A 57174-nucleotide genomic window follows, 5' to 3' on the forward strand; every position below is an offset into this window, starting at 1 on the left:
CCTCGGCTTCGGCCACGCCTTCTTCCTCGTCCCCGACATGGAGGCCGCGCTCGCCTTCTACACCGGCTTGCTGGGCTTCCGCATCAGCGACCGGATGCCCGAGGGCCCGAGCGACGCCTACTTCCTGCGCTGCAACCCCCGTCACCACAGCATCGGGCTGGCCTCGGTTCCCGGCATGGGAGCGCGCCTGCTGCACATCATGTTCGAGGCCGACGACCTCGACGCGGTGGGCCGCGCCTACGACAAGTGCCGCGATGGTGCCGCGACGCTGGTCAACACGCTGGGCCGGCACTCCAACGACGAGATGCTGTCCTTCTACGTCCGCACCCCCTCCGGCTTCGACCTCGAATACGGCTGCTTCGGCCTCCAGATCGACGAGGACAGCTGGGAGGCCGTGGAGCACCGCTACCCCGTCGAGAGCTGGTGGGGCCACAAGCGCACCCCGGACAACGTCCGCGGCCCCGAGCCCGGTTGGCAGTACTGACCCCCGCACCGGACACCGAAAGGCCCGTCATGGCTCGCCACTTGCAGTTGAAGGAACCGGTCACCGAGCGCCCGTACGCGGAATGGGGCACGATCGCGGCGGAACTCGCCGGATGCCAGGTGCGCTTCGTCGAGGGCAGGCGGTGGCACCACCGTGTCATCGAGGCGGGATCCGACGGCCCACCGCTGCTCATGTACCACGGCATCGGCGGGCACGCGGAGACCTTCGCCCGCAATCTGCGGGCCCTGTCCGAGCACTTCCACGTCTACGCCGTGGACGCACGCTTCCACGGCTTCTCCTCCAAGGCCGGCCTCGATCTGCCCCGTATGTACGACCAGCTCGCGGACGGCGTCATCGACCTGATCGACGCCCTCGGACACAGGAGTGTCTTCTACGAGGGCGAGTCCATGGGGGCGCAGCTCGGCGTCAACCTGGCCGTCCACCACCCGGAACGCTTCGACCGGATGGTCCTCAACGCGGGGTTCTACCTCAACCGCCCCGACCGCGCGGGATTCGCGACGGCCACCCGCGGGGCGTCGAACCTGGGTCAGCTCTCCGCGCTGGCGGTCACCGAGCCCACGGTCGAGAACATCGGCAACCGGCTGCAGTGGCTGGTCTCCCGGCCCGACCGGATGACCGACGACATGGTCTCGCTCCGCCAGCGGATCTACTCCGACCCCGAGGTCAACCGATCGCTGCGCCGCGTCTTCAACCTCGACGAGGGCACGTTCGGGCCCCACCTCTACGAGCAGTCGTACACCCACGACGACCTGAAGTCCTGGCGCCCCGAGACGCTGGTGGTCTGGGGTGAGCACAACCCGGGCCACGGCCTCGACTACGGCGAGTACTGGGCCGACGTGATCGGCGCCGACTTCTATCCCTTCGCGGACGCGGGCCACTGGCCGCAGTGGGAGAAGCCCGACGAGTTCAACGCGGTGCTCACCCGGTTCCTGACGCGCTGAGCGGCGCGCCCCTCCCGATCCACCCACACGCACACCGAACGGAGACGGCATGAGTCTGCAACGCGGCAGGGCTTTCGCCGATGACGCCGAGACACTGATCGACCGGTCCATCTTCTCCGACCCCGTCCTGCACCGGCAGGAGCTGGCCCGGGTCTTCGCCCGCAGCTGGCTGTTCCTCGCCCACGAGAGCCAGTTCACCAAGCCCGGCGACTTCTTCACCACCTACATGGGCGCCGACCCGGTCATCGTCACCCGGCAGCGGGACGGTTCGTACAAGGTGGTGCTCAACTCCTGCCGCCACCGCGGCATGCGGGTGTGCCGCTACGACTCCGGCAACGCCAAGGCGTTCACCTGCCCGTACCACGGCTGGTCCTACGGCACCGACGGGGCGCTGCTGAGCGTTCCCGAGGAGGAGGCCGCCTACGGCGACGGGCTGGACCACTCCGCCTGGGGGCTGGCGGCGGTGCCGCGCGTCGAGACCTACAAGGGGCTCGTGTTCGGCACGTGGGACACCGAGATCCCGCCGCTGACCGAGTACCTCGGTGACTTCACGTACTACCTCGACGCGCTCGTCGACCTCGATGGCGAGGGCACCACGGCTGCCGCCGGTGTCCACCGGTGGCGTATGCGGGGCAACTGGAAGCTCGGTGCCGAGCAGTTCGCGGGCGACATGTACCACGCCTACTCCACGCACCTGTCGGCGCTGATCGCGGAGGCGCCGCACAGCAAGGGCATCCGTCCGCCCGAGGAAGGCTTCCAGGTCGGGCTTCCCGGCGGCCACGGTCTGGGCGGCTACCCGGGTTACCCCTACTGGCACGCGCAGGGCTTCTCCGCCGAGGTGGAGGACTGGATCGGGAACATGCTGGAGCGCGCCGCCGAGCGCCTCGGGCCCGCCCGCACCACAGGCGCCGTCTTCATCCACGGCACCGCCTTCCCGAACCTGTCCCTGCTGTGGAACCGCTGGACCCTGCGGGTCTGGCACCCCAAGGGCCCCGACGCCATGGAGGTGCACTCCTGGTCGATCCTTCCCAAGAACGCCCCGCCCGCCGTGCGCCGGGCGCTGCTCCTCGACTACCAGCGGCACTTCAGCGCGTCCGGCACCTGGGAGCAGGACGACGCCGAGCAGTGGAACTACAGCACCAGCGGCAGCGACGGCTTCGTCACCGCGTCGCTGCCCCTGCACTACGGGATGGGGGTCGGCCGGGGCCCGAACAAGGACTTCCCGGAGTTCCCCGGAACCGTCGACACCGTGTACAGCGAGATCAACCAGCGGCACTTCTACCGGCGCTGGTCCGAGCTGATGGCCGTACCGCACCCGGCCGAGAAAGCCGCCCCCGAGACCCCCGCCGCCCAAAGCCCCACCTCTGAAACCCCCGTCACCGAGTCCGCGAAAGCGGTGATCGCATGACCGCCCTCCTGCCCGAGACCGCATCCGGCATCACCGTGGAGCGGCTGCTGCTCCAGTACGAGGTCGAGCAGTTCCTCTACCACGAGGCGGACCTGCTCGGCCGGCACGACTACGACGCCTGGCTGGCGCTGTTCACCGACGACCTCCGGTACTACATGCCGATCCGGCGCAACCACTCCTCGCGGGACCCGGAGACCGTCGAACACGACGACGCGCTCGCCCTGATCGACGACGACAAGCCCTTCCTCGCGGAGCGGATCGCCAAGATCGCCACCGGCAAGGCGTGGGCCGACGACCCGCTGCCCCGGGTGCGGCACCTGCTCACCAATGTCGTCATCGGCGAGGAAGACGCGAAGGCCGGGGAGTTCACCGTCACCTCGTACCTCCTCATCGTCCGCAACCGCCTGGAGGACGAGCAGGACTCCTTCGTCTGCGGCCGCACGGACCGCTTCCGGCGCACCCCGGACGGCCTGCGGATCAGCCGGCGCCGGATCGTCCTCGACCAGTCGGTGATCCTCAGCAAGAACATGAGCGTGATGTTCTGATGAGCGCGCACACCGGCTGGGTGGAGGACCAGGTCGTCGCCGTGACCGGCGGCGGCTCGGGACTCGGCCGGGCCCTCGTCGACGGCCTCGTCGAGGAGGGCGCCCGCGTCGTCGTCCTGGAGCGCTCCCCGGCCAAGGCCGAGGTGCTGCGCGCGGACTTCGGGCCGGAGCGGGTGCGGGTGGTCGAGGGCGACGCCACGCTCCTCGCCGACAATCGCGAGACGGTCGCCGCCGCGCTCGACGCCTTCGGCCGGCTCGACTGCTTCGTCGCCAACGCCGGGTTGTGGGACTTCTCCGCCCGGCTGGCGGACCTGCCCGACGAAGCGATCTCCGCCGCCTTCGACGAGGTGTACGCCCTCAACGTCAAGGCGCCGCTGCTGGGCGCGAAGGCCGCGCTGGACGCCCTGCGGGCGACGAACGGTTCACTGGTCGTCACGCTGTCGAACGCCGCCCTGTACCCGGGCGGCGGAGGGAGCCTGTACGTGTCGTCCAAGCACGCCGGCCTCGGCCTCGTCCGCCAACTGGCCTGGGAGCTGGCTCCCGACGTACGGGTGAACGCCGTGGCCCCCGGCGGCATGTCGACCGACCTGCGCGGACCCGCCGCCCTCGACTACGCGGACACACCGCTGAGTTCCCTGCCCATGGACGACATCATGGAGAAGCACGGGCCCCTGCGCCGAGCCCCGAAGCCTCAGGACTACGTCGGCGCCTTCCTCCTCCTGGCCTCCCGCCGCTACGGCGCCATGTCCACCGGCACGGTCGTGGACGTGGCCGCCGGACGCGGTATCGCGCTCAGCCTGCACGAGAACTGAGCAGCCGTCCGGGTCGCCCGCCCATCCGTCGGGGCGGCCCGGACCCCACCCCACCCCACCCCACCCCCAGCGCACCCCTTTCCGGAGACAGCCATGCCTTCTGCCCACCCGCCGCGGCGGCGGCGATGACCGACGCCGACATCCGCAAGGCAGCGGACACCCTCTTCGACGCCGAGCAGTCCGGCACCCCCTGTCCCCCCGTACGCGGCCTGCTCACCGAGGGCGACGTGGCGTCGGCGTACGCCGTCCAACGGCTCAACATCGAGCGGCGGCTGCGGGACGGCCACCGTGTCGTGGGCCGCAAGATCGGTCTCACGTCATCCGCCGTCCAGGCCCAACTCGGTGTCGACCAACCCGACTTCGGAGCCCTGTTGGCGGACATGGCGGTGCCGGACGGCGGTACGGTCCCGGCGGGACGCCTGCTCCAGCCGAAGGTGGAGGCGGAGGTCGCGCTGGTCCTCGGCCGCGACCTGCCGTATCCGCAGACCACGGTCGCCGAGGTGATCCAGGCCGTCGACTTCGCGCTGCCCGCCCTGGAGATCGTCGACAGCCGGATCGCTGGCTGGGACATCAGCCTGGTGGACACCGTCGCCGACAACGCATCCTCGGGCCTGTTCGTCCTCGGCACCGCGCCGGTCCCGCTGACCTCGGTGGACCTGCGCACCGTCCGGATGACCCTGCTCAGGGACGGCGAGCCGGTCTCCGAGGGCACCGGCCGGGACTGCCTCGACGGTCCGCTCAACGCGGCCGTCTGGCTGGCGTCGACCCTGGCCGCCATGGGCGACCCGCTGCGCGAGGGCGACATCGTCCTGACCGGAGCACTGGGCCCCATGGCCGTGGCGGCACCCGGCAGTCCCTTCGAGGCCCGCATCTCAGGTCTGGGCGGCGTCCGGGTCGGTTTCGCACCGGCTGCCTCACCGGGCGACGTACCGGCCGACAAGGAGAACGAACGATGAGCACCACACCCCCGGCCGCCCGCACCAAGGTCGCCGTCATCGGCTCCGGCAACATCGGCACCGACCTGATGATCAAGCTCCTCCGGCTGTCGGAGGAACTGGAGATCGCCGCGATGGCCGGCATCGACCCCGACTCGGACGGCCTGGCCCGCGCCCGTCGTCTGAAGGTCGTCACCACGCACGAGGGCATCGACGGCCTGGTGGCGATGGACGAGTTCGCCGACGTCCGCATCGTCTTCGACGCGACCTCCGCCGGAGCCCACCGCCGCCATGACCAAGTCCTGCGCGCGCACGGCCGCAGGGTCGTCGACCTCACCCCGGCCGCGCTGGGCCCCTACGTCGTCCCGCCGGTCAACGCCGACGCCCACCTCGACGCGCCCAACGTCAACATGGTGACGTGCGGGGGACAGGCGACCATCCCGGTCGTCGCCGCGGTCAACTCCGTCACCCCCGTGCACTACGGCGAGATCGTCGCCTCCATCGCCTCCCGCTCCGCCGGGCCCGGCACCCGTGCCAACATCGACGAGTTCACCGAGACCACCGCGTCCGCGATCGAGAAGGTGGGCGGCGCGGCCCGCGGCAAGGCGGTGATCGTCCTCAACCCCGCCGAGCCTCCGCTGATCATGCGGGACACCGTCCACTGCCTCGTCGGTGACTGCGACGACGCGGCGGTGGCCGCCTCCGTCGAGGCGATGGTGGCGCGTGTGCGGACCTACGTGCCGGGCTACCGGCTCAAGCAGAAGGTGCAGTTCGACCGGGTCACCGCCGACGACCCGCTGCGCCGCCTGCTCCCACCGGACACCGAAGGCGGCGCCGTGAAGGTGTCGGTCTTCCTGGAGGTGGAGGGCGCCGCACACTATCTGCCCGCCTACGCCGGAAACCTGGACATCATGACCTCGGCCGCGCTGCGCACCGCGGAACGCATGGCCGCCCACATCTCCCCCGAGGCGGTGACCGCGTGACCCCCACCCTGTATGTGCAGGACGTGACCCTGCGGGACGGCATGCACGCCGTCCGGCACCGCTACACGGTCGAGCAGGCCCGCATCATCGCCGGCGCGCTGGACGCGGCCGGCGTGGCGGCGATCGAGATCGCACACGGTGACGGGCTCGCCGGCTCCAGCATCACCTACGGCGTCGGCGCCCACACCGACTGGGAGTGGATCGAGGCGGTCGTGGGCGCCGTACGCCAGGCCGTCCCAACCACCCTACTGCTGCCCGGCATCGGCACCCTGCACGACCTCAAGCAGGCCCACGCACTCGGCATCCGCTCGGTGCGCATCGCCACCCACTGCACCGAGGCCGACATCTCCGCCCAGCACATCGCCGCGGCCCGCGAGATGGGCATGGACGTGGCGGGTTTCCTGATGATGTCCCACCTGGCCGAACCCGCCGAACTCGCGCGCCAGGCCAAGCTGATGGAGTCCTACGGCGCCCACTGCGTCTACGTCACCGACTCCGGGGGCCGCCTCACCATGGACGGCGTACGCGACCGTCTGCGCGCATACCGCGACCTCCTCGGCCCGGCCACCGAACTCGGCATCCACGCCCACCACAACCTGGCCCTCGGCGTCGCCAACACCGTCGTCGCCGTCGAGAACGGGGTGACGCGTGTGGACGCCTCCCTGGCGGGGCAGGGCGCGGGCGCCGGCAACTGCCCACTGGAGGCGTTCATCGCGGTCGCCGACCTGATGGGCTGGAAGCACGGCTGCGACCTGTTCCCGCTCATGGACGCCGCCGACGACCTGGTCCGCCCGCTCCAGGACCGGGACGTGCGCGTCGACCGGGAAACCCTGACCCTCGGCTACGCCGGCGTCTACTCCAGCTTCCTGCGCCACGCCGAAACCGCCTCGCAACGGTACGGCGTCGACACCCGCGCCCTCCTCGTCGAGGTCGGCCGCCGCGGGATGGTCGGCGGCCAGGAGGACATGATCACCGACATCGCACTCGACCTGCTCGGCGGCAGCCGAGCCTGACAGCGCCTCGGCCGTCACCCCGCCGCCCGGCGCCGACGACGCGATACTCGCGGGCTCCAGCAAGCTCACGTTCATCGCGAACCGCTCACCCTCCGGTTCACGCTGCCACCGCTGTCCGTACGAGCCAGATGAACAGACACATCACCTCACTCACGGGAGACCTCTCAATGCCGAACCCCACCCGTAAGACCCTCGTCATACTCGCCCATCCGCACTTGTCGGAGTCCAAGGTGAACGCCGCACTGGTCGATGGCCTGCGCGGGGTGGAGGGCATCACCGTCAACGATCTCTACGCCCGGTACTCGGACTTCCGTATCGACGTGCCCCATGAACAGCGGCTGTTGCTCGACCATGACGCGGTGGTCCTGCAGTTTCCCCTCTACTGGTACTCGATGCCCGCCCTGCTCAAGCAGTGGTTGGATGTCGTGCTGACCCGCGGGTGGGCCTATGGGCCCGGCAGCAGTGCGCTGCACGGCAAGACACTGCGGCTCGCCGTCTCGACCGGCAGCGTCGCAGACGCCTACCTGCCCGACGGGCCGCACCGCCACACCATGACCGAGTTGCTGCGGCCCATGTTGACCTGGGCCTATCCCACCGGTATGACGCCCGCGGAGCCGCTGATCGTCCACGGCGCCGGCCGAGGACTGGACGCCGAGACGCTCGCCCTCCATGCCAAGCGGTACCGCGAGGCACTCATGGCGGGCTGACAGTTGATGGTGCTGCCCGAGGAACAGAACCAGGGGATCGGCCGAATGCTGCACGACGCCACGCTCGACGGCCGGGCCGAGCCCCGGACGACGCCGACGTGCGTCGTGGACAACCAGCCTGCCCACGACGCCTACCTACGCTGGGGCTCCCAGACCATGGGACAGATCAAGCACGCCCCCGCGTCCCCCCTCTACGACGCCATGGTCCTCATCCTGCGCCGGTAACCGCGCGGGAGGGGTGCTGACGGGATGCTAGAAGCGCAGGGCCGACCCGATTGTCAGTGGTCCCGCCCACTCATGCCTTGTCGCTCAAGCTGTACGAGGGTCTTCCTGCTGAAGAGGTCGGCCAGCTTGCCCCAGATCGGAGTAGTGGCCGTCGTGGTGAGGAGCGTGGCGGTGCACGACCCACGCGTACTGGTCCCGCGACCCGTGCACCGCTCGGATCATCTCCGGCAGAGCAGTCGAGACGATCGTGCTGCTGAGCGTCGAGACGAACAGGGCGAGCAGTAGACCGCTGAGGGCTTTCAGCATCTGGCCGCGCGACGTGACCGGCGTGTCTGCGGGCTCGGGCTGCTTCAGAGCACGGTTCATCGCCCCAGCCCTCGCTCGCTGTTCGGGCGCCGCTTCACCACGGATCCCCCGATCGTGTCGGCGCCGGAGGGGAGCGCCTTGAAAGGGCCCCTGGCCGGCAGCCGCGCATCCTCGCCGTAGCGGTGGCCGTGGGTGACGACCTCGCCGCCGGGCTGGACTCCGAGCATGCGGTCGTCATCGGCCCCCTTACTGCTGGCGTTGCCGCCCTCAACCCGTTGGCCCGCCGTGGCGGCTCCACGCAGGAGTTCGAGCTGGATCGTGGTCACAAGGTCTCCGTAGGACGGGTACGCCCGGCGCCCGGGCGGGCACGTCCAGATTTCGGCGTCGGTACCGCATGGATGCGGCCACCGTAACCTCGCCGCACCTAAAAATGTAAGCATGTTTCTATATTGAGACAGGTGCCGGGGCCCGCCCTATGCTCGACCTGTGACAAAGCAGGCGAAGACAGCGAGCAGTGGGGCCCGCGGCCCCCGGGGGTCCTACGCGAAGACCGGCGAGGTGCGGCAGAAGATTCTCGACGCCTGCGTCGAGGCATTCGGCGCCGGAGGCTTCCACGGCGCCACCATGAAGGACATCGCAGAGCGGGCCGGCATCAGCCAGACCGGCCTGCTGCACCACTTCGGCAGCAAGGCGGAACTACTCGTCGAGGTACTCGCCGCACACGAGCGGGAGACGGCCGCGATCGTCCGGGAAGCCGATGACCTGGATGTACTGCGGACTCAACTGCGAGTCGCGCACGCCAACGAGGCCCGACCCGGGCTGATCCAACTGCACAGCATCATCTCGAGCGAGGCCACGGCCGGCGAGCATCCCGCTCACGAGCTGTACCGGGCCCGCTACGACAGCCTACGCCTGCACCTGACCCGGATCTTCGCCGAGTTGCGCGGTCGCGGACGCCTGAAGGTGGACACAAGGCCGGAAATCCTCGCGAACCTGCTCATCGCAGTCATCGACGGACTCCAGATCCAGTGGCTGTACAACCCGGGCGCGGTGGACGTGTCGACAGGCATCGAGGCCTTCCTCGCAGGGGTCGTCGACGACGAGGCCTGAGAACTTTCATGCGACTGAAAACGTGTGTTAGCGTCCACCTCAATCTCGAAACACGAATCCAATTTCGAGATTGAGGTGGACGGTTCGCCGATCACGCACGCGCAGTCAAGGAGACCTCACATGCCTCGTTCTCGGCCATCCGAGGCTCACGCCCCGGCCGAGACATCCGCTGCGTCTGCGCCGTTGGCCCAAACCGCCGCGCCCGCCCAGAGTGCGGTCCACGATGTGACCTCGTTCGGTACCGGTCTGCGGCGAAGGCCCCGAACCGGCCGCCCGGCTCTCCGTCGGCTTCGTCGGCGCGTGACCCCAGCCGCACCCGGCGCGGCGGCCGCCGGCGAACACTTCCCCGGCCACTGCACATCCGAAGGCGCAGGCGATCAAGCCATCGAGCGGATCGGCCGACGTCCCTTCCTCGGCGAGCACCTTGCCGACACATATCGAAGACACCGGCGGCGCCCCCGCTAAAGGCCGCCGCAGACTTCGTCCGGGCGTGGCCGACCTGCGTGCCCGCGCGTCGGCGAGACCGGGATCCGGCTCCTCGTCGGCGATTGAGCGAGCCACGAGCGTGCACCTGGTCCGCCGCGTCTCGATCGCTCGACTCCCGATAGTGGTCTCCCCGGCGAGCATCTACGTGAAGTCGAGGAAGCGGCTTGAGCGCACGGTGCCTGATGGCCGCGGCGGCATCGATGGCGGAGGGGCACGGAGACGGTCGCAGCCTGCGGCTACGACATCCTCGGACGCCGCGCCCCTGACCATCGCCGAACACTGAGACGGCGGCACGCCGACCCCGGAGATGACAGCCGCCATCCCCCCGGCGGCAGAACGAAAGGCGCCCGCGCTCACCGGAGCACTGCTCACCTCAAGGCCCCCGATTCGGCCACGAGTCGACCATGACCACGGTGCTCGTCCACGGCCACCTCCCACCGGCCCCGGCCGCCCGCGCCGCGAGCCCGGAACAGACAGAGAAGCGAAACATGACCACAAGGAGACGGACAACCTTGAACGGCAGGCGCGTGAGGATCCCCGCGGCACTCGCTCTGGGGGCGGTGATGGTCTTCGGATGCAGTCACCCTCCCGCCCAGACAGCCCAGACAGCCGTGGCAGCCCACACCGAAACCGGCATCGCGCTGGTGAATCAGAAGCGACTCTCGCCGCGGCTCAGCGAACTGATCTTCGCCTCGCCCGCTCTCGACGGCACGACCAAGGTGCGCGTACTGCTCCCCCGTGGCTACGACGCGGAGAAGAGGCGCCGTTACCCCGTGCTGTACCTCTACCACGGTGGCGGGCAGAGCGCTTCGAGCTGGACACAGGACGGTGCAGCGGAAGAGATCACGGCCGGCCTGCCCGCGATCGTGGTGATGCCGGACGCCGGCTCCACCCAGTGGTATGCCGACTGGTGGAACAACGGCCACCGCGGCCGACCGATGTGGGAGACCTTCCACATCAACAGGCTCCTCCCATGGGTCGACGAGCACTACCGCACGATCCCCGAGCGCGGGGCGCGGGCTGCCGCCGGACTGTCGATGGGCGGGTTCGGGGCCGTCTCGTACGCCGCCCGGCACCCCGACCTCTTCGGTGCCGTCGGCTCGTTCTCCGGAGACGTCGACCACCAGAACGTCAAGATGCGCACCATCATCGAGCAGCTCCACCCCTCCCTCTGGGGCCCGTGGGCGACGCAGGAAGTCCGCTGGCGCGGGGACAACCCCTGGGACCTGGCGGCCAATCTGGCCCACACGGACGTGTCCCTGTACACGGGCAACGGCCGGCCTCGACAGGACGGCGATGCCGTGGACCCCACGGAACAGAGAATCCGGCAGGAGAACGTGTCCTTCCACGAGCGCCTGCTGGACCTCGGTATCCGGCACCGGTGGCACGACTACGGACCCGGCAGCCACACATGGCCTCACTGGCAGGCCGACCTCCGAGCCTGGATACCGCACCTGAAGGCCTACTTCACCCGCCACGCGCAGCACCGCGCCACTCCCCGGTCATTCACCTTCTCGTCGATCAGGCCGCAGTACAGCGCCTACGGCTGGACCGTACGGATGCAGCGGAACGTCACCGAGTTCAGCGCACTGGAGGTGGCCCGTAAGCGCCGCTTCACGGTGGTCGGGAACGGCTCGGCCACGGTACTGACGCCCTCACTGGCTCGACCGGGCGTGCACTATCACGTCACCGTCCGCGACCGCAATGGCTCTTCGGTGCGCCTTGCGACCGCCGACGCCCAGGGGCGCTTGACCATTCCTCTCGCGCTGGGCCCTGGCAACCCGCACCAGCAGTACTCGCCGCAGGCCGACACGGCAAGTACGGGCCCCAGCTCTGACGACGTGCCGTTCCACGCCAGGGGCAACGGCTCCCGCTTCTATCGGGCCGAGGTGACGATCCTCCCGCGTTGAGATCCGTCGCTTCGCCCGCCGAGTCAGAGGCGGAGGGGGACACCACAGCCGGGCAGTCGTTCCGTACGACGGACCACCCGCCGTGCCGGGTGCTGGGCCGTTGCGGGCACGGGACTCCGGCCGGCGCCCCCAGGTGCTGTCATCGCGAAGTTCTCCGTCGCGGACAGACGTGTTCCACGCGATCCGCAGAGTGCTTCGGGATCGATCTGGCCGGACCTCGTCCAGGGGCCGCCGTCCTTGGACGAGGTCCGACACTCCGGGATCCAGGCTCTCGTCCGCGTCCTCGTGGATCACGGGCCCCTCCGGTGGCGCTGTCGCTCTGGTCGGCGACGATCCGGGAGCCAAGTCGTCCAGCGTGCCGTGTGCCAGCGAGGCTTCGCTCGCGGACCTGGCGATCCCGACGCTGTACCCGGCCGATGCGCAGGATGTCCTGGACTTCGGGCTGCACGCGCAGTTCCTCTCCCGGTTCAGCGGCCTGTGGTCGGGCCTGAAGATCACCACCCCGGTCGCGGACGCGGCGTCCACCGCCGTCGTGGCACGCGATCGGATCTCGGTTGTGGAGGGCGACATCGGCGCCGGCACGCACAAGCCGAGCTCGATGCTCCTGGGCGCCCAACTCATGGCGCTCGAGCGCAGCCTGCACGAAGTCCGGCTCCCCCGCGCCGTGGAGTACGCCCGGCTCAACCGCCTCAATCACGTGGTCCAGCGCGGGTCGTCGGACAGGATCGGCATCCTGACGTCCGGCAAGACCTATCTCGACGTCCGCGAGGCCCCCCGCATGATCGGTCTCACCGATGAGGATCTCGCACGATACGGCGTCAGGATCCTCAAGCTCGGCATGATCTTCCCCCTCGAACGTGACGCCGTCATCGAGTTCGCGGACGGCCTCGACCAGGTGGTCGTCGTCGAGGAGAAGCGGCCGTTCCTCGAACCCGCCGTCAAGGAGATCCTCTTCGGCCGCTCCCATGCCCCGTTCGTCCACGGCAAGCAGGACAAGGAAGGGCGGTCGCTGTTCGGCCGCTCAGGGGAGCTCGACGCGGACAGCATCGCCGCCGGGCTGTCCAGGGTGCTCGCTGCGCTCGGCGTCGAAGCCGCCCGTGCGTGGCGTCAACGGCCCAGGGCCCGTGCGGCGTTGTCGCTGCCGCTCCTGGCCCGCAGCCCCTACTACTGTTCGGGGTGCCGTGCTTGGAGGCGGTGTAGGCAGCGCCCGCCGCGCTGCCGCGCAGGCCCGCCTCGGAGGCGGTGAAGACGATCGAGCCGCGTTTGGCGGCGAGCATGTCGTAGGTGTGGACATCTCCGTACTGCGATGTGAGGTGCACGAATCCGGCTGCGTCGTTGGCGAGCCCGTGGGCAAACGGCTGCAACAGAGTGAGGGAGGTGATGTCGTCCGCGTCGGAGGGTGCCGGACTCATCAGCCGGTAGTGGTCGCCCACATACACCGTCCCACCGAGATCGACCGTCACACCGTAGGGGCCGCCGGGGACGATCTCCCGCGTGCGGCCATCGGGGTGCAGTTCGCTGATTCCGCCGCTGGCGTAGCTGGAGACGAACATACGGTTGTCGGCGTCGAAGGCCGCATTGTCGAGTCCCACCAGACCGCTCGTGACAAGTGTGCGGGAGCCGCCGTGCAGGTCGATCCGGGTCACGAAGCCCTCCACTCCCCGGGACAGGACGTGCATGACACCGCCCTGGTCGAAGCGGACCGCGACCGGCGCTTGCACATCCTCGGCGACCATCTCGGGCACACCACCGTCCGGTGAGATGCGCCAGACCTGGCCCGTCACCATGTGTGGGTAGTACAACCGACCGTCCGGGCCGAGCTGCATGGCGTTGCCAAGAGCAAGCCCCTCGGTGAGCACAACGGCTTCGTCGCCGTCCGGGAACGGCTCCAGCAGACGGCCGCCCGGCCGCATCTCGTTGACGAAGAGCCGGTCCCCGACGCAGGTGATGCCGTTGGGCACCTTCACCTGGTCCGAGACCAGGCTGTACCCGCCCTGCGGGCTGCGCCGCCAAACCCGGCCGCGGACGAGGTCGGCGATGTACATCGACCCGTCCGCGCCGAAGGCCAGGTCGTCCGGCGACTGCACAGGTCCGTCCATCGGCACGATGATGTCGACGTCCCCGGTGGTGGGGTCGACGGCGCTGATCTGTCCGGCGAGGAACTGGGCGACGTACAGGCGCCCGTCGGGACCGAACGCGACGCCGTTCGCACCACACAGTCTGCTGGGCGAGTTGAGCCGCCTCGTCTGCCAACGGGCGCTCGTGACCGTCCGCTGGCTGGTTCGTCACCCGACAGACCGTACTTCACCGTGTTCGTCGGCGAGTCCGCGTACGGCCGGAGCTGTTGTCCCTAGACGGTTGCCCGCCCCCGGCCTGCTTCAGGGCACCGACGTCCGGCCATCCGTTCTGAGACCGTGGTCGTCGTGGCGCAGGCAGTGCACCAGCAGCGAGTCCAGTCATACGGTGACATCGCCGGGCTCCATGTCACGCCAACCTCGCGCGGCGACCGGGCGGTCGGGAACCTGGATCCACGGCGAACACGCCCCCAGAGGCGGGAACCGCCAGCTGAAGCGCGCGATGTCCCTCTCCGTGTTCGCAGCCCTCCACGCCCCCACCGCCGCAGCTACTACGACCGCTGCCGAGCCCACGCTCAGGCCCTCGTCCGCCACGCCCGCCACCGCATCAGCGTCCTGGTCGCCATACTCCTCGACGGAACCTTCTACGGACCCCAGGCCCCGCTTGACGAAAGGCATAGAGGCGCCCCGAGGAATGCGATCAATCAAGTGGACCCGCCAGGCACGAGTTCGAGTGCAATGTTTGACCGGAGTTCAGTTTCTGCGAGCGGATGCACGCCGAGGAGCGTCAAAAGCCGTCCGGTGATGGATCGGACGGAGGCCTCCAGGTTCAAGCGGATCGTCGTGAGCGGGGGAAGCGTCAGCTGCGAGAGGGGGGTGTGGTCCATACCGATGAGCGCGACGTCCTCAGGAACCCGAAAGCCGCGCAGCTTGGCGGCCGTCAACAGGGCGGTCGCAACGTCGTCGTTGTAGCAGGCGATCCCCACTCCTGGGGCTGAGAGTTCGTCCAGGGCTGCGAGAGCTTCCTCGATGTTGAGCCCAAGCCAGGTGACCTTCGGGTCGGGTAGTCCAGCGGTACGGCAAGAGGCACGGATCGTCCGCTCACGGTGGATGCCGAACGTGTTGTCACGAGGGTCACGGAGGTGCGCGAATGCGATGCGCTGGTAGCCGCGAGAGACGAGGTGGTGCACCTGCATTGCCCCGATCGCCGCGAACGGATCCTTCCCGGCAGCGCCGACAGGATCGAGGTGGCGGATTCCGCGGTCCTCGAGCAGTCGACGATTCGCTTCGCTGAACGGAGTGATCGAGAGCAAAGCTGCCGGCTTCATGCCTGAAACGAGACGGTCCAGCGCCTCGGTGCTCGTTGTGGAGAGGCGGAGGACCAGGGTGAACCCGTGAGCAGCCAGCTCGGCGGTGATGGGATCGAAAAGATCCTGCAGATTGCTACCGAAGGTGGGGTGGGGCAGGAGCGCGATCACGAAGTCACTCGACCCGCGTGCCAGTGCGCGGCCCGCGGCAGAAGGCTCATACCCCAAGTCTTCCGCTGCTTGACGCACCCGGGCCTGGGTGTCAGGGGTGAACCGCTCCCCCCGTCCGTTGAGTATCTGGCTCACAGTGGCTCGCGAAACTCCGGCCCGTCGCGCGACGTCCTCGCTGGTCGCGACCACGATCCCGCTCCCTTCCGCAGGTGCTACGAGCTGATCGACTGAGCTTACAGGTATCACGCGTAACCAGGTACTTGACGCGCGTTACCGGGCTATGGCTTCATCTTGTAACGCGCGTTACCTAGCGCAGTTACTGCAGGCACGTTGACCGAACTAACTCACGCGTTCTCGCAGGTCAGCTGGGGTTTCTGCTAGCTTCCCGGCATGCCCGCTGAACAACGTCCCGGCAGGGATCTGAAGAACTTTGTGCTGCCTGAGTTAGGCCAATTACTGGAGACGGGAGACCCCTGGGAGCCGTATCAGGTGCTGGACTCGTTCGGACAGCCGATCGAGCCTGTCGCCACGTACCTCAGAGACCTGATGGCAACGGACAGTTCGCCGTTGACGCCACGCTCGTACGGGATGGATCTGCTGCGCTGGTGGCGCTACCTGTGGGCTTTCGGCATCGAGTGGGACCGCGCGGTTCGAGAGGATGCCCGGGACTTCATGCTGTGGATGAAGCTGGCGGACAAGCCGGTACGTGTCCACTGGCGTCACCGCGGCAAGGACCCTGCTGAGATACCTCCGGCCCGGCATGGCAGTCCGGCGCCGGGATCTCCGAACCCCGTGACGGGCAAGCCCACCGTCGGCAAGAAGTACGCGCCCACTACCCGGGCGCATTGCGAGACGGTGCTGCGGACCTTCTACGACTTCCACCTGGAGCGCAACACCGGATCGCTGCTGGTCAATCCCTTCCCCCTGGTCCGCAGCCGGCGCTCGGCGCGAGCCAACGCCCACCACAACCCAGAGAAGGAACACAACAAGCAGCGCACCGGCCTCTACCGGCCCAAGGTCCCCAAGCGGATCCCGCGACGCATCCCCGACGAGAAGTACACCGAGGTCTTCGCGGGTCTCCGCTCGCACCGTGACCGTGCCCCCCTGGCCTTCTGGGTCGCCACCGGCGCCCGCGCCGAGGAACTGCTCACGGCCAAGCAGGGCGATGCGGTCGTCGGCCAGCAGACCATCGGCGTGATCCGCAAGGGCACGCGCGCCTACCAGGAACTGCCTGCCACCCCCGACGCGTTCGTCTGGCTGCGGCTCTACCAGGAAGAATCCTGGAACAAGGGCGTCCCCCGCCGCCGCGCGCAGCCGCTGTGGTGGACTCTGCGCCGCCCCTGGCGGCCGTTGGAGTACGACGCGGCGCGCATGATGTTCAACCGCGCCAACGAGCTCCTGGGCGCCAACTGGACTCTTCACGACCTGCGGCACACTGCGACGTTCTTGATGCTCGACGATCCGAACATGCCGCCGGTCTACGTTCAGCACATCCTCGGCCATAAGCATCTGTCCACCCTGGACATCTACAACCGGCCCACCAGGGACGACGTGATCTCAGCAGGGCTCGCACACCACGCCCGCCAGGAGCACAAGCGCAACAACCCGCCTCCGGCCCCGCCCGCGCCGGCCTACAACCGGGACTCCCTCGACGTCCTTTTCGGCGGGAGCCCCGGGTGACAACTACCACCGTCCCGCTCGTCACCCCGCCGGCCCTGACCGCGAAGAGCCTGGCTGGCAGCGATATCGGTGCCCAGCTGCAGAGGTTTCCGCCACGTAGCCCGGGAACCGACTGGCCCACTACCCGGATCTCCCGCGAGGAGGTTCTCCACAGGTTGGAGCGGCCGCCGTTCAAGAACGGCAAGGACTCCACCCACCGGATGCGGATGGTCGGTGCGCGCCTACTGCTGCGATGGCTGGAGACCTTCGAGGGGAAGACCTGGCAGCAACGCTGGAACGCCAGCCCGGGCTCCGCCACCTCGGTCGGCTGGACCGAGGCCCCGCTTGCCTGGGGGATCATTCACGGCAGGAGGCCGCAGAAGGCTGGGCTCGGGTCCGGGCTACTGGCCCTGGTCTGCGCTGATGTCATCCGTCCCGGCATGCCGTGGCTCGCCAGCAGCCTCTCCCCTCACCTGCGCGAAGCGATCGAAGCAGCCCGCGATCCCAGGGGTTTTGCCGAACTTCGTGACGCACGCATGCCCGGACAGCCGGACCCGCGGCGCACATCGAAGGCGCTCAAGGCCGTGGCCCGCATCCTCGCGGCGAAGGGCGGCGGCATCGACGACATCGTGGTCGGCGATGTCCTCGAACTGCTGTTGGCGGCGACGGGGACCTCCACGAGCCACACGCGACTCGCCTACGCCCTGCTTCAGAGCCGCGGCCAGTTTCCCCCTGACGCACCCAAGACCCTGCGGAGCATCGAGATACGTGCCGGACAGGTGAGCCCGGCCCAGCTCGTCGACCGGTTCGACGTGAAGTGCAAGCCGATCCGCGACCTGCTCGTCAGCTACCTGACCGAGCGACAGCCCTCCATCGACTACGTGACGTTGGTGCAACTGTCGAGCAATCTGGTCGGCTACTTCTGGGCCGACCTGGAACGCCACCATCCCGGGATCGACAGCCTTCACCTGGCCCCGGAGGTGCGCGACGCGTGGAAGGCCCGGATCGCGGTCAAGACGGTCAAGTACCGCATGCCGAACGGCACGGTCGGCACGACAACAGAGCCGCGCATCGCAGCCTTGGGTATCAGGACGGCAGTGCGGGGCTTCTACCTGGACATCGCCGAGTGGGCTCTGGACGAGCCCGAGCGCTGGGGACCGTGGGCCGCTCCGGCCCCGGTGACAGAAGCCGACTGCTCTGCCAAGAACGTCGAGCAGGAGGTCCGCACCAGATCCCATGCCCGCACCCGAGTGAGGCTGCCTGCCCTGCCCGCGCTGGTACAGGCAGCTGCCCGCCGACTGAACGAGGCCAAGGAGCGGCTGGAGGCATTGGAGGCAGCTGACCTGGGATCCACCATCACGGTGCTCGGCGAGAGCTTCACCCTGCCCAGGTCTACCGAGCGAGCCGGCGGCAAACCTTCAACGGTCGTTGACGCCACAGGAGCGAGGCGCGACTTCCGAACGGAGGAGAAGCTGGCCTTCTACGGCTGGGCGACCGTGGAGATCCTCCGGCACACCGGGATGCGCATCGAAGAGCTCAGGGAACTCGGCCACCACAGCATCATCAGCTACAAGCTGCCGACCACCGGAGAGGTGATCCCGCTCCTGCAGATCGCGCCGTCCAAGACGGACCAAGAGCGCCTCCTGCTGGTCAGCCCTGAGCTCGCCGATGTTCTCAGCGCCGTGATCAGCCGTGTTCGCGGGCATGATGGCAGGGTGCCGAGCATCCCGTCCTATGACCTGCACGAGAAAGTCTGGAACCCACCCACGCCGCTGCTCTACCAGTGGCCCATAGGTGGGGAGAACAGGACGATCTCCATCACCACGATCCGCCAGTCACTCAACACGCTGCTGGCGGATACCGGCATCACCGATGCCCACGGACAGCCGTTGACCTTCCAGCCGCACGACTTCCGCAGGATCTTCATCACCGACGCCATCCTCAACGGCTTGCCGCCGCACATCGCCCAGGTCATTGCTGGTCACGACCACATTGGAACCACGATGGGGTATGCCGACCCTCGGGAATTGCATCAGATGGGCGAGAAGTCGCAGGTCGCAAGCTCAGGGCGACGGCCTGATGGACTCCAACGCTACTACGAACTAGCGCTCTGAGCAGGTATGTTGCCGGAGAGATCCCATCTGATGCATGATCTGCCCTCCAGAAGGGATGGTCTGGAGTGGTGCATCAGCAGAAGGTGGCCCTGGCCGGGTCGGCCCACCTGGAGCTCGTCTCCGGGGTGGTCCAACTGCGCCCGGAGGACGCGATGTTCGACGCGATGATGCGGGGCTGGCGAGCCCAGCAGAAGTCGCGAGGACTCAAGGATGAGACGATCGACCCGCGGGAACGGCTGGTCCGCCGGTTCCTGGACTTCGCGAATGACTACCCGTGGCAGTGGACACCGGCCCACATGGACGAGTGGTCGGCCTCGTTGGCCGGCGAGAAGCATCTGGCGCCGTCCACGATCCGCAGCTACCAGGGCGACATCCGCCTGTTCTCCGAGTTCCTCATCGACGCTCGCTACGGGTGGGGGCCTGCCTGCGAGGAAGCGTTCGGAACCCACCCGGTGGCCATCGCCCACGAGTGGAACACCCTGCCTCACCTGCAGGACTACGAGGGCGATCCGGAAGCAAGGCCGTTCACCCGCGAAGAACTGCAGCGGTTCCTCGACTACGCCGACGACCAGGTCGACCGCGCCGTGAAGTCCAAGCGCAAAGGCGCCCTCGCCGCCTACCGTGACGCCACCCTCTTCAAGGTCATCTACGGGTGGGGGCTGCGGCGAACGGAGACGTCCAAGCTGGACGTCGTCGACTTCGGACGGAATCCGAAGGCTCCGCAGTTCGGCCGGTACGGCACGCTCAACGTCCGCTACGGCAAGGCGAAGAAGGGCCAGCCGCCGAGACGGCGGAACGTGCTGTCGGTGATGGACTGGGCGGTCGAGGCGGTCGTCGACTACGTCGAGAACGTCCGGCCACGGTTCGGCTTCCCCGACCACCCGGCCCTCTGGATCACCGAACGCGGAGGGCGTCTGCAGCCGAGCTCCATCAACGACCGCTTCGAGGCATACCGCGATGCCTTGAAACTCCCAAAAGACCTAGTTCCGCACTCAATTCGCCATTCTTACGTCACCCATCTGACCGAGGACGGCGTCGACCGCCGCTTCATCCAGCAGCAGGTCGGCCACGACTGCGACAGCTCCACCGCCATCTATACGCACGTCAGCGACGACTTCATGAACACTGCCCTGAGCAAGGCCCTGGCCCCGGCGTTCGCCGGCGTCTGACGAGGAAGGACCCGATGATGGCCGCCAAGCTCGACTACCACTGGCACCTGCGCAAGGTTATGGCGGATCGCGGGATGTTCTCCACCACTGACCTCATCCCGCCGCTGGAGGAACGCGGCATCACGCTGTCCAGCAGCCAGGTCTACCGCCTCGTCGTCGAGCGACCCGAGCGACTCAGTCTCAAGATCCTCATAGCCCTGCTCGACATCCTCGACTGCACGATGGACGACCTCATCGAACCGATCGCCACGGCCGCGGCGGCGAAGAAGCCCAAGAAGGCCGCCGCAGGCGGGACATCCGTCACCGAAGGCGTCGGCGAACTGCGGCCAAGGCGAGCGCGGATCACCGGTGTCGACCGGTGACCGAGAACTCTGAGGAAGTCCTCGCCGATCCAGTCGGCACGATCGTGCGGCTGGTCAGCAACGTCGAGAAACACTTGGACGCCGACCGCGTCCGTGACATCGTCTGCAACCTCGTACGCTCACGAGCCGGCCGCCGCAACCTCGCCCAGGCACTCCACGACAACCCCTCGCTGCTGCGAACCGGCAAGCCACCCGCACCGTTCCGCGTCGCCAAGCTGCTGATGGCCCTCCGTGAAGCAGGTGCTCGGGACACCGCCCTGCCCCACTGCGGCGAATGCGGTCGCCCCCGCCCCTACGTCGGCAGCCGCTCGGGCGGACGCTGGGGATGCTCACCCTGCTTCGACAAGCCCGCCGTCTGCGCGGGCTGCCACCAGCAGCGGCGAGTCGTCAGACGCGACCGCCATGGCCAGCCCCGATGCGCCAAATGCCCCGACACCGACGGCGATCCCGTCAAGGAACTCACCCAGCTGATCACCGGCCTCGACCCTGCGCTCGATGCGAACACCGTCCGGACCGCTCTCGAACGCGCCACGAAACGGCCCGCCGGGCAGTACCGACTGGCCTGGGCCGTGATCGAGCGTCCCGAGCTGCTGACCAGCGCCGGGCACGAGGCTCCCACTCCGGCGATGCTGCGGTTCATCAGCGAACTCGTCGCCGGCGGCGCCACCACAGTCGTCAAGCCGGCCTGCCCGCGCTGCCACGGGGTGAAGGCGCTGTCGAAGCTCCTGGACGGCCAGCGGATCTGCCGGGCCTGTTTCGCCAAGCATGCGGCCGTCCCCTGCGCACGCTGCGGCGCCGTCCGTGAACCCGCCACCCGGGATGCCGCCGGTCAGCCGCTGTGTCCCACCTGTCTGATCCGTGACCCGGTCAATCTAGAAGTCTGCGTCGGCTGCGGCCGCCGTCGGCCGGTCGCGGTCCGGCTCGCCGACGGTGTCCGCTGCCCCAGCTGCAGGCCGAAGGAGATCCAAGAGTGCGGGCATTGCGGCCGCACCGCCCCTTGCGAGGTGTCCCGGGCCACCGGACAGCCCTGGTGCGAACGCTGCCAGCAGCGATGGGCGACCTGCAACGGCTGCGGCACCGTCGCCCAAGCCCGCGGCGGCAGCTTCGAGGAACCGTTGTGCGCGAAGTGCACCAACCCCGACCCCGACTTCTGGGGGCGCTGCCCGGTCTGCCAGACCACCTGGCAACTCAGCCCCCGAGCCTGCCAGCGATGCGTCCTCGACCAGAGGATCCGCGGTCTACTCGGCAACGACACCGGCACCATCGCCCCTGAACTTGTGCCGTTCCACGAGGCATTGACGAGTGCCGAGCGTCCCGACGTCGCTCTGGCCTGGATCTCCCGGCCGAAGGTCCAGGACCTGCTGGAATGCATCGGCCGCGACGAACGTCGCGTCACCCACGACATCCTCGACGACCTTCCTTCGGGCAAGGTGCTCGCGCACCTTCGCAGCGTCCTCGTCGCCACGGGCGCCCTGACGCCGCGTGACGAACGGCTCGTCGCTCTGGAGAAATGGATCACCGAAACGGTCCAGGCCCGCACGGACCTCACCGCACGCCGGATCTTGCACGGCTACGTGGTCTGGCACCACCTGCGCCGACTCCGCCGGCGCATCGGTGACCAGCACACCACCCAACTCCAGGACATCAACGTTCGCTGCCACGTCACCGCCGCCGACAACTTCCTCACCTGGCTCGCCGCCCAGGGACTCACCCTGGGCACCTGCACGCAAGCCGACCTGGAACGTTGGATGACCGATCCCGCCTTCACCTACCGTGACGAGACCGGCCATTTCGTCCGCTGGTCCGTACAGCACCGCCATGCCCACGGCCTCACCTTCGGCACCGTCCGCTGGACGGGCCCGCAGGGCACCATCGACAGCGAGAAACGCTGGGCCGACGCACGACGCCTCCTCAACGACGACACCCTGCCTACCGCGGACCGCGTCGCCGGACTGCTGCTGATCCTCTACGCACAGAAGATCTCCACCATCAGCCAACTCGCCGTCGACGACGTCAATATCACCGGCGAGACCGTCGCGATCACCTTCGGGACCTCGCCGGTCGTCCTCCCCATGCCGCTGGCCACCCTGGTCCGCGAACTCCTCGCGAACCGACGAGGCAAAGCCAAGATCGGCACCCCGGATGATGGCCCCTGGCTCTTTCCCGGAGGTCAGCCAGGTCGTCCGCTCAGCGACAGTCAGATCGGCCTGCGGCTCCACAAGATCGGCATTCGCCCCCAACAGGACCGATCAACGGCCCTGTTCACCGTCGCCGCAGAACTCCCCGCCGCGATCCTCGCCCGGATGCTCGGCGTTCACATCCAGGTCGCCGTCCAGTGGCAGAAGGCATCCGGCGGGGACTGGGCCGCCTACGCCGCCGACGTCAGCAACCGCGCTCGAAAGGCTCCGGCCCCGTGACCTTCCAGGACCATCTCCGAACCCTTGCCACGCGAGCAATCAGCTCGATCACGGCGGCCGAGGCAGGGGACATCTACGTTGTCTCGTTCTTCATCGACAACGAGAGAGACGACCCACGACAGCCGACCCTGACCATCGGATACAACACCGAAGCTCAGTTCCGACGCAGCATTGCGGACGCCTCCGACGAGGCGGAAGCCCGCTGGAACTATGCCTTCTGGCTTCAGAACGAGCTCACGGTCATCGGCGACCTCACCCGAGACCCCGACGGGGCCGCAGCTCGCCACCAGTGGATCACCGAACTCGGACTCTGGTACGACGAGCCCACCGACCCCGAAGTCTGGATGACGACCATCGGGCCGATCGCCGCACGGATCGAGGGCAACTTCAACCAGGCATGCGTCAAGCTCGCTCGCCACCTTCACGATGCTGGCGTCTTTGAAAGCGCGATCGGCAAGCCAGTGCCCGTGGTCCTTCACGAGCTCGAGTACTACGACGGGATAGCCCGCCGAACCGAGGCCGCCAACCCGCCCGGACTCGCCGATGCCTTCACGGCATGGGTCCGTAATGGCTGAGGTATTCCGAGACTTCCAATACCCGACTCCACCATTAGCGATCTACCCGGAAGATGCCATCGAGGCTCACCGAGCCTTCATCGCCCGGCGCCGCGGTCTACGACCCGCCGGGGAATACCGGGCGGTGGCCGACGAGGAGTGGCAGGAGTTCCTCGGACACTTCGAGCGGCGCAAGCTGGCCCTGGGGCAGTGCGGCCGAGCATACGGAAGTAGCTGTGTCCACGAGCACGCATGTGTTCGATGCCCAGTACTGATCGTGGGGCCTGGCGAGCGGCCCCGCCTGGAAGAGATCCGCGAGAACCTCCACGCCAGGATCACCGAAGCCGAACGCGAAGGATGGCTGGGCGACGTCGAGCAACTGACCGTCAGCCTCGCCGCTACCGATGGCAAGATCAGCCAGATTGACGTCAACGAGAGACGGAAGAGCGCGCCGGTGTTTGTCGGCATGCCAGCGATCAGTGAACTCGTAGTTCGGAAAGCCGAGAACCGGGATAAGACGGACTGACTGTGACTCAGATGGATAACAACCCAAACCGATCGGCCAGAACGCGACGCTTCAGACGAACCGCATCCACACGGATGACCTACCCCACCTCACCCCAGGCCACGGGCCACGCTCTACGGGCGGCGGGCCAGGAAGTGGGTGTCGAGGAAGCCGCGCTCGGACGCTGGGTCGTGGAGCAACCGAGCCACCGTGACGAGCCCGGCCTCGGCCAGCAACTCGGCAAACTGCTCCGCTGGCCAGCTATAGGCGGGTGCCACCTTGTGATCGAAGCGGACCGGCTCCGGCCCCTCGGTCCCGAAGAAGGACACCAGGAGCAGACCCGCTGGTGCCAGAACACGCACCTGCTCAGCGAGTAGCGCGGGCAGTTCTTCAGGTGGGGTATGGATCATCGAGTAGTGGGCCAGCACTCCACCGAGCGCGCCGTCCTCGACCGGCAGGGCCTCCATTCGCGCTTCGTCGAACCGCAGCGCCGGCTGGGCCCGCCGAGCGTGGTCGACCATGGCCGGGGAGAGGTCGATCCCGAAGGCGTCCAGCCCCAAGTCGTGCAGCATGGCCGTCAGATGACCGGGTCCGCACCCGACGTCGGCTACCCGCAAGTTCCCCGTGTCACGCACGAGCTCGGCGAAGGTGCCGATCATGTTCCGCGCGAACGGCCGCGTCTCCAACCGACTAGTGAACATCGACGCATAGAGCTCGACGACCCCGTCGTAGGCCGCCCTGGTCTCATCCTGGTGTTCTAACACGGACAGGAAGCTAACACCCCCGCCGTTCACCGCCGTTCTCCGGCCCATACCGGCCCTTCCCCTCGGGGCTGATCGTCCCGTCACCTGATCACTGGACGCCCCCGGTAGTTCGGAGAAGGAGAACCTCATGACGAGCACACCCGAGATCACATCTGCGCCACATCGTGCGGAATCACCGCCTGACGCCCCCGTCGATGGAGCCCGGCATCGTTCGATGTGGTCCGGTGGCCGGCATCTGTTCAACGAGGGCTGGCACTATCGCGCACGGACCACCGCGTTCCAGGAACTCGGCGGCGCCGGCACCGCCGAGTGGACAGAGGTAGTCCTTCCACATGACGCGATCATCGCGACCGAACGCCGGGCAGAAGTGCCGCGCGGTGAGACGACGGGGCCGTCAACCGTCCGCGAGCCCGTGAGCGCCGGCTACATCTGGCTGCTCTCCCTCACCATTCTCGGAGGGTACGTCGCGTTCGTCGCCCCCGTCGGCATCGGACTTTCCCTACGCGTCCAGGAGATCGCGCCCGACAACGTCGAAGTGCTCGGCTACGTAGTGGGCGCCGGTGCAGCAGTCGCAGCGCTCTCCGCACCCCTGACCGGTATGTGGAGCGACCGCCTCCGCAGCCGCTTCGGTCGTCGTCGTCCGTTCGCGCTCTGCGGGTCGATTCTCGGATTCCTCGCCCTCGGGATGCTCGCCTGGGCACCCAGCATCCCACTGCTCACCGTCGGATGGATGCTTGGCCAGCTGGGCTGGGGAACTGCGGTCAACTCGCTGCTGCTCTCCCAGGCTGACCGTCTCCCCGAGGAGCAGCGCGGTAGGGTCGGCGGCCTCAGCGGCTTCGTTCAGATGGTCGCCGCGGTACTTGGCGTCAGCATCGCCAGCGCGTTCATCGGCAACAACTACCTCGTCTTTCTCGTGCCCGGCGCAATCGGTCTGTCCTTCTTCGCACTCTGGGTGCCGCTGGTGAAGGAACCCAACAGCCGAGATCTCCTGATCGCGGAGGAGCTCAGCTTCCGCACGGTACTCACCCATATGGTGTTCAACCCCCGCGAACACCCCGACTTCGCGTGGAACTGGCTCGGCCGTCTGTTCTTCAACTTCGGAGTGCCCTTCGCAACGACTTTCATGACGTTGTTCTTCGCGTCACGTCTTTCCACGAGCGGTCAGGTGGCCCACACCGGCAGGCTGATCGCGATTCTCGCCCTCACGGGAGTGGTTGCCACCGGTGGCGGCGCACTGCTCGGCGGGTTCCTCTCGGACAAAGAAAGCGATCGCACTGAATACGAGGGGGAAGAGGGCAGTCCAGCTTGCTGGCGAACGTGAGCTGTTCTCTTCGTGATCCGTCGCCACCAACTGTCGACTCAACGAAGAAGGACGCATAATCATGACGAACCCTACCCACCCCGACCCGGCCCTTCCCATATCCACCAGGCCAGGTGCAGGCGATCCTGCGCTTCCAGAGGCCACCGTCCGGTCAGGGCGCGGTCGGGGTCGTCCAGCACCGTCTTCATCACGGTGGCTACCGGGGCAAGCTCGCCCTCACGGTTGAGGCGGGCAGCTTCACTGCTCGGCGTGACGTTCTCCGGGTCAGCGATGATCCGGCGAGCCACATTCCGAATGACCTCTGCCGCGTGCGGGTGGAGTTCAACCCGATCGACCTTCCCGCCCATGACGGTGCGGACGTTCCGGAAGCCGTACGAGGGCTTCTGTTTCGTTCGCCCGGCGGCCCGCATCTTGGTCGTGGTGTCGCGGTTCCGACGCTGGATCGCCCGCAGCTCCATCTGGGCACCCCACGCCTCGATGGTGAAGCGGTTCTCATCGGCCGGGTCATCCAGGTTCCACGGACCGTCGTGGCCGTACGTGACGAGCATCTTCTTCTCGTCACGCATCTTGTAGCCGGTGTTCAGGCAGTCGACGACGTTCCTGCCGAGTCGGTCGACGGCCGCCGCGACGAGCCCGTCGTAAGGGCCTCGCTCATCACGCAGCCATGGACCCGGCTTGGGACCCGTCACGGAGTCGGTAGCGCCCGAGACCTCCCAGTCGTCCGCCCAGCCGATGATGTGACGTGGCAGCCTTCACGCGCGACAGACGTCGCACGCCCACCAGGCACTTTCCACATCCGTCGTAGGGTTGTTCGATCTCGTCCCAGGTGACTTGTGGCATCGCCATCTCCTGCTCCGCACGAAGCGTAGGGAGATTTGGCGGCCACCCCAGGACGATCTTGCTCATCCCAGGAAGCTCAACCTCACATGACGGTTGCCATTAGAGATGTTCGTGTCCACGAGGCACACCGACTGCCATGTCCCGAGTTCCAGACGCCCGGCCAGCACCGGCAGCGTCGCGTGCGGTGGAACGATCGCCGGGAGGACGTGGTCGCGGCCATGGCCGGGGCTGCCGTGGCGGTGCTGCCAGCGGTCGTCGGCGGGGAGGAGGGTGTGCAGGGCGGCCAGGAGGTCGCTGTCGCTACCGGCTCCCGTTTCGATGATCGCGATGCCTGCCGTCGCGTGCGGTACGAAGACGTTCAGCAGGCCGTCGCGGCCCTCGGCCGCCTCCCGAAGGAAGGCCTCGCAGTCGTGGGTGAGGTCCACGACCCGCTCCGAGGAACCGGAGGCGACGTTCAGAACTCGGGTGGTGAAGGCGTCTGACATGCCCTCCATACTCACTCATGCGCGGGAGTTCACGCGCCAGGAGACGACCGAGCCGTGACACCAGAGGTCCACTTCGCGAGACAACGTTGACCATGGCCTCGGCATCTGGCTATTTTCTGCGGCATGTTGCGTTCAGCCCTGCTCACCACGCGCGGTCACATCGACCTGCTGCGGGTGGCCTCCGCCGCGTGTCGCCGCGGCTGCTGACGCCTTTCTTCTCTCTTCACCCACGCTTCCTCGCGCCCCGGCCCAGGTCCTGCGCTGACCTGACCTGACCCGGCGGCGCCGATACGCGTCTCTCCCTCCTCCCGAACGCTCATCGCCCCCTGCGCCCCCTGGAGCACTCATGAGCATCAGCCATGGCCCACCCAGCTCCGCCGAGGCGGATATTCCCCTTAAATCCTCCTTTGCGAACTCGTCCGCCGTCGATGTCGTCCCGCTCCTCCCCGCCTCCTCCCGCCGCACCCGCGTCCCCCGCTGGCTGCGCCGCACCACCGGCCCCGTCCTGCTCCTCCTCCTGTGGCAACTGCTCAGCAGCACAGGCGTGTTGACCGCCGACGTCCTCGCCTCGCCTGGCCGCATCGCCCAGGTCGGGGGCGATCTCATCGCCGACGGGTCGCTGACCTCGGCCATGGGGACGTCTCTCCAGCGCGTTGCCGCCGGGCTTGCGCTCGGCACGCTCGTCGGGACCGGACTCGCCCTGCTCTCGGGCCTCTTCCGGGTCGGCGAGGACCTCGTGGACGCGCCCGTGCAGATGCTGCGGACCGTGCCCTTCGTCGGGCTCATCCCGCTGTTCATCATCTGGTTCGGCATCGGCGAGGCGCCCAAGGTCGCCATCATCACGCTCGGCGTGACGTTCCCGCTGTACCTCAATGTCTACGCCGGCATCCGCGGCGTGGACTCCCAGCTGATCGAGGCCGGAGAGTCCCTCGGGCTGTCCCGGTGGGGTCTCGTGCGGCACGTCGTGCTGCCCGGCGCGCTACCGAGCGCCCTGACCGGCCTGCGCTACTCGCTCGGCATCGCCTGGCTCGCCCTCGTCTTCGCCGAGCAGGTCAACGCCGACTCCGGCATCGGGTTCCTCATGGTGCAGGCGCGGGACTTCCTGCGGACCGACGTGATCGTGGTCTGCCTGATCGTCTACGCCTTCCTCGGCCTGCTCGCCGACTTCATCGTCCGCTCCCTCGAAAGGCTGCTGCTGCAATGGCGACCGACGTTCACCGGCCGGTGAGCCCCCAAGCCGCCGAGGCCTACCAGGCCGCCCGGACGGCCCAGGCCGTACGGACCGCACAGGCCGTGCACGTCGAAGGGCTGACCCGCTCCTTCGACGGACGCGCCGTCATCGACCGGCTCCAACTCGACGTCCGCCCCGGCGAGTTCGTCGCCCTCCTCGGCCGCAGCGGCTGCGGCAAGTCCACGCTGCTGCGCATCCTCGCCGGCCTCGACCGGGACATCGAGGGCACCGTCCTGGTGCCGCGCCGCAAGGCCGTCGCCTTCCAGGCGCCGCGGCTGATGCCCTGGAAGAAGGTGTGGCGCAACGTCCTGCTCGGGCTCCCCGGCAAGCCCGGCCGTGCCGTGGCCGAGCAGGCACTGAAGGAAGTCGGCCTGGACCACCGTACGGACGCCTGGCCCAAGACACTCTCCGGCGGCGAGGCACAACGAGCCTCCCTCGCACGGGCGTTGGTCCGTGAACCCGATCTGCTGCTCCTCGACGAGCCGTTCGGCGCGCTCGACGCGCTCACCCGGATCAAGGCCCAGCGCCTGGTGGGCGAGTTGTGGCAGCGGCGCGGCTGCGCGGTCCTGCTCGTCACGCACGACGTGGAGGAGGCCGTACTCCTCGCCGACCGCGTCCTCGTGATGGACGACGGGGTCATCGCGCACGAACAGCGCGTCGACCTCGACCGTCCCCGCGACATCACCGACCCGCGGTTCGCCGAACTGCGCGCCGGGCTGCTCGAGCGCCTCGGCGTCGACACCGCCGCCGAAGCCGCCTGAAGCACCCCGCGACACAAGACCTCCCGCCCCTCAGTTCCACAGAACGGATCCGCCATGCGACGTCGTCTCGTCCCCGCCGCGCTGCTCCTCCCCCTGGCCCTGCTCCTGTCCGCCTGCGGAGGCAGCTCGTCGGCCTCGACCGGCGGCGACACCGACGGCTCGGGCTCCCTGACCCTCGACGTCGGTGACCAGAAGGGCGGTTCGGAGGCCATCCTGCGTGCCGCCGGAGAGCTGAAAAACCTCGACTACAAGATCAAGTGGTCCACCTTCACCTCCGGTCCACCGCTGCTGGAGGCCGTCAACGCCAAGGCTGTCGACATCGGCGGGGTCGGCAACACGCCGCCGGTCTTCGCGGCGGGCGCGGGCTCGAAGATCACGGTGGTGGCCGCCTGGCACGGCACGTCCAAGGGCGACACCATCCTCGTCCCGAACGACTCGAAGCTGAGCGGAACCGCGCAGCTCAAGGGCAAGTCGATCGCCGTGGCCCAGGGCTCCTCCGCCCACTACCAGCTGGTCGCCTCCCTCAAGAAGGCCGGGCTGAGCCTGAGTGACGTGAAGGTCAAGTACCTCCAGCCGGCCGATGCGCTGGCCGCGTTCACCTCCGGCAAGGTCGACGCCTGGGCGGTGTGGGACCCGTACACCTCGCAGATACTCAAGGCGAAGCAGGGCCGCGTCCTGACGACCGGCGACGGCATCACCAACGGGCTGACCTTCCAGGTGGCGGCGCCGAACGCGCTGAAGGACAAGAAGAAGGCCGCCGCGATCAAGGACTATCTGGAGCGGCTGCGGCGGGCCTACCAGTGGGTCTACACCCACGAGGACGAGTGGGCGCAGGTCTGGGCGAAGGAAACCGGACTGCCCGAGGACGTGGCGCTGGCCGCCGTGAAGCGCACCTACACCACCCGGATCGCGGTGGCCGTCGACAAGCCGCTGATCGCCTCCGAACAGCAGATCGTCGACGCCTTCGCCGATCTGAAACTCATCCCGAACAAGGTCGACTTCGGCGGCTTCACCGACACCCGCTTCAACGGTGACCTCCCGCCGTCGACCACCGCGCCCCGTCCCTCGGAAGGCTCGTGACATGACGGTCCGTCTCCACTGGTTCCTGCCGACGGGCGGCGACGGCCGCACTCTCGTCGACCGGCACGCTTACGCGTCCAACAAGACCGGGCGGCAGCCGAGCGGGGTGCGCCCACCTGACATCGAGTACCTGGCCCAGATCGCCAAGGCCGCCGAGCATCTGGGGTTCGAGGCGGTCCTCACCCCGACCGGCACCTGGTGCGAGGACGCCTGGCTGACCACGGTGGCCCTCGCCCAGCACACCCAACGCCTGAAGTTCCTGGTGGCGTTCCGGCCGGGCCTGATCTCGCCGACGCTCGCCGCGCAGATGGCGGCGACCTACCAGCGCGTCACCCGCGGGCGGCTGCTGCTCAACGTCGTCACCGGCGGCGACTCCGCCGAGCAGCGCCGCTTCGGTGACCGACTCGACCACGATCAGCGCTATGCCCGTACGGACGAGTTCCTGTCCGTCGTACGCGGGGTCTGGCGCGGTGAGCCGTACGACTTCCACGGCGCCCACTACCAGGTCGACGGCGGGCTGACCGCACTGCCGCCGGAGCCGGTGCCGCAGTGGTTCTTCGGCGGCTCCTCCCCGGCGGCCGGGCCGGTCGCGGCGCGGCATGCGGACGTCTATCTGACCTGGGGCGAACCGCCCGCTCAGGTGAAGGAGAAGATCGACTGGATCCGTTCGCTCGCCGAGCGGGAGGGCCGTACGGTCCGGTTCGGGATCCGGCTGCACACCATCTCCCGCGACTCGTCCGCCGACGCCTGGTCCACGGCCCACCGACTGCTCGACGACCTCGACGCGGACACGGTCGCGGCCGCCCAGGCCGCGCTCGGGCGCAGCGAGTCGGTCGGGCAGCAGCGCATGCTCGCCCTGCACGGCGGCTCGCGTGCCGACCTGGAGATCCATCCGAACCTCTGGGCCGGCGTCGGGCTGGTCCGGGGCGGTGCGGGGACCGCGCTGGTCGGCAGCCATGCCGAGGTCGCGGACCGGATCGAGGAGTACCACGCGCTGGGCGTCGAGCACTTCGTGCTGTCCGGGTATCCGCATCTGGAGGAGGCGTACTGGTTCGGGGAGGGGGTGATTCCCGAACTGCGGGCTCGCGGTCTTCTCGGCGGTACGGGCACACAGGCGGAGGCCGATGCGAAGGCGGAGGCGGAGGCGGAGGCGGGCCGTGTACCGCTGCTGGTCGCGAGCGGGCGTTGAGGGCTGCGCCCTCGATCGTCTCGATCGTCTCCTTGGTCTCGTTCGTCTCGATGGTCCCGGGTGTACCGAGGGAAGATCCGGACCTCTTCGGCAGTTAGTAGAAGCGTGAACAATGCCGAGATGGCCGAAGCGGTCGAGGTCGTCGTCATAGGCGCTGGTCAGGCTGGCCTGTCCAGCGCCTATCACCTGCGGCGCACCGGGTTCGAGCCGGGCCGCGACTTCGTCGTGCTCGACCACTCCCCCGGACCGGGCGGCGCCTGGCAGTTCCGGTGGCCGTCCCTGACGTACGGCAAGGTGCACGGGATGCACGCGCTGCCCGGCATGGAGCTGACCGGTGCCGATCCCGAGCGGGCGTCGTCCGAGGTCATCGCCGAGTACTTCGACCGATACGAGCGGACCTTCGACCTGCGGGTCCGGCGGCCCGTCGACGTACGTGCCGTCCGGGAGGGCCCGGACGGGCGGCTGCTCGTGGAGAGTTCGGCGGGGGCCTGGTCGACGCGGGCCCTGATCAACGCGACCGGCACCTGGGACCGGCCGTTCTGGCCCCGCTACCCCGGTCAGGAGACGTTCCGGGGGCGGCAGTTGCACACCGCCCAGTACCCCGGGCCGGAGGAGTTCGCCGGGCAGCGGGTCGTCGTGGTGGGCGGCGGGGCCTCCGGCACCCAGCATCTACTGGAGATCGCCCGGCACGCGGCCGCCACGACGTGGGTCACACGGCGCCCGCCCGTGTTCCGCGAGGGCCCCTTCAGCGAGGACGTGGGCCGGGCGGCGGTCGCGCTCGTCGAGGAGCGGGTCCGACAGGGGCTGCCGCCGAAGAGTGTCGTCTCGGTCACGGGACTGCCCCTGAACGACGCGATCCGGGAGGGGCTCGCGGACGGGGTTCTGGACCGCCGGCCCATGTTCGACCGGATCACGCCGGACGGCGTGGAGTGGCGGGACGGTCGGCGGGTCGACGCCGACGTCATCCTGTGGGCGACCGGATTCCGGGCCGCCATCGACCATCTGGCCCCGCTGCGCCTGCGCGAGCCGGGCGGCGGCATCCGGGTCGAGGGGACACGCGCGGTCGCCGATCCCCGTATCCACCTGGTCGGCTACGGCCCGTCCGCCAGCACGATCGGCGCCAACCGCGCCGGGCGCGCGGCCGTACGGGACATCAGGCGACTGCTGTCGGAGGAGCAGGTCGCGGCGTGAGGTGCCGGGCGGCCGAACCGGTCGTCCTACGAGGCCCGTCGGCTCACGTCGTCGGCTCACTTCGTCGGCTCACTTCGTCGGCTCATTTGGTCGGCTCATTTCGTCGCCTTGGGGCTCGCCTTCCGCTGGGCGTTGAACTCGACGACATTGCGCTGGTGTTCCGCGTAGTCGGCGGTGAAGCGGGTGTCACCCGGCTTGACCGTGACGAAGTACAGCCAGTCTCCCGCGGGCGGATTGATCGCGGCACGCATCGCCTCCTCGCCCGGGTTGGCGATCGGCGTGGGCGGCAGGCCCATGCGCTGGTAGGAGTTGTAAGGGCTCTCGATCCGCGTGTCGGCGTCACTCGTCCTGAGCGTGGAGCGGTTCAGCGCGTAGTTGATGGTGGAGTCCATCTGGAGCGGCATGCCGCGTTCGAGCCGGTTGTAGACGACCCGGGCCACCTTGCCCATGTCGGCCTTCGTGTCGGCCTCGGCCTGGACGATGCTCGCGATGGTGACGGCCTGATAGACGTTCATCGCGTTGCGCTGCGCACCGGCCGCGATCGGGGCGCCGCTGAACTTCTGGTTGGCGGTGTCGACCATGGCGGACAGCAGTGAGTCCGCCGTCGCCTTCTTGCCGTTGCGTTCGAGCGGATACGTCGCCGGGAAGAGGTAGCCCTCAGGGTTGCCGTCGGCGTCGTTCGGCAGTTTGAGGTCGAGCTTCGCGAGGGACTTCTTGGTGGACCCGGGCGGCAGGGTGAGGGCCTTGTCGACGGCGGCGTACACCTGGCTCGCGCGCCAGCCCTCCGGGATGACCAGCGAGGTGGGCTTCGGCTCCTCCTCACCCAGGCTCAGCAGCGGCACCGCCACGGCGGTGCCGGCCACGACGGCGCCGGCGGCGATGAGAGCGATACGGCCCCGGCGCGTCAGTCGAATCGTGCTCCGTGACGGAGTGTTCATGTGCATGCGGGCACGGTAACCCGCACATGCTCACAAACCCGGCATAACGTCACACCGTCGGCTCCAGTTGGGCGTCTCGGCGCACCAGCGCCGCATACCGCCCCTCCCGCTCCAACAACTCCTCGTGCGTACCCCGTTCCGCCGCGCTCCCCGCGTCGAGGACCACGATCTGGTCGGCGCCCCGAATGGTGGACAGGCGGTGCGCGATGGTCAGGGTGGTGCGGTTGGCGGACAGGGCGTCGATGGCGTCCTGGACGGCGCGTTCGGTGCGGGTGTCCAGTGCGCTGGTCGCCTCGTCGAGGATGAGGACCGGGGGGTCGCGCAGGATCGTGCGGGCGATGGCCAGGCGCTGCTTCTCACCGCCGGAGAAGCGGTGACCACGCTCGCCGACGACGGTGTCGTAGCCGTCGGGCAGGGACGCGATGTGGTCGTGGATCTGGGCCGCCTTCGCCGCCGCGTGCAGTTCCTCGTCGGTGGCGTCCGGCTTGGCGAAGCGCAGGTTGTCGGCGACCGAGGCATGGAAGAGGTACGTCTCCTGCGAGACGACGCCGACCGCGCGGGCGAGGGTGTCGAAGTCGAGGTCGCGTACGTCGACCCCGTCGAGGGTGACCCGGCCGCCGGTCACGTCGTACAGCCGCGGCACGAGGTGGCCCAGCGTCGACTTTCCGGCGCCGGTCGGACCGACGACCGCGAGGCTGCCGCCGGCCGGGACGGTGAGGTCGATGCCGTCGAGGATCGGGGCGCTCTTGTCGTCGTACCGGAACTCGACGTTCTCGAACCGGACCTCGCCCTTGATGCCGTCGAGGTGGACGGCGTCCTCCCGCTCGGTGATGTCGATGGGCAGGTCGAGGTACTCGAAGATGCGCTGGAACAGCGCGAGCGAGGCCTGGATCTGGACGCCGGTCGACAGCAGACTGACGGCGGGACGGAACAGGCCCTGCTGGAGCGAGACGAAGGCGACGAGCGTGCCGATCGAGACCTGCGGACCACCGAGTTGGAGGGCCAGGCCGGCGGTCCAGTAGATGAAGGCGGGCATGGCGGCCATGACGATGCCGATGACGGACATGCGCCAGCGGCCGGCCATGTTCGACCGCACTTCGAGGTCGACCAGCCGCTCGGACTCGTCGGAGAATGCCTTGGTCAGCGAGTCGGAGCGGCCCATGGTGCGGCCGAGCAGGATGCCGCTGACCGAGAGCGACTCGGTGACCGTGGCGGCCATCGCGGCCATCTGCTTCTGGCGCTGGGTGGTGATCTTCTTGCGTTCCCTGCCGACGCGGCGGCTGATCCAGACGAAGGCCGGCAGCAGGAGCAGGGAAACGACGGTCAGCCGCCAGTCGAGGGCGAGCATCGCGACGATCGTGGCGACCACGCTGGTGAGGTTGGAGACCAGGGAGGTCGCCGTGGAGGTGACGGTGGCCTGCATGCCGCCGATGTCGTTGGCGATGCGGGACTGGACCTCGCCGGTGCGGGTGCGGGTGAAGAAGGCGAGCGACATGCGCTGGAGGCGGCCGTAGACGGCGGTGCGCAGGTCGTGCATGACGCGCTGGCCGACCGTCGTCGAGATCAGGGTCTGCAGCACGCCGAAGACGCTGGTCAGTACGGCACTGAGGATCATGCCGAGCGCGAGCAGGCTGAGCAGGCCGGTGCGGCCCTCGGGGATCGCGACGTCGAGGATCGCCTTGAGGAGGAAGGGTGTGGCGACGCCGACCAGCGACGAGGCGCCGACGAGGAGGCCGACGACGGCCAGGCGTCCGCGGTACGGACGGAAGAGTTTCAGGATGCGGCGCACCTGCCGGGGCTGCTGCTGCTCGGCGTCCTCCGCGGCCTTACCCGCGTCCTTCTCCGCGGCGTTCTCCGCGGCGTTCTCCGCGGCGTTCTCCGCGACGGATGGCGTCCAGGTGGGTTCGTTGTCGGGGTGCATGGGCTCCTACGGGAGGTGTGGCGACACGGACTGACGGAGCTTAGCTCATTGTTACCTATACTCACAATGAATGTCGTCCTGATATTGTTCCCGCATGACCATGCCCGATCCCGACGGCCCGCTCGCCGAGCAGTTGCTGCACTTCACCCGTCGGGTGCACCGGATCCAGAAGCGACACCTCCAGGAGTGCGGCCTGGGCGTCACCCCGGCCCAGTCCCGCCTGCTGCGCACGCTCGCGCACTATGACTCGCCGCCGCGGATGGCCGACCTCGCCGAGCGTCTGGAGGTCGTCCCGCGCGCCGTGACGACTCTGGTCGACGGGTTGGAGGCGAGCGGGAAGGTGCGGCGGGTGCCGGATCCGACGAACCGGCGGGTGATCCGGATCGAGCTCACCGACGACGGACGGGGCGCCATGCGGGAGCTGCACGGTGCGCGTCGGTCGGCGGCGGAGGAGATTCTGGCGCCACTGACGGACGAACAGCGTTCGGTACTGGGCGAGTTGCTGGACGCACTGATCGACGGAACCGCGACACGAGGATGCTGAGCGCAACGGGCCGCGGCCACCGCTCCGTACTGCTGGAGCGGTGGCCGCGGCCCGTTGCGCTGAAGGTCAACCGGTCTCGGAGGCCGTCTCCTTGCCCGTCTGGACCGGTACGACGACAGGGTCCCCCTCCTGCGACGCCTCCGGGGTCTCTGACTTCTTGAGTTCCGCCTTCTCCTTCTCGAGCTCCGCCTCCGGCTCGTCGTCGTCCAGGTGGACCACGATCTCGCCGTCCAGGACCTTCCTCGCCCGCTCCCTGTCCAGGGCGCCCTCCCAGCGGGAGACCGCGAAGACGGCGACGCAGTTGCCGAGCAGGTTGGTGACGACGCGCATCGAGTCCATGATGCGGTCCACGCCGAGCAGCAGCGCGACGGCTCCGGCCGGAATCGCACCCAGCGAGGAGGCGGTCGCGGACAGGGCGAGGAACGCCGAGCCGGGGATGCCCGCCATGCCCTTGCTGGTCAGCATCAGCACCAGGATGACGGTGATCTGCTGGCTGAGGCTGAGGTCCACGCCCACGGCCTGGGCGATGAACAGCGTGCCGATGGACAGATAGAGCGAGGCGCCGTCGAGGTTGAAGGAGTAGCCCGTCGGCAGCACCAGGCCCACGGCGTCGTCGCGGGCGCCCGCCTTGCGCAGCTTCTGCATCACCCGCGGCAGGACGGACTCGGTGGAGGCGGTGCCGAGCGCGAGCAGCATCTCCTCACGGATGTAGCGTAGGAACTTCCAGAGGCTGAGCCCCGTGACGACCTTCAGGGCGATGGCCAGCAGCGCGATGAAGAGCGCCGCGGCCGCGTAGCACAGGATGATCAGCTTGCCGTATGTCTCGATGACACCGAGGCCGTAGTTGCCGATCAGGACGGCCATCGCACCGAACACTGCGATCGGGGCCAGCCGCATGACGAAGCCGACGATCGCGAAGATGATCTCCTGGGCCTGCTCGATGGCCGGCAGCACCTTCGGCACCTTGGTGTGACCGAGGTGCAGCAGCGCGGCACCCACCAGACAGGCCAGGATGAGCACCTGAAGCAGGGAGTTCTCGGCGAAGGCACCGATGAAAGAGGTCGGAATCGCTTCGAGGACGAACTGGGTCGTCGACGGCAGGTGCCCACCGCCCGTCTTCGCGTCGACCGCCGAGGTGTCGAGCGTGGACGGGTCGACGTGCATGCCCGACCCGGGCTGGACCAGGTTGGCGGCGAGCAGTCCGATGACCAGCGCGAGCGTGCTCGCGACCTCGAACCAGATCAGGGCCTTCAGCCCGATCCGACCGAACGCCTTCAGATCACCGGCCTTGGCGATCCCGACGACGACCACACAGAACACGAGCGGCGAGATGATCGTCTTGATGAGCCGGATGAAACCGTCGCCGAGCGGCTGCAGATCCGCGGCGAAACCGGGCCACAGCTTCCCGACGACGATGCCGAGCACGAGCGCGCAGGCGACCTGCGCGAAGAGAGAGGTACGCAGTGTGCGTGCGACGCGTCGCGGCAGGGACGATTCGGACGGCGGCACGGGAACTCCTTGGGGACGGCGGCACACAGAAGCCGGGACGGGACTTCTGCCATACGGAAAGCGGATTCCGTGCCGATCACTTTGAGGGTGATGTTGGTCCCGCACAAGACCCCTGTGTTGCATCCGTGTAAATCGCCCCCTGAGTGACGCATCGCACACAACTGGCTTCAGCAGCCGCTGCGATCCTCGGTGAGCACCCCTTGGACGCTGGTCAGGGCACGGTCGTAGCAGCCACCCGGGCTACCCGCGCCATACAGCCGGTAGCGCTCGCTGGTCGTGCCGACCGCGTGCCGCTGGTCGCGCGGCACGTTCAACGTCCATGAGGCGTCGCCCTCGACGGTGTCGTCGAGCCACGACCACGCGATCCGCCGGCCGGCCTGGGTCGTCCCGACCGTGGCGCGGTCACCGAGGGTCAGCACGGTGCGCAACCGGTCACCCGCGCCGATCGTGATGGAGCCGTCCATCGTGTACGTCCGCTGCGTACGGGTCGTGCGGGCCGGTCCACGTCCGTCGACGGTGACCGACTGGTCGTCGACCCAAGTGGCGTCGAGGGTGTCCTGGTTCTCTCCGTCGGTCCAGCGGTGCGCGGAGGCGTTCGTGAGCGAGCGGCTGACGGTGGTCGCCACCCGGCCGTGCGAGGTGTCGACGTATCCGGCGACGGCCAGCCGGTGACTACCCTCGGTGTCCACCCGGTGCTCCGAACCGGGCGTGTACGTGGAGGAGTTGGCAAGGTCGCCGACCTGGTGCCTCGTGAGCTTCCCGGTGACGTGCTCGCTCTTCGCGTCCTGCCAGACGAGGACGTTCACGGGCGCGCTCCAGCCGCTCTGTCCCTCGGGTACACCGACGACGGAGACCTCGACGCGGTGCGGGCGGCCGTCGTTGAGGAGGCCGGCGAACGGCGTGAGGTCGTATTCGATCGGCTTGACGTCGAAGGCGCGCGGCCCCGGAGTGACGTACCAGAGGAAGGGGTTGGACCAGCCGCCCGTCCACACGTGCGGGAACGGCGCGGCGATTCCGGCGAGTCGGCCGTCGACCTTGATCTGCACCTCACGGTAGGGACCGCCGCCGGCCTTGCAGGAGTAGGGCGCCGGGTCCGGCGCCGACAGGTACCAGAACTCCTCGCAACCGCCACCGGAACCGGTGGCGTACACCTCGGCGACGACGCGTTCGCTGTTGCGCGGGGTGGTGAGTGTGCCGTCCTGGAGGGTGAGGACGCGGTCGGGGGTCGCGGCCGGGTGGTCGGGAGTGGTGCCGGGGCGGCCGGCGTAGAACGTCAGCGTGACCTTGACGTCGATGATGCCGGTGTAGGTGTCGTCGACGACGTTCCCGATGAGCATCTCGACGTCCTGGCCGCGACGGAGGGTGTCGCTGTACCGCGTGACGTCCTTCTCCACGGACCACTCGATGCCGTCCGGTGACGGCTCCGGCGTCGACGTACGGAAGATCTCGACCCCGCCGACGTGCAGATAGCCGAGCCGGTCGTACTGGCGCCCCTTGACCTTGCCGTCCATCCGCAGCACTACCTTGCTCCAGCGGTCGCCGCAGCCGACGGGCGGAGTGTAAGTGCCCTTGTACGGGGTGAAGTCCCGGAACTGCGCCTCGGCGACGGTGACTTGGCAGGACTTGCCGGAGGGCTTGGGGATGGGCGGGGCCGCGGTGATGGGGTCGTGCCAGTCGGTACCGAACTCGGCGGGCACATCGGCCGATTGGGCGGGGGTCGCCCCGAGCAGCGAACTCGCCAGAAGGGTCGCTCCTGCGAGCATGGACATGACGATCCGTCTCTTCATGGCCCGTGTTCTACGGGGAGTCGGCCCTCCGCCGCAATGAGGCCTCCCGCGTCAGCGCGAGCGTTTCAGGTCGGCCCTGTCCCCCATCACCACCACGGGATGCCGATCCGGATCGAGCGTGCGCAGCAGGTACTCCATGGCCGATTCGGACAGGCTGACGCACGCCGATGTGCCACTGCCGTGGTCCATGTGCAGCCAGATGCCACCACCCTTGCCCTCGCCCTCGGGACGGGTGGGGTCGTTGGGCGGGGTGCCCTTCACGCGGTTGTAGTCGATGGCGATGACGTAGTCGAAATCGTGCCAGTACGACTTGGCCCACCAGCGCGGCGCCGCGAAGGCGGCGGACCGTGTGTACGGCAGCTTCGCCCCGGGGTTCTTCAGTACGCCGCCCGCGTCGCTCAGCGTGAACACGCCGACGGGGCTGCGGTTGTCGCCCTCGCGGTGGTCGGTCGTTCAGCCCTTCTTGCCGTTGTGCGCGGGCCAACCGCGGACGCGGTCCCAGGCGGCACCCTGCTTGGCGTAGAGCACGACGGTGGATTTCGCCGAGTCCCTCCCGTCGCCGTAGACCGCCACGACCTGGCGGGAGTCGGCGGGGATGCGTCGCTGCCACCGGTCACCGACGCCCGGGATGCGCGTCGGATCCCGGGTGGCGGCCGGCCGCGTGGGCGCGCCCTTGCCTACGTCCGCCCCGCCGCCGCGCTCCGTGCCGCCGCCGCACGCGGTCAGAGTCGTCAAGGCCGTCAAGGCGGTCAGCGCCGTAAGGGTCCTCAGAGTCGTAAGGCGCCTCAGGGTCCTCAAAGCCGCCAGGGTCCTCAGGGTCGTGGGGAGGAGGGGTCCGGGGGCCGACCTCGCGGCCAGTCCACGCCGCCCTCCCCGTACTTCGCCGTTCCGCATCGGTCCATGGTGGCACCCGGCTCGCGGCGGCAGCCGGATCTGTGCGGCGGCGCGGAAAACCGTTTGCGTCCGGCCACGCTGCGACGCGAACCTGTCACGGTTTGCTGCCGCCGTGCACTGCCCGGTTTCCGCGCATCGGCACCCGACCCACACCCCGTTCCCCTCCCTGATCCCCCCACTGACACGAGCCACTGGGACGTCATGCAGATTCAAGACCTTCCGTATCCCGATCCAGGTGTGCCGGACGCACGCTCGGGTCCCCGATTCCTGTGGTGGCTCTTCAGGAACCAGGTGGGCGGACAGCTCAAGTCCCTGGCCTGGGGGCTGCTGCACTTCCTGTCCGTCTCCGCGCTGCCGTTCTGCGTGGGCGTCGCCGTGCAGGCCGTCGTCGACCGGTCCGGCGCGCAACTCGCCCTCGCGGGCGGGCTCCTGGTCCTGTGCTGTGCCGGGAACGCGCTCGGCGACACCTTCCTGCACCGCACCGCCGTCACCAACTGGATCACGGCCGCCGCGCGCGTCCAGCAGGTGCTGGCCCGCAAGACCGCGCAGTTGGGGTCGGCACTGACCCGGCGGGTCGCGGCCGGTGAGGTCGTGGCCGTCTCCACGGGTGACGTCGAGAAGATCGGCTGGTTCGTCGAGGCCTGGTCACGCTTCACGGCGGCGGCCGTCACCCTGGTGGTGGTCTGCGTCGGCCTGGTCGTCTACCAGCCGGCGCTCGGTGTGATCGTCGCCGTGGGGCTGCCCGTCCTGGCGGTCGCCGTGCTCCCACTTCTGCCCCGGGCGACCCGGCGGGCCGACTTCCAGCGCGAGAAGGCGGGCCGCGCCACCGAGCTGGCCTCCGACACCGTCGCCGGCCTGCGCGTCCTGCGTGGCATCGGCGGCGAGGAGCTCTTCCTCGACCGCTACCGCCGCGCCTCCCAGGAGGTACGCCATGCGGCCGTGCGCAGCGCCCGGATGTGGTCGCTGATCACGGCGATCCAGGTGCTGCTGCCGGGGCTGCTGCTGATCGCGGTGGTCTGGTACGGCGTCCACCTGGCCGGCCAGGGCCGGGTCACCGTCGGCGAACTGGTCACCGTCTACAGCTCGATCATGATCCTCACCTATCCGCTCCGGCACTTCGAAGAGATCGCGATGGCCTACTCCTTCTCCCGGCCCTCGGCCCGGCGGGCCGCGCGTGTGCTGTCGCTGGAACGGCCCACCGACACCGCCGGGTCACGCGACGGGGCCGAGGTGCCCTCCGGGGATCTGTACGACCCGGCGACCGGACTGCACGCCCCCGCCGGCCGGCTCACCGCCGTGGTGTGCGGAGACCCGGACGCGGCGGGGCGGCTGGCCGAACGGCTGGGCGGACATCCCTCGGAGGAGGGCGCCTCGGTGCTCCTGGGCGGCGTCCCGCTCGACGAGTTGCCGCTCGACTGCGCCCGCACGGCCGTCCTGGTGCAGGACAAGGACCCGGTACTGCTCTCCGGCACCCTGCGCGAACTGCTCGACGTGCCCAGGTCGGGCGATGTGGGCGCCGAGCAGGCCCTGGCGGCCGCGCAGTGCGAGGATGTCCTGGCCGCCCTGGTCCAGGGGTCACTCGCCGCCGAGGACCCGATGGACGCCCGTATCACCGAACGCGGCCGGTCCCTGTCCGGCGGCCAGCGCCAGCGCCTCGCGCTCGCCCGGTCGCTGATGACGGACCCGGAGGTGCTCGTCCTGGACGAGCCGACCTCGGCCGTCGACTCGCACACGGAGGCCCGGATCGCCGAGGGCGTACGGGATCTGCGGGAGGGGCGCACGACGGTGGTGTTCACCTCGTCGCCCCTGCTCCTGGACCGCGCCGACCGTGTCGTGCTCGTCCATGAGGGCGAGGTCGCGGCGGTCGGCACGCATCGCGAACTGGTGCACGGCGAACCGCGGTACCGCGCCGTGGTGACCCGGGAGACCGACGAGGAGGCCGCCCTCAACACCGCATTGCACGAGAGCGATGCGGCGGCCGAAGGAGCCGCGTCCGCCCTCAACCGTGGGCTGAAGGAACTGCAAGAGATCGAGGAGTCAGCATGATCGGCGTCGCGCCACCGGCGTACGACCCGGCGGCCCCGACGACGGCGAACACCCTGCCGGTCGGCGCCCCCGAGACCGTACGCGCCTACGTGGTCGAGTTGTTCCGTCGGCACCGCCGTGCCTTCCTGCTGCTCATCGCCGTCAACACGCTCGCCGTGGTGGCTTCGATGGCGGGACCCTGGCTGCTGGGCGGACTGGTGGAGCGGGTCTCGGACGGGGCCGGCGAGCGAGAACTCCATCTGGAACTCACCGTCGGGCTGTTCGTGGCCGCGCTGGTCGTCCAGGCCGTGTTCGTACGGCAGGTGCGGCTGCGCGGCGCGATGCTCGGCGAGCGCATGCTGGCCGATCTGCGCGAGGACTTCCTCATCCGGTCGGTCGGGCTGCCGCCCGGCGTTCTGGAGCGGGCCGGCACGGGCGACCTGCTGTCCCGGATCACGACGGACATCGACCGGCTGGCCAACGCGATGCGCGAGGCCGTGCCCCAGCTGGCGATCGGCGTGGTGTGGGCGGCCCTGCTGCTGGGCGGCCTCATCATCACGGCGCCGCCGCTCGCGGCCGCCGTGCTGCTCGCCGTGCCGCTGCTCGTGGCGGGCTGCCGCTGGTACTTCAAGCGGGCCCCGGCCGCCTACCGCTCGGAGGCCGCCGGATACGCCGCGGTGGCCGCCGCGCTCGCCGAGACCGTGGACGCGGGGCGCACCGTCGAGGCCCACCGCCTCGGCGGGCGCCGGGTGGAGCTCTCGGAGCTGCGGATCAGGCAGTGGACGGCGTGGGAGCGCTACACGCTGTGGCTGCGGTCGGTGCTCTTCCCGGTCATCAACGTCACCCATGTGACCGTGCTCGCCTCCGTTCTGATGATCGGCGGGGTGTTCGTCCTGAAGGGCTGGATCGGGGTCGGTCAGCTGACGACGGGTGCGCTGATCGCGCAGATGCTGGTGGATCCCGTCGGGCTCATCCTGCGTTGGTACGACGAGCTCCAGGTGGCTCAGGTCTCGCTGGCCCGGCTGGTCGGGGTCCGGGACATCGAGCCCGACGCCGGGGACACCGAGCTGGCGCCCGACGGCCGCGACGTGCACGCCGACCGGGTGCACTTCGGCTACCTGGAGGGCGTCGACGTGCTGCGCAAGGTCTCCCTGGAGGTCGCCCCCGGCACCCGGCTGGCGCTGGTCGGCCCTTCGGGGGCGGGCAAGTCCACGCTGGGCCGCCTGCTCGCCGGCATCTACGCGCCCCGGGACGGCCGGATCACCCTCGGCGGCGCCGAACTGTCCCGGATGACCGCCGAACGGGTCCGCTCGCATGTTGCCCTGGTCAACCAGGAGCACCACGTGTTCGTGGGCTCCTTGCGCGACAACCTGCTGCTGGCCCGCACCGATGCGACCGACGCCGAGCTGTGGGCGGCGCTGGGCGCGGTCGACGCGGACGGGTGGGCCCGTGCGCTCGACGACGGCCTGGACACCGAGGTCGGCTCGGGCGGGTTCGCCCTGACGCCGGCCCAGGCCCAGCAGATCGCCCTGGGCCGTCTGGTCCTGGCCGACCCGCACACCCTGGTCCTCGACGAGGCGACCTCGCTCCTCGACCCCCGCGCGGCCCGCCACCTGGAACGATCCCTGGCCCGTGTCCTCGACGGCCGCACCGTGGTCGCCATCGCCCACCGTCTCCACACCGCCCACGACGCGGATGTCATCGCCGTCGTCGAGAACGGCAGGATCAGCGAGCTGGGCAGCCATGACGACCTGGTCCGGGCGGGCGGCGCCTACGCGGCGCTGTGGCGGTCGTGGCATGGGTGAGCGAAGCCGAAGGCGCGGTCGGCCAGGGGCGCCGGGCCCCGGCCGGGCGTGCCGAAGGCACCGTCGACCAAAGCCGGTGCCCCGCAAGCCGTAGCCGCAAGCGCGATGGGCTGAGGTACCTTGCCACGACCCCCTGGAGCGGAAGGAAGATCGGCTGCGGGCCCCGCGAGCCGGGGACAGCCGGCGCCGACCGGGCTGTGGGCCCGCGGCCATGGCCGGGGCGTGGGGACGGGGCCGGGGACGGGGCCCGGCCACGCCGGACGCAGGGTCGTTTGAAGGCGGGAACACCGTAGCGGCCATGGCCGGGAACGCCGCCCGGCATGGCCAGGGCCCGGCTGTGGGTGAACGCGGCGGAGATGAGACCCGGCCAGGGTCGGAGATGGACCCAGCGGGGACCGGAGATGGACCCGGCCGAGGACGGAGATGGACCCGGGCAGGGGCAGAGGTGGACCCGGTCGGCCTGGCCCGGCACGACGGACGGATCCGGCCCGCGCTCCGGGCCCGGGGATCCGGAGCACTCTCCGCCGCGCCGGGCCGCCCCGTGCCGCCCCGTGCTGTCGTGCCGAAGCGCACCCGTGCCGTTGCGCCGGGGCGAAAAGGGGTGGAAGGCTGGATAGCGGCACCGGTTCGGGGAGCACCCGCGAACCACGCGGTTCGCGCCGGGTGCGACCTGTGCCCCGCGCTACGGCGGCCCGGCGCCGACCGCGGTGAGTTCGGGCCTGTCCCCACCACCTGGAGGTACCCGTGAACAGCGCCGACGGATGGGGTGACGACGTCTACCAGCCCGACGCATCCGATCAACGTGAGGACACAGGGCTGCTCGACGCGGAGGACACCCTGGAGAACGACGGCGTCGACGACCCCCTGGACCGGGGCTGGTCCCCTCCGGACAGACCGCTTGCGGTGGAGCACAGCGGTGTCACGGCCGCCGAGCGACACCAGGGCGAGACCCTCGACCAGCGGCTCGCGGAGGAGCAGCCCGACCTGGTCGCCCCCGACGGCGACGGCCTCGGCGACGCCGATGGCACCGACGGGGAACTCCTCGACAACGAAGTCGGCGCTCTGCGCTCCGGCCGGCTCGTGGCACCCGACGAAGGCGCCCACGAGGACGAGGAGAGCGCCCTCGTCGCGAGGGACGTGGGCATCGACGGCGCGGCGGCGTCCGCCGAGGAGGCCGCCATGCACATCGTCGACGAGGACGCCCTGTCCGGCTGACGCCGGTGGTCCCGGCGGTTCCGGCGCAGCCGATCCCCGCAGCCCCTGCGCCGCAGTCCCCGCGCCCTCGGCCGCACGCCATCGGCCCTTGCCGGTGGCCTCCACCAAGGCCCCCGCACACGAGGAGCTCGCATGCAGCAGGACAAGCACCCCGACTACCACGAGGTCGTCTTCCGCGACCGCGCCGCAGGCTACGCCTTCCTCACGCGGTCCACCGCGACCAGCGACCAGACCATCGAGTGGGACGACGGCGAGACCTACCCGGTCGTGGACGTCGAGATCTCCTCGGAGAGCCACCCCTTCTACACCGGCAAGGCCCGCACGGTGGACACCGAGGGCCGCGTCGCGGCCTTCGAACGGCGCTTCGGCGGCGGGGCGGGACAGGACGGCTGATCCGGGGAGCGCACCGGAGCCCCGTGGCGTCGTCCGACCACTCGGTGCCGTCGACGGATCGCCGGCGTGCGCGTCACCAGCGTGCGAGTCGCCAGCGGGGCGAAGTGGAGTCCGCCACCCGCTCAGATCACGTTGAGCGCCGCGGCGCAGCCCACTCCGCCGAGCACCATGAACACCGGCATCAGCACCTTGAGCTCGACCCAGCTGCCTGCCCGGAAACGCATGGCCTTGGGCGGGCCCAGCGGGTACCAGCGCTTGCGGCCCACCGGGATCGGCCACAGGATCGGGCAGCCGGACACCGTCAGCGCGTCCCCGATGTCGTGCACCAGCGCGCCCAGCACGATCGGCAGCCCCAGCCACAGATACTCCTGGCCCGGCGCCGTGAACAGCCAGTCCGAGCCGTTGCCCGGCTTGTCCAGCACGCCCGCGAGGATCCACGCACTGGTCGCCGCCAGCAGCCAGACCAGGACGTCGCTGCTGGATCCCCGGGCCGCCCGCCACAGCAGACCTTCGATGGCGAGCACCATGTGCGCGAAGAGGATCGCCAGCACCGCCCAACGGCCACCGGTGATCGCCAGGACCGAGGCGCCGCCGCCGATCATGACGGCCCACAGCCAGGTGTGCGTGAGTGTGCGGTGCCCACCGGAGCGACGCGGGTCGCCCTGCTTCTTCGTCGCTTTGTAGACGGCGTACGACAGCTTGTCGACGATCTCGCACAGCCAGCGCGACAGCGGTCCGAAGGCCCGCGAGATGGTGGCCGCCTTGTGATCGAGGTCCGGGGCCAGGGCGGCTCCGGCGCAGATCAGCGCGCCGACGAGGAGGACCGGCCAGGGCATCCCGTGCCCGGCAGCGGTGGCCGCCGCTCCGACACCGAGCCAGGCGGCAGCCCCCGACAGTGAGTGTGCTGGTCCCATCATCGCCGTTGCCCGCCCCATTCCTCGTGTGCCGCTGTCCAGTTGACCGGGTTCGCTGACGTGTCGTCGGCGACACAGCGTAGCGTTCGCGATCTTCGTGCTCGCATCCGATTCCCCTGTGAGGGAGGAGGGCAGGCAAGATGGGTGGGTGACCCTCATCGATCAGCTGCCGCCGAACGCCGACCCCGACGCCCTCTACGAAGCCTTCGAGTCGTGGGCGGAGGAGCGCGGCCTCACGCTCTACCCCCACCAGGAGGAAGCGCTGATCGAGGTGGTCTCCGGCGCGAACGTGATCGTGTCGACACCCACCGGCTCCGGCAAGAGCATGATCGCCGCGGGCGCCCACTTCGCCGCCCTGGCCCGGGACGAGGTCACTTTCTACACCGCTCCGATCAAGGCGCTGGTCTCGGAGAAGTTCTTCGAGCTGTGCAAGATCTTCGGCACCGAGAATGTCGGCATGCTGACCGGTGACGCGTCCGTCAACGCCGACGCACCGGTCATCTGCTGTACCGCCGAAGTGCTCGCGTCGATCGCGCTGCGCGACGGCAAGGACGCGGACGTCGGCCAGGTCGTCATGGACGAGTTCCACTTCTACGCGGAGGGCGACCGCGGCTGGGCCTGGCAGATCCCGATCCTGGAGCTGCCGCAGGCACAGTTCATCCTGATGTCGGCCACGCTCGGCGACGTCTCGATGTTCGAGAACGACCTCACCCGGCGCACCGGCCGCCCGACATCGGTGGTCCGCTCGGCCACCCGCCCCGTGCCGCTGTCCTACGAGTACAAGTTCACCCCGCTCACCGAGACCCTGACCGAACTGCTGGAGACCAAGCAGGCACCGGTCTACATCGTGCACTTCACCCAGGCTCAGGCCGTGGAGCGGGCGCAGGCGCTGATGAGCATCAACATGTGCTCGCGCGAGGAGAAGGACCAGATCGCCGAGCTGATCGGCAATTTCCGCTTCACCACCAAGTTCGGCCGCAACCTCTCCCGCTACGTGCGGCACGGAATCGGCGTGCATCACGCCGGCATGCTGCCGAAGTACCGGCGCCTGGTGGAGAAGCTCGCGCAGGCCGGTCTGCTGAAGGTCATCTGCGGCACCGACACGCTCGGCGTGGGCGTCAACGTTCCCATCCGCACCGTGCTGTTCACGGCGCTGACCAAGTACGACGGCAACCGCGTCCGCACGCTGCGTGCCCGCGAGTTCCACCAGATCGCCGGCCGCGCCGGGCGGGCCGGCTTCGACACGGCGGGCTTCGTCGTGGCCCAGGCACCCGAGCACGTCATCGAGAACGAGAAGGCACTCGCCAAGGCCGGCGACGACCCGAAGAAGCGCCGCAAGGTCGTCCGCAAGAAGGCGCCAGAGGGCTTCGTCGCCTGGACGGAGAACACCTTCGAGAAGCTCATCGCCTCCGAACCGGAGCCGCTGACCTCCCGCTTCCGGGTGACGCACACCATGCTGCTGTCGGTGATCGCCCGACCCGGCAACGCCTTCGCGGCGATGCGGCACCTGCTGGAGGACAACCACGAGCCGCGCAAGCAGCAGCTGCGGCACATCCGGCGCGCGATCGCCATCTACCGATCGCTGCTGGACGGCGGCATCGTCGAGAAGCTCGACGAGCCCGACGCCACGGGCCGCATCGTCCGCCTCACCGTCGACCTCCAGCAGGACTTCGCGCTCAACCAGCCACTGTCGACCTTCGCGCTGGCCGCGTTCGAGCTGCTGGACCCGGAGTCGCCGTCCTACGCCCTGGACATGGTGTCCGTCATCGAGTCCACCCTGGACGACCCGCGGCAGATCCTCGTAGCCCAGCTGAACAAGGCGAAGGGCGAGGCCGTCGCCGCCATGAAGGCGGACGGCGTCGAGTACGAGGAGCGCATGGAACGCCTCCAGGACATCAGCTACCCCAAGCCGCTGGAGGAGCTGCTCTTCCACGCCTACAACACGTACCGCAAGAGCCACCCGTGGGTCGGCGACCACCCCCTTTCGCCGAAGTCCGTCATCCGGGACATGTACGAACGGGCGCTGACCTTCACGGAGTTGGTGTCCTTCTACGAGCTGGCCCGCACCGAGGGCATCGTGCTGCGCTACCTCGCCGGCGCCTACAAGACCCTCGACCACAACATCCCGGACGACCTCAAGTCCGAGGACCTTCAGGACCTGATCGAGTGGCTCGGCGAGATGGTGCGCCAGGTCGACTCCAGCCTGCTCGACGAGTGGGAGCAGCTCGCCAACCCGGAGGAGATGACGGCCGAGGAGGCCCAGGAGAAGGCGGACGAGGTCAAGCCGGTCACCACCAACGCGCGTGCCTTTCGCGTCCTCGTCCGCAACGCCATGTTCCGCCGCGTAGAACTCGCCGCGCTCGACCAGGTCGAGGAGCTGGGCGAGATGGATGCCGAGGCCGGCTGGGACGCCGATGCCTGGGGTGAGGCGATGGACAAGTACTGGGACGAGTACGAGGACGTCGGCACCGGACCTGACGCCCGCGGCCCGAAGCTGCTGGTGATCGAGGAGGAACCGGCGAACCGCCTGTGGCGCGTCCGCCAGATCTTCGACGACCCGAACGGCGACCACGACTGGGGCATCAGCGCGGAGGTCGACCTCACCGCCTCCGACGCGGAAGGCCGCGCGGTGGTCCGAGTCACCGACGTAGGCCAACTGTGAGCGCTGTGAGCACAGGAGAATCTCACCCATGACGACGAACCCGGCCGAGAGGCTCGTGGATCTGCTCGACCTGGAGCAGATCGAGGTCAACATCTTCCGTGGCCGCAGCCCGCAGGAGTCACTGCAGCGGGTCTTCGGCGGCCAGGTGGCGGGCCAGGCGCTGGTCGCCGCCGCGCGCACCACGGACGGCGACCGTCCGGTGCACTCGCTGCACGCGTACTTCCTGCGCCCGGGGCGGCCGGGTGTGCCGATCGTGTACCAGGTCGAACGGGTGCGGGACGGCAGGTCGTTCACGACCCGCCGGGTCACCGCCGTGCAGCAGGGCCGCACGATCTTCAATCTCACCGCCTCCTTTCACAAGCCTGAACAGGGGAGCTTCGAGCACCAGCTGCCGCCGGCCCGTAAGGTCCCGGACCCGGAGTCGCTGCCGACGGTCACGGACGAGATCCGGGAGCATCTGGGCGCGCTGCCGGAGCAGTTGGAGCGGATGGCGCGCCGCCAACCCTTCGACATCCGCTATGTGGACCGGCTGCGGTGGTCCGCCGAGGAAGTCAAGGACGCGGAGCCGCGCAGCGCGGTGTGGATGCGCGCGGTCGGGCCGCTCGGTGACGACCCGGTCGTGCACACGTGCGCGCTGACCTACGCCAGTGATATGACCCTTCTGGATGCCGTGCGCATCCCGGTCGAGCCTTTGTGGGGCCCGCGGAGCTTCGACATCGCGTCGCTGGACCACGCGATGTGGTTCCACCGGCCCTTCCGCGCGGACGAGTGGTTCCTGTACGACCAGGAGTCACCGATCGCGACCGGCGGACGGGGCCTCGCTCGTGGGCGGATCTACGACCTGGAGGGACGGCTGCTGGTGTCCGTCGTCCAGGAGGGGCTGTTCAGGTCGTTGTAGCCCGGCGAGTTCTGCGACGGAGCCTGCCCAGGAAGCCGCGTGGCGGTTGCGGCTCCTCGGGCCGTTCCGGATTGTCGGGCCGACCCGGCTTCTCCGATCGTCCCGGAGCCTCGGCCCGACTCGGCTCCTCGGTCCGGGACGGACCGACGTGCCCTCGATGCTCGGGAGCCGGGGCCCGTTTCGCCGTGGGACGCGGCGCGGGCCGCCTCTCGCGCGCCTCCGCCAGAACCGCCGCCAGGTCGGCCCGCAGCAGGCTGATCTCGTCCGGGTCGTCCGCCGTCATGATCCTTTCGGCGATGAGGGCGGCGGGCGAACCCGGTGCACCGGATGCCGGCGGCCCTGGCCGGAAGCGGATCAGATGGGAACGCTCATAGGGGTCGGGCACGATCTCCCCGACCTGGACGGGGTCGAGGAAGGCGGCCACTGCGCCGGCGCTCTCCCACGGGTCTTCGGCCAGTCGCAGCAAGAATCCCCGATGGCGGCCACGCCAGTTGCGCGGCCGCAGGTCCAGGCCCGCGTCCAGCAGGCCGCGCGGCCCTTCGGGCATACGCCGGGCGTTCAGCAAAGGCGCGTTCTTCTCGTCGGCGGCGAACTGCTTCAGCTCGTCGGCCAAGTACAGCCAGACCACGGCTCGGTAGCGGTTGAGGTACCACTTCACCGGTGCGACCACGCCCAGACGTGCGAGGCGCGTGAACCTTCCGGCGGACACATTCATGACGTCCGCGCCCTCCGTCGTGCCCACCACCCGCACGCGGTCCTGCAACGACTCGGGAACTCCGTCCCCCGTACGCAGCCGATCGATCTCGGACCGTGGGACGCGCCTGCCCCCGCCTCCTTCGTCAGGAACGGTCCGGATGAGTCCGAGGTGGACGGCGAGGTCCAACTCGCCTCGCTTCAGTCCCAGTTCCCGGGCCGCTCGACTCGGTGTGAAGGCGAGAGGCGGGTGCGGTGTCGTGATGGTGTCGGCTGACATGGTCGGTCTCCCCCGTGGAGTCGGTGGCTCACGCTCCGTGCGCTCGCCGTGACAAAACCGTAGCCGCTTTGCCGGATCTCGTGGCGGGCCTGTGGATAACTCCAGGGAGGATGACGAACCAGCAGGTCAGAGGACAGGTCAGAGGTCTGTGAGCGATGTCCGTTCGGGCTGTCGGGCATCCACGTCGAGGTGCTCGCCGACCCGGTTGACGAGCAGGGTCATCTCGTAGGCGATCTGGCCGATGTCGGCTTCCGCGCCGCTGAGCACGCACAGACAGCTGCCGGTGCCCGCCGCGGTGACGAACAGCACGGCGTCGTCGAACTCGACCATCGTCTGGCGGACTCTGCCCGCGCCGAAGTGCCGTCCCGAGCCCTTGGCCAGGCTGTGCAGTCCGGACGAGACGGCGGCGAGGTGCTCGGCGTCCTCGCGTCGCAGTCCCGTGCTCGCACCCGTCACCAGACCGTCGTTGGACAGCACCAACGCGTGTCGCACGTGATCGACGCGCTCCGTCAGGTCGTCCAGGAGCCAGCCGAGTCCCTGGTTCTGCGCCATGATCCGGTCTCCCCGTGTAGATGTCTCCCCCTGCGCCGGAGGATCTCTTCGTCACCCTCCCCGACGATCCGGCCCACAAGCAAGGAGGATGGAAGGCATGGCGCAGAAGATGACCGATGAGGAATGGCGGGCGTTCGTCTCGCACGGCACACGCACCGCGAAGCTCTCGACCGTGCGAGCCGACGGGAGTCCACATGTGACGCCGATCTGGTTCGTGCTCGACGGGGACGACGTGGTCTTCAACACGGGCAAGTCGAGTGTGAAGGGCCGCAATCTGGCCCGTGACGGCCGGGTGGCGCTGTGCGTGGACGACGACCGGCCACCGTACGACTTCGTGGTGGTGCAGGGCCGAGCCCGAGTTTCGGAGGATCTGGAGGAGCTGAGGCACTGGGCCGGTCGGATCGGGGCCCGCTACATGGGCGAGGAGCGCGCGGAGGAGTTCGGGGCCCGCAACGGTGTCCCGGGTGAACTCCTCGTCCGCGTCTCGATCGACAAGGTACTGGCGGAGAAGGGCGTCGCCGACTGACAGCCTGCCGAACACCGGCCGAACACCGGAGCCGACGGCGAAGAAGACCAGTCAGCCCACGGAGTTGAGCAGCCGGGCGGTGTGCATCCGCCCGGCGTACTCGACGAGTCGGATCAACACCTCCTTCCCCGAATCGCGGTCCCGGGCATCACAGAGCACCACGGGAGTTCCCTGGTCCAGGTCTAGGGCGCGCGAGACGTCATGGGCGCCGTACGTCCTGGCGCCCGCGAAGCAGTTGACGGCCACGACGAACGGGATGTGGCGGTGCTCGAAGTAGTCCACCGCCGGGAAGCAGTCCTCCAGGCGCCGGGTGTCCGCCAGGACCACGGCGCCCAGGGCTCCTTGCGACAGCTCGTCCCACAGGAACCAGAAGCGGTCCTGACCGGGGGTGCCGAAGAGGTAGAGGGACAGGCCGGAGCGGATGGTGATGCGCCCGAAGTCCATGGCGACCGTCGTGGTGACCTTCTGGTTCACGCCGTCGGTGTCGTCCACCAGCTGCCCGGCTTCACTGAGCAGTTCCTCGGTGCGCAGCGGCCTGATCTCACTGACCGCGCCCACCAGGGTGGTCTTGCCCACGCCGAATCCACCGGCGACCAGGATCTTCAACGCCAGCGCGGCGGTCTCGCCGTCGGAGGCGTCGGGGTGCTCGGAGACCATCGATCACTTCTCTCGGGAGTACCGGCATCGGTCGACGTCACGGTGCGAAGTCAGCATCATGACAACTGCGGCTGCCTTTCGTGGGATTGGACCGCTTTTGGCTGGTTCTGAAAGGTCGTCTACAGGGCCCGCAAGCCTTCGATCACCTCGCGCAGAATCCGTTCGTCAGGAAGCTGCGCGGGCGGTACCGGACGGCTGACGGTGACGCAGCCCAGTTCCAGGAGGTCGCCCAGGAGCACCCTGACGACCCCCACGGGCAGATCTGCGCCCGCGGCGAGTTCCGCGACCGACTGCGTCTCCGGTCGGCAGAGCTCGACAAGGGCCCGGTGTTCCGGCCCGAGCGCGGTGTCGTCGTCGGCACCCGGCGCGGCCGCGGCCAACGTGACGAGGGCGATCAGATCGAACCGCACCCCGGTGGGACCGGGTTTGGTGCGTCCGCCCGTCATGGCGTACGGACGGACGAGGGGCCCGGCCTCGTTGTCGTACCACTGGCTGCCCTGCTCGCGCGGGTCGGCTGTCGTGTCCTCGGTCATGTGCGCGGCCCGCCCTTCCGGCTCATCCCGCGGCGGGCGGCCGCGTGGCGGCGCGCGGCGGTGTGTAGAGGTGCTCGCCGACGCGCTTGACCAGTCGTGCCATCTCGTACGCCACCAGTCCGATGTCGGCGGTCACGGCGGTGAGGACGGCGAGACAGGAGCCGTCGCCCGCGGCCGCCACGAACAGGAAGGCGTCGTCCATCTCCACCATGGTCTGACGCACCCCGCCGGCGCCGAAATGCCGGCCCGCTCCCTTGGCCAGACTGTGGAAGCCGGAGGCCACCGCGGCGAGGTGTTCGGCGTCCTCACGGCGGAGACCGGTCGACGCGCCCACGGCGAGCCCGTCGTTGGACAGCACCACGGCGTGCCGCACCTCACTCACCCGCACCACCAGGTCGTCCAGCAGCCAGTCGAGTTCACCGGACCGCTGGGCGGCCCTCATGCTCGGATCCTGGATCATGCGAGATCTCCTTCGCTACTGTCGCTGTGCGCTGTGTAATCGGGCGTGCCACGGCGGCCGGGCTGCCTGCCGCCGCCGCGCGTCCAGCCGTCGCGGTAGGCCGCCATGCGGTCCCTGACGAGTTCGGGGGTGCGCCGGTCGTCGTCGTGGGAGGTGGCGGCCCCCGGCTGCTCCTCGTGGCGCCCCTCGCGCAGTTGAGGGGCGAGACTTGCCTGCCGTACGCGGCGTGGGAGGTCGTCGGAGGCTTCGGAGTTGTCCGGAGGTCGGTGCAGTCGCAAGGTGGTGACTCCGGGGGGTGGGGTGTCGGTCTGGGTCTCCGCCGCGGCAGGTGCGGCCGGTGCGGGAGCCACCAGCGCGGGCCGGTCGGCGACCGCGTGCACGGACTCCTGACGCCGGTCCGTGACGACACGCACGGAGTTCTGGTGCCGGTCGGCGGCGGGCACGCGCGCGTAGTCGCGCCCGGCAGATCGTTCGGAGTCTGCCGTCTTCTCGCCGGAACGTTCCGCCGTGGCGCTGTGCAGCAGGGCTGTGGGCAGCAGGACCACGGCGGTGGTGCCGCCGTAGGGCGACGTGCGCAGGTGCACCTTGATGCCGTGCCGGGACGCGAGCCTGCTGACCACGAAGAGGCCGAGCCGGTCGCTGTCGAACAGGTCGAGCGCTTCGGACTGTTCGATGCGCCGGTTGGCCTCCGTGAGCGTCTCCTTGCCCATGCCGAGACCTCGGTCCTCGACCTCGACCGCGTAACCGTTGCCGACGGGCTCTCCGGTGACGCGCACGCGCGTGTGAGGAGGCGAGAACTGGGCCGCGTTCTCGATGATCTCGGCCAGGAGGTGGGTGAGGTCGGCGACGGCCGCGCCGATGACGGCCGCCTCGGGGAGCTGTCGTACCTCCACGCGCGCGTAGTCCTCGACTTCGGAGACGGCCGCGCGGACCACGTTGGTCAAGGAGACCGGCATCCGCCAGGCCCTCCCGGGCGCCGCCCCGGAGAGGATGATCAAGCTCTCCGCGTGGCGTCGCATACGGGTGGTGAGGTGGTCCAGACGGAAGAGGTCGCTCAGTTCGTTCGGGTCGTCGGAGCGCCGCTCCATGCTGTCCAGCAGGCTGAGTTGACGGTGCACGAGGACCTGGCTGCGACGGGCGAGGTTGACGAAGACACCGGAGATGCCGCTGGCGAGTTCGGCGCGCTCCACGGCGGCACGAAGTGCGGCGCGGTGGACGGTCCCCAGGGCCTCGCCGACCTGGCCGGTCTCGTCCTCGGCGGGCGGTCCGGGCGGCGCCTCGGCCCGGACGTCGATCTCCTCACCGGCACGCAGTCTCCGCATGGCCTCGGGGAGCTTGCGCCGGGCGATCTCCAGGGCGCTGTTGCGCAGGCTGACCAGCTCGACGACCAGGCCGCGGCCGATGCGCACCGAGATCACCAGCGAGGCGGCGACCGCGGCGAGGCCGAAGAGGACGGCGGCCCCGGCGGGGGTGACCAGGCCGCGGGTGAACGGGTCGGCGCGGTCCGCGACATCCCGCCCGGCGTCCTGCTCGATCGACCGCATCGCGTCCTGCACGCGTGCGTGTGCCTTGCTCCAGGTGGTCTCCGCCGCGGCGTCGATCGCTCGTACGCCCGGCGGCGTGGCGAGGACCTTGTCCTCGACGGCGGCCACGGTCGCGTAGTCGCCGCCGTCGGCGAGACGCTGCCAGGCTGCGCGTTCCGTGCCGCTCAGGTCGGCCACGGCAGACTCGGTGAGCGTACGGCGGGTGTCGACGGCGCCGGTGAACAGCCGCAAGCGCTCTCCATCGAGGCGCCCGGCGAGGCGTGCGCTGTCCAGCACCACGTCCTCCTGGGCCAACGCCTCGCCCGCGCGGGCGAATTCGAGCAGCACGCGCGCGTCGGAGCCGAGTTCGGCGTCCTGGATGCCGGTGAGGGCACCGCCCACCGAGAACGCGCTCGCGATCGTCGTCGTGTACCGCCCGTACGCCTCGTCCCAGCCCGAGCGACGGTCGAGCACGGCGCTCCGTACGGTGCTCAGCCGCTCGGCGCCGGTGACGAAGGACTCGAGTCGCCGAGCCACTCCGGTGGGGAGTTCCTCGCCGTCGGCGACGGTGTTGCGGTCGCCGAGCCGTAGCCGGGCCACCGCCTTGTCGGTGTCCTCCGCGAGCTTCTTGTACTCGTCGCTCTGGCCGGCGGACGGGTCGGTCGCATAGCGCACCGCGGACTCGCGTTCGGCCTGGAGTGCGGCCACGGCGGCCGCGGCGGGTGCCCTGATCCCGGCGTCCACGCGCTGCAACTGGCGCAGCCTGGAGACGTCCTGCGCGGTCGTGACGGTGGCGTAGGCCCAGAGGGCCAGCAGCGAGACGACCGGCACCATCAGCAGGCAGACGATCTTGGCGCGCACGGTGCGAGGCCGCATGCGCCAGCGCCCCACGCGCGTGGGTGTGTCCTCCGGCGCTACGCTCAGGGGCTCTTCCGGACCCTCGTCGGCCGGCGGTCCGGCATGGGCGCGGCGGCCGCGCACGAGGGGCGGGGACGGCGTCTCGGCGCCGGCTGCGGTGGTCCTACGGGGTGTACGCATGGCCTCCTCGCTCGGAAGTGGTTCGGGGCGTGCCGTGCCGGGGCCGTCGCCGGTCCGGATCCGCCGCTAGCCGACGAGGCTCTCGACCGGTTCCTGGGCCGACGCGGATGCCGCACGCTCCCCCGTGGTGGGTGACAGCGCGACGAAGGCCGAGGTCAGGAAGAGGTAGGACCCGAGGCCGACGGCGAGGGGGAAGATGAACTGCATCGCCGTGGCCCCGGGCAGGATCGCGCCGGCGGGTGTGACGTCCACGCTGACCGCGAACATCCCGGTGTAGTGCATGCTGCTGACCGCCGCGCCCATGATCAACGAGGCGATGGTGACGG

The 57174-nt window shown here is 69.3% G+C and carries 52 protein-coding genes and 4 pseudogenes (2 of these 56 running past the window's edge); 36 read left to right on the plus strand and 20 right to left on the minus strand.

Features of this window, described 5'->3' with window-relative positions; genetic code table 11:
* From ADK36_RS25460 to ADK36_RS25505, 10 genes are all read left to right on the plus strand, one after another.
* Positions 1-484, plus strand: partial view of a VOC family protein gene (locus ADK36_RS25460; protein WP_048580391.1) — the 3' portion only. Its footprint begins 428 nt before the window's first position; the window shows 484 of its 912 coding nt (coding positions 429-912); its start codon lies off the left edge, out of view; the stop codon is at positions 482-484.
* 29 nt (positions 485-513) lie between these two features.
* Positions 514-1446 (plus strand): alpha/beta fold hydrolase, encoded by a 933-nt coding sequence (locus ADK36_RS25465; protein ID WP_048580392.1) that lies wholly within the window; start codon positions 514-516, stop codon positions 1444-1446.
* 49 nt (positions 1447-1495) lie between these two features.
* Positions 1496-2854: an aromatic ring-hydroxylating dioxygenase subunit alpha gene (locus tag ADK36_RS25470; protein WP_053084655.1), complete on the plus strand. Its 1359-nt coding sequence runs from the start codon at positions 1496-1498 to the stop codon at positions 2852-2854.
* Complete coding sequence (locus tag ADK36_RS25475) at positions 2851-3399, plus strand: aromatic-ring-hydroxylating dioxygenase subunit beta (RefSeq protein ID WP_048580393.1); 549 nt, start codon at positions 2851-2853, stop codon at positions 3397-3399. The genes ADK36_RS25470 and ADK36_RS25475 overlap by 4 nt, the downstream gene beginning before the upstream one ends.
* Positions 3399-4211: a 3-(cis-5,6-dihydroxycyclohexa-1,3-dien-1-yl)propanoate dehydrogenase gene (gene hcaB / locus ADK36_RS25480; RefSeq protein WP_078916119.1), complete on the plus strand. Its 813-nt coding sequence runs from the start codon at positions 3399-3401 to the stop codon at positions 4209-4211. Before ADK36_RS25475 ends, hcaB begins: the two co-directional genes overlap by 1 nt.
* Before the next feature lie 125 nt (positions 4212-4336).
* On the plus strand, positions 4337-5167 hold the full coding sequence (locus ADK36_RS25485) for a 2-keto-4-pentenoate hydratase (protein ID WP_048580394.1): 831 nt from the start codon (positions 4337-4339) through the stop codon (positions 5165-5167).
* Positions 5164-6129 (plus strand): acetaldehyde dehydrogenase (acetylating), encoded by a 966-nt coding sequence (locus ADK36_RS25490; RefSeq protein WP_048580395.1) that lies wholly within the window; start codon positions 5164-5166, stop codon positions 6127-6129. The genes ADK36_RS25485 and ADK36_RS25490 overlap by 4 nt, the downstream gene beginning before the upstream one ends.
* Positions 6126-7142, plus strand: a complete 1017-nt coding sequence (gene dmpG, locus ADK36_RS25495) for a 4-hydroxy-2-oxovalerate aldolase (RefSeq protein ID WP_078916120.1) — start codon at positions 6126-6128, stop codon at positions 7140-7142. The genes ADK36_RS25490 and dmpG overlap by 4 nt, the downstream gene beginning before the upstream one ends.
* Before the next feature lie 167 nt (positions 7143-7309).
* Entirely contained in the window at positions 7310-7849 is a 540-nt protein-coding gene (locus ADK36_RS25500) for an NAD(P)H-dependent oxidoreductase (RefSeq protein ID WP_048580396.1), read from the plus strand.
* A gap of 45 nt (positions 7850-7894) precedes the next feature.
* The gene (locus ADK36_RS25505) at positions 7895-8074 is read left to right on the plus strand and encodes a hypothetical protein (protein WP_159391199.1); all 180 of its coding nucleotides are present in this window, start codon (positions 7895-7897) and stop codon (positions 8072-8074) included.
* Positions 8075-8160: 86 nt separating this feature from the next.
* Here the strand turns inward: ADK36_RS25505 and ADK36_RS25510 are convergent.
* Together ADK36_RS25510 and ADK36_RS25515 are read right to left on the minus strand one after the other, a co-directional pair.
* A pseudogene (locus ADK36_RS25510) lies at positions 8161-8440 on the minus strand (MFS transporter); the annotation flags it as partial.
* On the minus strand, positions 8437-8706 hold the full coding sequence (locus tag ADK36_RS25515) for a hypothetical protein (RefSeq protein ID WP_048580399.1): 270 nt from the start codon (positions 8704-8706) through the stop codon (positions 8437-8439). The gene ADK36_RS25515 and the pseudogene ADK36_RS25510, both read right to left, overlap by 4 nt.
* 160 nt (positions 8707-8866) lie before the next feature.
* Here ADK36_RS25515 and ADK36_RS25520 point away from each other — a divergent pair, with 160 nt between their 5' ends.
* The 3 genes from ADK36_RS25520 to ADK36_RS51550 all read left to right on the plus strand — a co-directional run bounded on the left by ADK36_RS25520 (position 8867) and on the right by ADK36_RS51550 (position 13132).
* The gene (locus ADK36_RS25520) at positions 8867-9490 is read left to right on the plus strand and encodes a TetR/AcrR family transcriptional regulator (RefSeq protein ID WP_053199193.1); all 624 of its coding nucleotides are present in this window, start codon (positions 8867-8869) and stop codon (positions 9488-9490) included.
* A 1097-nt stretch (positions 9491-10587) separates the two neighbouring features.
* Positions 10588-11886, plus strand: a complete 1299-nt coding sequence (locus ADK36_RS25525; RefSeq protein ID WP_159029120.1) for an alpha/beta hydrolase — start codon at positions 10588-10590, stop codon at positions 11884-11886.
* A gap of 355 nt (positions 11887-12241) precedes the next feature.
* Entirely contained in the window at positions 12242-13132 is an 891-nt protein-coding gene (locus tag ADK36_RS51550) for a hypothetical protein (RefSeq protein ID WP_053199195.1), read from the plus strand.
* Here ADK36_RS51550 and ADK36_RS51555 read toward each other — a convergent pair.
* A pseudogene (locus tag ADK36_RS51555) lies at positions 13089-14150 on the minus strand (hypothetical protein); the annotation flags it as partial. The gene ADK36_RS51550 and the pseudogene ADK36_RS51555 overlap by 44 nt on opposite strands.
* Before the next feature lie 241 nt (positions 14151-14391).
* On the opposite strand from ADK36_RS51555, the pseudogene ADK36_RS46630 reads away from it, so the two are divergent.
* Positions 14392-14624, plus strand: a pseudogene (locus ADK36_RS46630) (IS110 family transposase); the annotation flags it as partial.
* A gap of 41 nt (positions 14625-14665) precedes the next feature.
* On the opposite strand, the gene ADK36_RS25540 reads toward ADK36_RS46630, so the two are convergent.
* Positions 14666-15628 (minus strand): LacI family DNA-binding transcriptional regulator, encoded by a 963-nt coding sequence (locus tag ADK36_RS25540; RefSeq protein WP_053199197.1) that lies wholly within the window; start codon positions 15626-15628, stop codon positions 14666-14668.
* A 201-nt stretch (positions 15629-15829) separates the two neighbouring features.
* Between ADK36_RS25540 and ADK36_RS25545 the strand changes: the two genes are divergently transcribed.
* From ADK36_RS25545 to ADK36_RS25575, 7 genes are all read left to right on the plus strand, one after another.
* On the plus strand, positions 15830-17119 hold the full coding sequence (locus ADK36_RS25545) for a tyrosine-type recombinase/integrase (protein ID WP_053199199.1): 1290 nt from the start codon (positions 15830-15832) through the stop codon (positions 17117-17119).
* Positions 17116-19212, plus strand: coding sequence for a site-specific integrase (locus ADK36_RS25550; RefSeq protein WP_234329867.1), 2097 nt, complete (start codon positions 17116-17118; stop codon positions 19210-19212). The genes ADK36_RS25545 and ADK36_RS25550 overlap by 4 nt, the downstream gene beginning before the upstream one ends.
* A gap of 65 nt (positions 19213-19277) precedes the next feature.
* Positions 19278-20381, plus strand: a complete 1104-nt coding sequence (locus tag ADK36_RS25555) for a tyrosine-type recombinase/integrase (protein ID WP_048580406.1) — start codon at positions 19278-19280, stop codon at positions 20379-20381.
* A gap of 14 nt (positions 20382-20395) precedes the next feature.
* Positions 20396-20743, plus strand: coding sequence for a helix-turn-helix domain-containing protein (locus ADK36_RS25560; RefSeq protein WP_048580407.1), 348 nt, complete (start codon positions 20396-20398; stop codon positions 20741-20743).
* Complete coding sequence (locus ADK36_RS25565) at positions 20740-23160, plus strand: hypothetical protein (protein WP_053199202.1); 2421 nt, start codon at positions 20740-20742, stop codon at positions 23158-23160. The genes ADK36_RS25560 and ADK36_RS25565 overlap by 4 nt, the downstream gene beginning before the upstream one ends.
* On the plus strand, positions 23157-23735 hold the full coding sequence (locus ADK36_RS50420; protein ID WP_048580409.1) for a hypothetical protein: 579 nt from the start codon (positions 23157-23159) through the stop codon (positions 23733-23735). The genes ADK36_RS25565 and ADK36_RS50420 overlap by 4 nt, the downstream gene beginning before the upstream one ends.
* A gap of 124 nt (positions 23736-23859) precedes the next feature.
* Entirely contained in the window at positions 23860-24240 is a 381-nt protein-coding gene (locus ADK36_RS25575; RefSeq protein ID WP_053084658.1) for a hypothetical protein, read from the plus strand.
* A 113-nt stretch (positions 24241-24353) separates the two neighbouring features.
* Here ADK36_RS25575 and ADK36_RS25580 read toward each other — a convergent pair whose 3' ends face one another.
* Complete coding sequence (locus ADK36_RS25580) at positions 24354-24983, minus strand: class I SAM-dependent methyltransferase (protein ID WP_048580527.1); 630 nt, start codon at positions 24981-24983, stop codon at positions 24354-24356.
* A 127-nt stretch (positions 24984-25110) separates the two neighbouring features.
* Here ADK36_RS25580 and ADK36_RS25585 point away from each other — a divergent pair, with 127 nt between their 5' ends.
* On the plus strand, positions 25111-26304 hold the full coding sequence (locus ADK36_RS25585) for an MFS transporter (protein ID WP_078942693.1): 1194 nt from the start codon (positions 25111-25113) through the stop codon (positions 26302-26304).
* Between the two features lie 71 nt (positions 26305-26375).
* Here the strand turns inward: ADK36_RS25585 and ADK36_RS25590 are convergent, their stop codons facing one another.
* Both ADK36_RS25590 and ADK36_RS25595 read right to left on the minus strand, forming a co-directional pair.
* Positions 26376-26993: a recombinase family protein gene (locus ADK36_RS25590; RefSeq protein ID WP_234329868.1), complete on the minus strand. Its 618-nt coding sequence runs from the start codon at positions 26991-26993 to the stop codon at positions 26376-26378.
* A gap of 213 nt (positions 26994-27206) precedes the next feature.
* Positions 27207-27629 (minus strand): secondary thiamine-phosphate synthase enzyme YjbQ, encoded by a 423-nt coding sequence (locus tag ADK36_RS25595; protein WP_048580529.1) that lies wholly within the window; start codon positions 27627-27629, stop codon positions 27207-27209.
* Between the two features lie 123 nt (positions 27630-27752).
* Between ADK36_RS25595 and ADK36_RS51560 the strand changes: the two genes are divergently transcribed.
* From ADK36_RS51560 to ADK36_RS25620, 6 genes are all read left to right on the plus strand, one after another.
* Complete coding sequence (locus tag ADK36_RS51560; RefSeq protein WP_349817350.1) at positions 27753-27836, plus strand: putative leader peptide; 84 nt, start codon at positions 27753-27755, stop codon at positions 27834-27836.
* A gap of 139 nt (positions 27837-27975) precedes the next feature.
* The gene (locus ADK36_RS25600; protein WP_053199207.1) at positions 27976-28857 is read left to right on the plus strand and encodes an ABC transporter permease; all 882 of its coding nucleotides are present in this window, start codon (positions 27976-27978) and stop codon (positions 28855-28857) included.
* Positions 28830-29621, plus strand: a complete 792-nt coding sequence (locus ADK36_RS25605; RefSeq protein ID WP_053199208.1) for an ABC transporter ATP-binding protein — start codon at positions 28830-28832, stop codon at positions 29619-29621. Before ADK36_RS25600 ends, ADK36_RS25605 begins: the two co-directional genes overlap by 28 nt.
* Before the next feature lie 54 nt (positions 29622-29675).
* The gene (locus tag ADK36_RS25610; RefSeq protein WP_048580413.1) at positions 29676-30701 is read left to right on the plus strand and encodes an ABC transporter substrate-binding protein; all 1026 of its coding nucleotides are present in this window, start codon (positions 29676-29678) and stop codon (positions 30699-30701) included.
* Position 30702: 1 nt separating this feature from the next.
* Complete coding sequence (locus tag ADK36_RS25615; protein WP_053199210.1) at positions 30703-31890, plus strand: LLM class flavin-dependent oxidoreductase; 1188 nt, start codon at positions 30703-30705, stop codon at positions 31888-31890.
* A 120-nt stretch (positions 31891-32010) separates the two neighbouring features.
* A complete protein-coding gene (locus tag ADK36_RS25620; RefSeq protein ID WP_107086915.1) occupies positions 32011-33081 on the plus strand; it encodes an NAD(P)-binding domain-containing protein in 1071 nt (356 codons plus the stop codon).
* Positions 33082-33176: 95 nt separating this feature from the next.
* On the opposite strand, the gene mltG is transcribed toward ADK36_RS25620, so the two are convergent.
* Together mltG and ADK36_RS25630 are read right to left on the minus strand one after the other, a co-directional pair.
* Positions 33177-34025: an endolytic transglycosylase MltG gene (mltG, locus tag ADK36_RS25625; RefSeq protein ID WP_048580416.1), complete on the minus strand. Its 849-nt coding sequence runs from the start codon at positions 34023-34025 to the stop codon at positions 33177-33179.
* Between the two features lie 43 nt (positions 34026-34068).
* Complete coding sequence (locus tag ADK36_RS25630) at positions 34069-35940, minus strand: ABC transporter ATP-binding protein (RefSeq protein WP_078942694.1); 1872 nt, start codon at positions 35938-35940, stop codon at positions 34069-34071.
* Positions 35941-36034: 94 nt separating this feature from the next.
* On the opposite strand from ADK36_RS25630, the gene ADK36_RS25635 reads away from it, so the two are divergent.
* Positions 36035-36484 carry a MarR family winged helix-turn-helix transcriptional regulator gene (locus tag ADK36_RS25635; RefSeq protein WP_048580418.1) on the plus strand — a complete coding sequence of 150 codons (450 nt, stop codon included), beginning with the start codon at positions 36035-36037 and terminating at the stop codon, positions 36482-36484.
* 66 nt (positions 36485-36550) lie between these two features.
* On the opposite strand, the gene ADK36_RS25640 is transcribed toward ADK36_RS25635, so the two are convergent.
* The 3 genes and pseudogenes from ADK36_RS25640 to ADK36_RS25650 form a co-directional block, all read right to left on the minus strand.
* Complete coding sequence (locus ADK36_RS25640; RefSeq protein WP_048580419.1) at positions 36551-37993, minus strand: cation:dicarboxylate symporter family transporter; 1443 nt, start codon at positions 37991-37993, stop codon at positions 36551-36553.
* A 167-nt stretch (positions 37994-38160) separates the two neighbouring features.
* Complete coding sequence (locus tag ADK36_RS25645; protein ID WP_053199214.1) at positions 38161-39780, minus strand: peptide-N4-asparagine amidase; 1620 nt, start codon at positions 39778-39780, stop codon at positions 38161-38163.
* Between the two features lie 51 nt (positions 39781-39831).
* Positions 39832-40551 (minus strand): annotated as a pseudogene (locus tag ADK36_RS25650) (L,D-transpeptidase family protein).
* Between the two features lie 324 nt (positions 40552-40875).
* Between ADK36_RS25650 and ADK36_RS25655 the strand changes: the two are divergent.
* From ADK36_RS25655 to ADK36_RS25670, 4 genes are all read left to right on the plus strand, one after another.
* Entirely contained in the window at positions 40876-42720 is a 1845-nt protein-coding gene (locus ADK36_RS25655; protein WP_053199216.1) for an ABC transporter ATP-binding protein, read from the plus strand.
* On the plus strand, positions 42717-44504 hold the full coding sequence (locus ADK36_RS25660; protein WP_053199219.1) for an ABC transporter ATP-binding protein: 1788 nt from the start codon (positions 42717-42719) through the stop codon (positions 44502-44504). Before ADK36_RS25655 ends, ADK36_RS25660 begins: the two co-directional genes overlap by 4 nt.
* A gap of 744 nt (positions 44505-45248) precedes the next feature.
* Positions 45249-45719, plus strand: a complete 471-nt coding sequence (locus tag ADK36_RS25665; RefSeq protein ID WP_048580423.1) for a DUF5709 domain-containing protein — start codon at positions 45249-45251, stop codon at positions 45717-45719.
* Positions 45720-45851: 132 nt separating this feature from the next.
* On the plus strand, positions 45852-46112 hold the full coding sequence (locus ADK36_RS25670; RefSeq protein ID WP_048580424.1) for a type B 50S ribosomal protein L31: 261 nt from the start codon (positions 45852-45854) through the stop codon (positions 46110-46112).
* Between the two features lie 122 nt (positions 46113-46234).
* On the opposite strand, the gene ADK36_RS25675 is transcribed toward ADK36_RS25670, so the two are convergent.
* Positions 46235-47029, minus strand: coding sequence for a metal-dependent hydrolase (locus ADK36_RS25675; RefSeq protein WP_030047223.1), 795 nt, complete (start codon positions 47027-47029; stop codon positions 46235-46237).
* Between the two features lie 145 nt (positions 47030-47174).
* Here ADK36_RS25675 and ADK36_RS25680 point away from each other — a divergent pair, with 145 nt between their 5' ends.
* Positions 47175-49688, plus strand: a complete 2514-nt coding sequence (locus tag ADK36_RS25680) for a DEAD/DEAH box helicase (RefSeq protein WP_048580425.1) — start codon at positions 47175-47177, stop codon at positions 49686-49688.
* A gap of 28 nt (positions 49689-49716) precedes the next feature.
* Positions 49717-50586, plus strand: coding sequence for an acyl-CoA thioesterase (locus ADK36_RS25685; protein WP_048580426.1), 870 nt, complete (start codon positions 49717-49719; stop codon positions 50584-50586).
* On the opposite strand, the gene ADK36_RS25690 is transcribed toward ADK36_RS25685, so the two are convergent.
* Both ADK36_RS25690 and ADK36_RS25695 read right to left on the minus strand, forming a co-directional pair.
* On the minus strand, positions 50573-51559 hold the full coding sequence (locus ADK36_RS25690; protein WP_048580427.1) for a DUF6397 family protein: 987 nt from the start codon (positions 51557-51559) through the stop codon (positions 50573-50575). The genes ADK36_RS25685 and ADK36_RS25690 overlap by 14 nt on opposite strands.
* Positions 51560-51697: 138 nt before the next feature.
* The gene (locus ADK36_RS25695) at positions 51698-52111 is read right to left on the minus strand and encodes a roadblock/LC7 domain-containing protein (protein WP_048580428.1); all 414 of its coding nucleotides are present in this window, start codon (positions 52109-52111) and stop codon (positions 51698-51700) included.
* 97 nt (positions 52112-52208) lie between these two features.
* On the opposite strand from ADK36_RS25695, the gene ADK36_RS25700 reads away from it, so the two are divergent.
* Entirely contained in the window at positions 52209-52637 is a 429-nt protein-coding gene (locus ADK36_RS25700) for a PPOX class F420-dependent oxidoreductase (RefSeq protein WP_048580429.1), read from the plus strand.
* 51 nt (positions 52638-52688) lie between these two features.
* On the opposite strand, the gene ADK36_RS25705 is transcribed toward ADK36_RS25700, so the two are convergent.
* The 5 genes from ADK36_RS25705 to ADK36_RS25725 form a co-directional block, all read right to left on the minus strand.
* Positions 52689-53294: a GTP-binding protein gene (locus ADK36_RS25705; RefSeq protein ID WP_048580430.1), complete on the minus strand. Its 606-nt coding sequence runs from the start codon at positions 53292-53294 to the stop codon at positions 52689-52691.
* A gap of 119 nt (positions 53295-53413) precedes the next feature.
* Positions 53414-53827, minus strand: coding sequence for a DUF742 domain-containing protein (locus tag ADK36_RS25710; RefSeq protein WP_048580431.1), 414 nt, complete (start codon positions 53825-53827; stop codon positions 53414-53416).
* Between the two features lie 22 nt (positions 53828-53849).
* Positions 53850-54287, minus strand: a complete 438-nt coding sequence (locus tag ADK36_RS25715) for a roadblock/LC7 domain-containing protein (RefSeq protein ID WP_048580432.1) — start codon at positions 54285-54287, stop codon at positions 53850-53852.
* Positions 54284-56848 carry a sensor histidine kinase gene (locus ADK36_RS25720; RefSeq protein ID WP_053199221.1) on the minus strand — a complete coding sequence of 855 codons (2565 nt, stop codon included), beginning with the start codon at positions 56846-56848 and terminating at the stop codon, positions 54284-54286. The genes ADK36_RS25715 and ADK36_RS25720 overlap by 4 nt, the downstream gene beginning before the upstream one ends.
* Before the next feature lie 66 nt (positions 56849-56914).
* Positions 56915-57174 carry the end of an MHYT domain-containing protein gene (locus tag ADK36_RS25725; RefSeq protein WP_053199222.1) on the minus strand. Its footprint extends 514 nt past the window's final position, so the window shows 260 of its 774 coding nt (coding positions 515-774); its start codon lies beyond the right edge, outside the window; it ends in the stop codon at positions 56915-56917.

The sequence above is a fragment of the Streptomyces viridochromogenes genome (assembly GCF_001270495.1).
Classification (GTDB): Bacteria; Actinomycetota; Actinomycetes; order Streptomycetales; family Streptomycetaceae; genus Streptomyces; species Streptomyces viridochromogenes_A.

Coding starts and splice junctions, on each gene's coding strand:
- ADK36_RS25465 (WP_048580392.1), top strand. CDS start 514: ATGGCTCGCCACTTGCAGTTGAAGGAACCGGTCACCGAGCGCCCGTAC.
- ADK36_RS25470 (WP_053084655.1), top strand. CDS start 1,496: ATGAGTCTGCAACGCGGCAGGGCTTTCGCCGATGACGCCGAGACACTG.
- ADK36_RS25475 (WP_048580393.1), top strand. CDS start 2,851: ATGACCGCCCTCCTGCCCGAGACCGCATCCGGCATCACCGTGGAGCGG.
- hcaB (WP_078916119.1), top strand. CDS start 3,399: ATGAGCGCGCACACCGGCTGGGTGGAGGACCAGGTCGTCGCCGTGACC.
- ADK36_RS25485 (WP_048580394.1), top strand. CDS start 4,337: ATGACCGACGCCGACATCCGCAAGGCAGCGGACACCCTCTTCGACGCC.
- ADK36_RS25490 (WP_048580395.1), top strand. CDS start 5,164: ATGAGCACCACACCCCCGGCCGCCCGCACCAAGGTCGCCGTCATCGGC.
- ADK36_RS25500 (WP_048580396.1), top strand. CDS start 7,310: ATGCCGAACCCCACCCGTAAGACCCTCGTCATACTCGCCCATCCGCAC.
- ADK36_RS25505 (WP_159391199.1), top strand. CDS start 7,895: ATGCTGCACGACGCCACGCTCGACGGCCGGGCCGAGCCCCGGACGACG.
- ADK36_RS25545 (WP_053199199.1), top strand. CDS start 15,830: ATGCCCGCTGAACAACGTCCCGGCAGGGATCTGAAGAACTTTGTGCTG.
- ADK36_RS25560 (WP_048580407.1), top strand. CDS start 20,396: ATGATGGCCGCCAAGCTCGACTACCACTGGCACCTGCGCAAGGTTATG.
- ADK36_RS25585 (WP_078942693.1), top strand. CDS start 25,111: ATGACGAGCACACCCGAGATCACATCTGCGCCACATCGTGCGGAATCA.
- ADK36_RS25595 (WP_048580529.1), bottom strand. CDS start 27,629: ATGTCAGACGCCTTCACCACCCGAGTTCTGAACGTCGCCTCCGGTTCC.
- ADK36_RS51560 (WP_349817350.1), top strand. CDS start 27,753: ATGTTGCGTTCAGCCCTGCTCACCACGCGCGGTCACATCGACCTGCTG.
- ADK36_RS25600 (WP_053199207.1), top strand. CDS start 27,976: ATGAGCATCAGCCATGGCCCACCCAGCTCCGCCGAGGCGGATATTCCC.
- ADK36_RS25605 (WP_053199208.1), top strand. CDS start 28,830: ATGGCGACCGACGTTCACCGGCCGGTGAGCCCCCAAGCCGCCGAGGCC.
- ADK36_RS25610 (WP_048580413.1), top strand. CDS start 29,676: ATGCGACGTCGTCTCGTCCCCGCCGCGCTGCTCCTCCCCCTGGCCCTG.
- ADK36_RS25615 (WP_053199210.1), top strand. CDS start 30,703: ATGACGGTCCGTCTCCACTGGTTCCTGCCGACGGGCGGCGACGGCCGC.
- ADK36_RS25620 (WP_107086915.1), top strand. CDS start 32,011: ATGGCCGAAGCGGTCGAGGTCGTCGTCATAGGCGCTGGTCAGGCTGGC.
- mltG (WP_048580416.1), bottom strand. CDS start 34,025: ATGCACATGAACACTCCGTCACGGAGCACGATTCGACTGACGCGCCGG.
- ADK36_RS25630 (WP_078942694.1), bottom strand. CDS start 35,940: ATGCACCCCGACAACGAACCCACCTGGACGCCATCCGTCGCGGAGAAC.
- ADK36_RS25635 (WP_048580418.1), top strand. CDS start 36,035: ATGACCATGCCCGATCCCGACGGCCCGCTCGCCGAGCAGTTGCTGCAC.
- ADK36_RS25645 (WP_053199214.1), bottom strand. CDS start 39,780: ATGAAGAGACGGATCGTCATGTCCATGCTCGCAGGAGCGACCCTTCTG.
- ADK36_RS25655 (WP_053199216.1), top strand. CDS start 40,876: ATGCAGATTCAAGACCTTCCGTATCCCGATCCAGGTGTGCCGGACGCA.
- ADK36_RS25660 (WP_053199219.1), top strand. CDS start 42,717: ATGATCGGCGTCGCGCCACCGGCGTACGACCCGGCGGCCCCGACGACG.
- ADK36_RS25670 (WP_048580424.1), top strand. CDS start 45,852: ATGCAGCAGGACAAGCACCCCGACTACCACGAGGTCGTCTTCCGCGAC.
- ADK36_RS25675 (WP_030047223.1), bottom strand. CDS start 47,029: ATGATGGGACCAGCACACTCACTGTCGGGGGCTGCCGCCTGGCTCGGT.
- ADK36_RS25685 (WP_048580426.1), top strand. CDS start 49,717: ATGACGACGAACCCGGCCGAGAGGCTCGTGGATCTGCTCGACCTGGAG.
- ADK36_RS25690 (WP_048580427.1), bottom strand. CDS start 51,559: ATGTCAGCCGACACCATCACGACACCGCACCCGCCTCTCGCCTTCACA.
- ADK36_RS25695 (WP_048580428.1), bottom strand. CDS start 52,111: ATGGCGCAGAACCAGGGACTCGGCTGGCTCCTGGACGACCTGACGGAG.
- ADK36_RS25700 (WP_048580429.1), top strand. CDS start 52,209: ATGGCGCAGAAGATGACCGATGAGGAATGGCGGGCGTTCGTCTCGCAC.
- ADK36_RS25705 (WP_048580430.1), bottom strand. CDS start 53,294: ATGGTCTCCGAGCACCCCGACGCCTCCGACGGCGAGACCGCCGCGCTG.
- ADK36_RS25710 (WP_048580431.1), bottom strand. CDS start 53,827: ATGACCGAGGACACGACAGCCGACCCGCGCGAGCAGGGCAGCCAGTGG.
- ADK36_RS25715 (WP_048580432.1), bottom strand. CDS start 54,287: ATGATCCAGGATCCGAGCATGAGGGCCGCCCAGCGGTCCGGTGAACTC.
- ADK36_RS25720 (WP_053199221.1), bottom strand. CDS start 56,848: ATGCGTACACCCCGTAGGACCACCGCAGCCGGCGCCGAGACGCCGTCC.